Here is a 57,079-nt window from a genome sequence, read left to right as displayed (position 1 = left end):
CTGGCCTGAACGAGGCTTTCGTCACTGCGGCGCTGCTCGGTCAGCACGCGCTACCGGCTGACGCTGCCAAGGTGGTAGGTAACAAGCTGGCCCTCGACGCCGACGCCGTGGCACTTCTACAAACCGTCCCGCTACGCGGCTGCATTGAGGATAGCGTGCCGACCGACCCAACCATGTACCGCTTCTACGAGATGCTACAGGTCTACGGCACCACTCTAAAAGTCCTGATTCACGAGAAGTTCGGTGACAGTATCATCAGTGCCATCAACTTCAAGCTGGACTTGAAGAAGGTCGAAGATCCGGAAGGCGGATCGCGCGCCGTGATCACCCTGGACGGCAAGTATCTGCCGACCAAGCCGTTCTAACCCGCTGGCTGTTGCCAGAAATCATTGCCCGTCACCGCAATCGGGTAACCTTGGCAATGAGTAACGCGGCGTGGTCATTGGTGGCTCGTTCCATCGCGAACTCTCGGAGTCGGCAACCACGCCTTGGTTCAATCTATTTCCAATGAGGTTTTTCCCATGAATTTTGTAAAACGCACTATCGACCTTGCGATGAAAAATGTAGAGGAAGGGGGCCGGCCGTTCGCCACCGTGATCGTACGTGACGGCAACATCATCGCTGAAAGCCCGAACCTGGTAGCGCAGACCAGCGATCCGACCGCACACGCGGAAATCCTGGCCGTACGGGAAGCGTGCAAGAAGCTCGGGACCGAGCACCTGACCGACTGCGATATCTACATTCTCGCCAGCCCCTGCCCTATGTGCCTAGGCTCGCTCTACTACTGTAGTCCGAAACAGGTCATCTACATCACCACACGCGAAGACTACGCACCATTCTACAAGGATGATCGCAAGTACTTCGAGCTGGATACGTTCTACGCAGAGTACGCGAAGCCCATCGAGGAACGCCGCCTGCCCATGATCCAGAAGAAGGACGAAAGCGCTATCAAGGTGTACCAACGCTGGCAAAAGCTGAACAAGAAGTGATTCTCGAGCTTCTGGTCGGGGTAGAACGAACCGAGACATCCAGAATTTGAGATAGACATGGCGAATAGTCAATGCGGAGTGATTGGGTAGGTCTACATCAACTCAACCCTCAATAATGTTCTGCATATTAATATGCTCGCGCATCAGGTTCAGTGGGAGAGAAGCTATAAAACGCGATATTTAGTCTTCACCGGTTTTTAACTCATCAACCAAGAGAGTCTGTGTAAACAGATTCTCTCTTTTTTTGTCCGTTGCTATTTTTAAACAAAACTCAGGCTATTAACTACATATCACATTTTTCCTGAATAAATCCGCATCTTGCCGTACAATTCCTCCTTTCCCATCTTATTTATTTAATTACCGGAAGAACGAATGGACAGACGATTTGTTCAATCCCATAAAGAAGCACGCTGGGCTGTGTTCCTGACACTTGCTTATCTCATTGGCTGGCTGATAACAGCCTATTTACCCAGTGATGCCCCGGGTGTCACGGGCTTACCTCGTTGGTTTGAAATGGCATGTCTGCTACTACCCGTAGTATTTATCATCCTCTGCTGGTTAATGGTGAAGTTTATTTTCAAAGAAGTCCCGCTGGAGGATGAGAATGCAAAGTGACGTTATCTTACCTCTGCTAGGCTATCTTGCGCTGGTATTTCTTCTGTCAATCTACGCTTACCGGCACCGCCAGAAAGGCACCTTCCTGACTGAGTATTTCCTGGGTAACCGTTCAATGGGCGGCTTTGTACTGGCAATGACTATTACCGCCACCTATATCAGTGCCAGCTCATTTATTGGCGGGCCAGGAGCAGCCTATAAATATGGTCTGGGATGGGTATTACTGTCGCTGATTCAGTTACCGGCAATATGGCTTTCCCTTGGTGTATTGGGTAAGAAATTTGCCATTCTTGCTCGTCGCTATAATGCCGTCACCCTCAATGACATGTTGTATGCCCGTTATGGCAGTCGTCTCCTAGTTTGGTTTGCCAGCCTGAGTCTTTTAGTCGCTTTTGTCGGCGCGATGACCGTTCAGTTTATTGGCGGTGCACGCCTGCTGGAAACTGCCGCAGGTATCCCTTATGGCACCGGATTAATGATTTTCGGTGTCTCTATCGCGCTCTATACCGCATTTGGCGGCTTCAGAGCGAGTGTCCTCAATGATGCCCTGCAAGGGCTGGTCATGCTGTTCGGCACCGTTTTGCTGTTGGTAGCGATTATCTATAAAACAGGTGGTCTGGCGGAAGCAGTCGCCACATTACGAACGATCAATCCTGAACTCGTTTCCCCACAAGGGGCGGACCATATCCTTAGCTGGCCTTTCATGGCATCATTCTGGGTATTGGTCTGTTTTGGTGTCATTGGGCTACCACATACCGCCGTTCGTTGTATCTCCTACCGCGATAGCAAAGCTGTCCATCGTGGAATTATCATCGGCACCATTGTCATGGCAATCCTCATGTTTGGTATGCACCTGGCAGGAGCCCTTGGCCGGGCAATTATTCCTGATCTGGCCATTCCCGATCAAGTCATCCCAACATTGATGATCACTGTCCTGCCTCCATTTGCAGCCGGAATTTTTCTGGCCGCACCGATGGCAGCAATTATGTCAACAATTAATGCACAACTGTTGCAATCTTCTGCAACAATCGTGAAAGATCTCTATCTAAACCTGTTTCCACAACAAATCGTACAGGAGAAAAAACTGGCCCGGATTTCCAGTTTCTCAACCCTGATTCTTGGTCTGTTACTACTTTTAGCGGCCTGGCACCCACCAGAGATGATTATCTGGTTGAATCTACTGGCTTTCGGTGGCTTACAGGCCGTATTCCTATGGCCATTAGTGCTGGGACTGTACTGGGAAAAAGCCAATGCATATGGCGCGGTCAGTTCGATGATTACAGGGGCAGCAAGTTACACTCTGCTCGCCAGTTCCGATGTTTATCTATTAGACTTCCATCCGATCGTACCATCACTGCTACTCAGCCTGCTGGCTTTCGGGATTGGTAATACCATCGGCCACCGGTTGCCACAATGGGTGGCCAAGGTTTATTAAGCGGGTCGTTTTAACCTATTTTTTAATTAAAGAGAATTTTTATGCCTTGGATACAACTTCGATTAAATACCACAGGACAGCTGGCAGAATCCCTGGGGGATAATCTAATGGAAAGTGGAGCAGTATCAGTCACCTTTCAGGACAGCCACGATAACCCTGTATTCGAACCCCTGCCAGGCGAGACCCGTTTATGGGGAGATACAGATGTTATCGGACTTTATGATGCTGAAACGGATATGAAAGCCGTTATCAGCCAGCTCGAACAAGTTCCTCAGTTAGGTCAAGGATTTATTCATAAGATCGAGCAATTGGAAGACAAAGACTGGGAACGTGAATGGATGGATAACTTCCACCCAATGCGCTTTGGTAACCGCTTGTGGGTCTGCCCAAGCTGGCGTGACGTTCCTGATCCAGATGCCGTTAACGTCATGCTGGACCCTGGACTGGCTTTTGGTACAGGCACCCACCCAACCACATCGTTATGCCTGCAATGGTTGGACAGCCTCAATCTGGGGGGTAAAACCCTCATTGATTTTGGTTGTGGCTCCGGCATATTGGCAATTGCAGCGCTAAAACTCGGTGCCGCACACGCTATTGGCATCGATATCGATCCACAAGCCATTCAGGCCAGCCGCGATAACGCAGAGCGTAATGGCGTTCTAGGGCGTTTAACGCTATATTTGGCGAAAGATCAGCCAAACGATCTTGAATCTGATATAGTAATTGCTAATATTCTGGCAGGCCCTCTACGTGAACTTGCTCCTATAATCGGTGCATTACCAAAATCGGGTGGCCTGTTAGGTTTATCGGGTATTTTAGCAAGTCAGGCAGAAAGTGTTATTCAAGCCTATACTGATAAATTCATGATCGACCCTGTTGCGGAGCAGGAAGAATGGTGTCGGATATCTGGGGTAAGAATAGTAACAAATTAAGATTATTTTATCTTTGTTATGATGGCGAGAGTAATTTTTGATCATTCACTGATGATAATCCGTGCTATCAGCAAACTGGCTGATAGAAAAATCTTGAGTGATAAACTTTACCGATAACGTATAACACCATGTTATTTATGAATAATTATATTTATCTCAGAAGGATAGCTGGAAAAAAGTTGTAACAAATGTCGATTTGCTCAAAGTTTGGCCTTTCATATTTTGCGAAAAATGCGTAATATACGCGCCCTTGCAGTCACAGTATGGCCACTCTTTCTTCGTCTATGCGTATCGGACAATACCAGCTGAAAAACTGTCTTATTGCGGCCCCAATGGCTGGCATAACTGACCGTCCGTTTCGGTCACTATGTTACGAAATGGGTGCAGGTATGACAGTATCGGAAATGCTATCTTCCAACCCGCAGGTCTGGAAGACAGACAAATCCCGGCTACGTATGGTTCACAGTGACGAACTGGGAATTCGTTCTGTGCAAATTGCCGGCAATGATCCTGATGAAATGGCAGCAGCAGCGAAGATTAACGTCGCTAATGGTGCTCAGATTATTGATATCAACATGGGGTGCCCAGCCAAGAAAGTGAATCGTAAGCTGGCAGGTTCGGCTTTATTGCGTTACCCGGAATGGGTCGAAAAGATCCTATCCGCGGTTGTAAACGCAGTAGATGTTCCTGTTACGCTGAAAATCCGCACTGGATGGTCGCCAGAAGAACGAAATTGTGTAAAGATTGCCCAATTGGCCGAGCATTGTGGTATTCAGGCTCTGACGATTCACGGCAGGACTCGCTCCTGTTTGTTTAACGGAGAAGCAGAGTACGACAATATTCGGACAGTTAAGCAGACTGTTGCCATCCCGGTTATTGCCAATGGTGACATAACTGACCCGCTTAAGGCCAGAGCAGTGCTTGAATACACTGGGGCTGATGCCCTGATGATAGGCCGCGCTGCTCAGGGAAGACCCTGGATCTTCCGGGAAATCCAGCATTATCTGGAAACAGGGGAATTGCTGCCACCGATGCCGATTGGCGAGGTGCAGCATTTAATGAACGAGCATATACGGGAATTGCACGACTTTTATGGTCCAGGCAAGGGAGCCCGTATCGCACGTAAGCATGTATCCTGGTATCTCCGGGAACATGCTCCTGATGACCAGTTCCGGCGCACATTCAACACCATAGAGGATGCCAGCGAACAGCTGGAGGTGTTGAAGGCATATTTCGAAAATTTTGCGTAATATAAAGAAAAGAGCTGACAGAACTATGTTCGAACAACGCGTAAATTCTGACGTACTAACCGTTGCTACTGTAAATTCACAAGATCAGGTTACTCAAAAACCTTTGCGTGACTCAGTTAAACAAGCACTGAAGAACTATTTTGCTCAACTAAATGGTCAAGATGTTAATGACCTGTATGAGTTGGTACTGGCTGAGGTGGAGCAGCCATTGTTGGACATGGTGATGCAATACACCCGTGGCAACCAAACACGTGCTGCCCTGATGATGGGCATCAACCGTGGCACACTGCGTAAGAAATTGAAAAAATATGGCATGAACTAATAACTATCAATTAGTTCATCAAAAAAGGCACTTTACCTTTTGGTAAAGTACCTTTTTTGCCTAATCAAGAAAAGTAATGTCACATTTTAGGGGCCTTACGCGAAAAAATGCAGATTATTTAGTTGCCCAGCAATTCTGAATCATCTGCATCAAGTCTCTCTTTTGCCTGTTTTGCAGCAATATGAAGCAGCTTTATTATTTCCACCTCATCATACAATCTCATACCGGCCAGATTCGCTGGTGTTGGTTCTGTTGGAATAACCGCATCACTAAGCCCTTTATCTATCGCATGAAGCCACATTGATACAAAGTGTAACCCAGAAACTAACAGCATTCTGAGTTCATACATTTTTCCCTCGTGCCTGGTAGAGCATTCTGCCAAACGTAGAGCATTAACCGCAGACGAAGCGATAGGGCCTTCGTTTAAAGACGAAAATTTAAGTTCACCGTCAACCTCTCTTAATTCCAGATCAGCAATTGTTTTACCATCCGATAAAATAAAGTAGCGCCAATTACCTGGAATAGCATTATTCAAAACTTCACCATTGACCAGGTTTTCAATACCCAGCGAATAGCAACGATAAGGATCTGAGATAATTAGGCTGTTCGGATCTACGTTTGAAAAAGGACTTGTTGGCCTATTCTGAGCTGTTTGTAATGCTTCTCGAAGCACAGGAATGATAACGTCTACTCCACCCAGAGGCGCCTCAGGATATAAAATTTTCATGATGCATCCCTAGTTTTTTCGAGTGAGATAAGTATGAGTCCAGTTCCCACCACCATTGTATGAGACAGGAAATAAACTAAATGATTGGATAGAGTTACCATATATAGAATCCACAACGGATATATTTCCAGTCACGGAGTTGTAGCCAATAACAGCCAGAAAATGAGCACCGCCTCCATACCAGGCACAACGCAAACAGATCGGACGCCCGACATCAATTTGGGCTTTAATTTCTGACATATTCATCAAATTAGTATAAAAACTTGCCAGGCTTCTTGTATACATAAGAGCCTGATCTAAATAGCCGTAAACATTACATGGACCTGGAAAACTACAACATGTACTCCTTTTAAGTTGCTTATCAGCTACATTACACTGCGTCCAGAAACCTGTGTTGAAATAAAGCCCAACAGATACAGACACAGCTGCCCAGCACCAATTACTCTGAATTTGCCACTGCATGTTAAACTGTAATTCTCTAAAAAAAATGATAGATTCTGATGAAGAGCCCAAATTCCCTAGCGGTATTGGCGTGATATGCTTTCCAGATAAACATTTCGGAAAGATATTTTTTGAATCTGAATCACGACTTGCTACACACATATCTTTAGAACGTGACATAATCAGTTCTCCATAATTCTTATTTATCTAAATATCCATTAAATATTCAGATAATTCAGGATAATGACCAGATTGTTAATGAGTGAGCTAAGTAGTTTGCTCACTTCAATTTGTCACTTGTAAAGTATAGCACAATATATTTAAATGTTTTTTCACTCAAAAACCGCAAATCAAGCTATATTTTTCTTTCAGAAAGAGATTAATTTGTTATTTTTAATCAGATTTTATAGTGAAACTTGCTTTTAGCCACATATTTTTTCAAATATGGATATTTATTTAAATAAGATATTATTAATCTGTCAGATAATTGCCGTTCATCCAGAATTATTCCAATATCCAATTATTTCGTAATTGATGTGTTATTCTCTGACTTTATTAGTATTAAACAATTAATTACAACCAACAATAAAATACTTCCCTGTCGGCGTTCTGGATAAGGTGATGCTCTTGACGTCTCCTGCAATTTCACGGTGGATGCGCGCTCAAAGAATTACGGCAATCCAGAGCCTGGTCACAGGAGCAACTTGCTGAACTATCATCTTTAAGTGCCAGGACCATACAACGTCTGGAAAATGGCGAAAAAGCAAGTTTAGAAACACTGGCCGCAATAGCATCCGCATTTAATATAAAAGTGACAGACCTCTATTCCCCAGAAACTGACAAAATCACCCAAGAACAAGCTAAATCCATTGATAAAAAGCGAGATGAAATTCAGCAACAAGTTGCATTGGAAGCAGAATTTTATCGTCATTTAGCGAAGTTTGTTATTACCAGCATTATCCTTTTGTTAATCAATTGGGTAATTAATTATACTATTTCATGGTCTGGTATTGTTATTTTCATATTGGGTGTATTACTCATTAATCGCTGGCTGAAAACTTTCTTTATTCATAAATATATAAATCGATGGAAAAACAAAAGAATAAATAAATTAAAAAACAAATAATCATTTTATTAAAATAACAAATTTAACTTTAAAGCCAAAAGAGAATAATTCTTCTGGCTATATTATTTAATAATTAACTGACATCTAAGCCAAGAATCAAATAATTTATTGGTCGAAAAGTCATGTTTTTACAGAAAAATTAGATTACATATCTTTAATTTCAGGCAGTAACAGCATATTTTCAGGAAAGAATGCGACTAATAGATCGAAGATAATTTAAGCTTTTCTATAATGATTCACCACACTATAATGTATATCCAACAGATACACAGGCGTAATTTGCTTATGTCCAAAATAGTCCCCATTAATATGCGCGCCGAACCTATCCAGCACGCTCTATTAACCAAAACCGCAGCACTTCTTCATAAAGATAGAAGCACCTTTATTTTAGATGTTGCCTATCAGGAAGCCGAAAATATCAACCACCCAAATACGCACTCCTCACGGCTTCATTAACCAATAACGCCGCACCGCTGTCTTCCAGTACGATCTTGCCGTTTTCCAAGACATATCCCCGGTCAGCCAGTTTTAGCGCCTGATTTGCATTCTGCTCAACCAAAAAGATTGTCATCCCTTCTTCCCGCAACTGCTGAATGGTATCGAAAATCTGTATGATAATTATCGGTGCCAATCCCAGTGAAGGTTCATCCAGCAATAATAACTGTGGCTGGCTCATCAAAGCGCGACCAATCGCCAACATTTGCTGTTCACCACCAGACATCGTTCCAGCCCGCTGATTTCGCCTTTCCTGTAACCGGGGAAATAAATCATAAACCCGTTCAATGCGCTGCTGATACTGAGTTTTATCAGCAAAAAAGCCGCCCATTGCCAAATTTTCTTCCACTGTCATTCGGGCAAAAACTCTGCGCCCTTCCGGAACAATTGCAATGTCCTCACGCATAATACGTGCAGTCGGCCATTGCGTGATATCTTTGCCGCGAAAAATAATAGCGCCCTCAGTCGCTCTGGGTTCACTACATAACGTATTGAGTAGCGTCGTTTTTCCTGCGCCGTTTGCACCTATCAAAGTGACAATTTCTCCCTGTTGAATATTCAGACTCACCTGATGCAGCGCCTGAATTTCGCCATAGTGGGCAGATACCTGTTTGAATTCCAACATCATTAATATACCTCTCCCAAATATGCCCGAATAACGTCTGGGTTGTTACGAATCTCTTCTGGTCTCCCTTGCGCTAAAGGTGTCCCCTGATTAACCACATAAATACGATCAGAAATCCCCATCACCAGTTTCATATCGTGCTCAATCAGCAACACAGAAACCTGATGATATTTTCTCAGTTCAGCAATTAAGACATTAAGTTCTGCTGTCTCTTTCGGGTTCAGACCCGCAGCAGGTTCATCCAGCATCAAAACTTCCGGACGTGTTACCATACAGCGGGCAATCTCCAGACGGCGCTGTTGACCATAGGCCAAATTACCCGCCTGTCGGTTTGCCAGTGGTAACAAACCAATCCGCTCCAGCCAAATGACGGCTCGATCTACAGCCTCAGATTCCGCACGGCGGAATGCCGGCATTTTGAAAAGCCCGGAAAAAAGACCACTTTTCAGATGCTGATGCTGCGCTACTAATAGATTTTCAATCACTGTCATCTCACGGAACAATCGCACATGCTGAAATGTTCTGACAACGCCCATACGGGCAATAGCCTGCCCGGATAACCCTTCCAGATGTTTTTCCCGCAATTTTATTGTGCCGCAGGTCGGACGGTAAAATCCTGTCAGGCAATTAAAAATCGTGGTTTTCCCTGCGCCATTAGGCCCAATAAGAGAGACAATTTCGCTTTGATTTAATATCAGGGCAATATTGTTAACTGCCAGCAAACCACCGAAGAGCATGGTCAGACCGGAAACCTGCAATAATGGTGTTGCACTCATACCTGTTCTCCTCCCTGAGGCTGGCTTTCCTGCTGTTTAAATTTAACATTATGGCGTTTCATCGGTAGCAATCCTTGCGGACGCCAAACCATCATCAGCACCATCATGGCCCCCAGCAGCAACATACTATAAGCATTCAAATCACGCATCATCTCACGGGAAACCACCAGCAGAATGGCCGCGAGAATTACCGCTGTCTGCGAACCCATTCCACCCAGTACCACAATCGCCAGCACGAAAGCAGATTCAACAAAGGTGAAGGATTCCGGGCTGATGAAACCCTGCCGGGCAGCAAACAAGGTTCCGGCAAAACCGGCAAATGCAGCACTGATAGTAAACGCGGCTAGTTTAATACGGGTTGGACTCAGCCCAAGAGAGCGACAGGCAATTTCATCTTCACGCAGTGCTTCCCACGCGCGACCTAATGGCATACGCAGTAACCGATTGATAATAAATACGGTCAGTATCACCAATAACAATGTGACCAAATAGAGAAAAACAACTCGGTCACTTGGATCATATTTCAGACCAAAGAAGTTATGGAAAGTATCCCAACCGCCCTCTTTCACGCCGCGGTTAAATTCCAGCCCAAAGAAAGTGGGTTTTGGAATCTGGCTGATACCATTCGGGCCACCCGTTATTTCGGTATTATTCAATAGCAGAATGCGAACAATCTCGCCAAAACCGAGTGTGACAATGGCCAGATAGTCACCTCTCAATCGCAATACCGGAAAACCTAACAACAGCCCCGATAAAGCAGCCGTTAATCCCGCCAACGGCAAGCTCTGCCAAAATCCTAACCCGTAATAGTGGCTTAGTAAGGCATAGGTATAAGCGCCGATAGCATAAAAACCTGCATATCCAAGCACCAGCAACCCGGACAAACCAACGACTACATTCAACCCCAGCCCCAACATGACATAAATTAATGTCAGCGTAGCGATATCGACACTGCCACGGGAGACAATAAATGGCCAGACAATCGCGGCAACAATAATCAATGCCGCCAGTAACTTTTGTCCTTTAGTTGAACCATCGAAATCCGGCAACGTCCAGCTTTTAACTGGCACTTTCTTCATCGTCTTCTGAATAACCGGACGCAATAGCTGGAACAGGAAAACAACCGTACAGCCGATGCCAATCCATAGCCATCGGACTTTATCGGCACGGTAAACAACCAGCTTCGTGCCATCCAGTGACAGCTGCATCCCCATCATAAAAACAGCCAGCACAAATAAAGCGGCTGAGGCGACAATGGCATTAATCCAATTGGCATGTTTCATACTTTTTCTACCTCTGGACGACCTAAAATCCCGGTAGGCATAAACAACAACACAACGATAAGCAGAGCAAAGGAAACAGCATCTTTATATTCTGTGCTCAAATAAGCAGAAGTCAGGGCTTCAGAAACGCCTAGGATCAAACCGCCAATCATTGCCCCCGGAATGCTACCAATGCCCCCCAATACGGCGGCGGTGAAAGCTTTCATTCCTGCCATAAAACCGATATACGGATTTATCACACCGTAAAACTGCCCCAGCAGAACACCGGCTACCGCTGCCATTGCAGCGCCAATAACAAAGGTCAAAGAAATAACTTTGTCAGTATTGATCCCCAGCAAACCGGCCATTTTCAGATCTTCCGCGCAAGCGCGGCAAGCACGCCCCATACGGGAATAGCGGATAAACATCGTCAGTACCAGCATGGCAAGGAATGTCACTACCCAAATAATCAGTTGCATCGCAGTAATACTGGCAGAAAATCCATCACTTTCGCTCAATACCCACTGCCCGGTAATCAGCCCCGGCAATGCCAGATCACGGGAACCCTGTGACAAGCTGACATAATTTTGCAGGAAAATAGACATCCCAATTGCAGAAATCAACGCAATCAGGCGCTTGGAATGGCGAACGGGTTTGTAAGCCACCCGTTCAATACTCCAGCCATAAGTGCTGGCAATCACAATTGATGTTAAAAAAGCAGCCGTAATCAGCAACCAGCCTAGATCAATTCCCATCATCATCAGAGCAGCAATCACAATAAAGGAGACATAGCTGCCAATCATATAAACTTCACCATGAGCAAAGTTAATCATCCCGATAATGCCGTAAACCATCGTATAGCCAATGGCAATCAATGCATAAGTGCTACCCAGGGTAACCCCGTTTAACATCTGCTGTAAAAAATAGAGAAATTGCTCTGACATACCTTGTACCTCTGGAATAGCAGCCCCTGTCAAGCAGGGGCTGACGGCCATTCGGATGGCTTTACTTCACAGAAGTAGAAGAACCGTCTGCATGCCATTCAAAAATGCCGAACTCGAACCCTTTCAGGTCGCCAGCCTGATTCCAGCTCAGTGTTCCCATCACGGTATCGACCGGATTAGTTTTCAGATCTTTCACCAAATCAGCAGGTTCCATGCTGCCGGTACGGCTCATTGCCGTTGTCAGAGATTGCAGGGCGGCATAGGTTGTCCAGACGAATGGGCCCGTTGGATCCTCTTTCTTAGTTTTGATTGCATCAACGATAGCTTTGTTTGCCGGAACTTGATCGTATCGTTTAGGCAGTGTTACGAACATGCCTTCAGAAGCAGCCCCGGCAATATTAGACAACGAAGAGTTACCAACGCCTTCCGGTCCCATAAAACGGATATTCAAACCCGCTTGTTTAGCCTGGCGCAGAATTTGTCCCATTTCAGGGTAGTAACCGCCGAAATAGACAAAATCCACATTTTCTTTTTTCAGGCGGGCAACCAGCACTGAGAAATCTTTATCACCAGCAGTAACACCTTCAAACAATACCGTATTGACTCCCACCTTTTTCAGTGTATTGAGAACAGAACGAGCCAATCCTTCACCGTATTGCTGTTTATCGTGAACAATTGCCAGCCGTTGAGGTTTGATCTTTTCAACAATATATTTCGCTGCCGTTGGGCCCTGATCAGAATCCAGCCCAGTGGTACGCAGAATCATTTGGTAGCCACGAGTTGTCAGATCAGCATTAGTTGCCGCGGGCGTAATCATAATCACACCTTCATCTTCATAGATATCAGATGCTGGTTGAGTCGATGAAGAGCAAAGATGACCGATAACATAACGAATGTTGTCATTAATCACTTTGTTAGCAACTGCAACAGCCTGTTTTGGATCACAGGCATCATCATATTCAACGCCCACCAGCTTATCGCCATTAATGCCACCTTTAGCATTAATATCCGCAATCGCCTGACGTGCGCCAGTGAATTCCATATCTCCATACTGAGCAACCGGACCGGACATCGCCCCTACAATCGCTACTTTAATCTCTTTTGCCCACAGTGAATAACTCATCACCATGGCAATACAACCGGTTAATAATGCCTTACCTGTTACGATTTTCATTTATTTATCCCCGTATTGTTATTGGTCTGATTGATTGTGTTTGCCTTTAAGATCTTTCATTATCTGGCTGGAAATCATGACCGTTTGTGATTAATGATTAGATAAAGTGATTTTTATTAATAAGATTTTATTTTTCATGTTATTAAAATAGCATTTCATGCTTAAAATCAAATTGACAAGGTAGCAAAAAGCATCAAATACAGAATAAAATACCGCCAGAGCGGGTTGTAATTTAGACTATTTATAGTGTGATATTCTGGTTAAATATTAGTAAAGCAATCTTTAACTCGAAAGATCGATCGCGTTAAAAACATTTTTTCCAGTAACGTATAAAAATGGTCACACAACATTCTGACTGTTTATTCATCTACAATGGATATGGAAAAACCATGAAGTTAACTATTGAACAACTGACTGTTTTATCAGCACAAGATATGATTGATTTGGGGAAAATCTGGCCTCAGCAAACGCCAGAACAATGGCAAGCCCATCTAAAAAACAGCAATAAACTGCTTGCTGCCCGTTTTAATGACAGATTGTTGGCCGCAGTAAAAATCACTCTCAGTAATCAATCCGGCCTGCTTGAAGATTTATGTGTTCGTGAAATAACACGTCGCCGGGGTGTGGGTTTATATCTGATAAATGAAATAAAGGCCCGACATCCTACTGTTAAACAGTGGAAGCTAAGTCTCAAGGGGTTCCCTGATGCCAATGAACCAGCGTTAAAAGGTTTTATGAATGCCTGTGATTTTCGTTATGACACCACTTCAAACTATTATTTGGGCTGACTCATCTTCCAGACGGCAGCCACATTGCGGGCTGTCACCCGCAAATTCTCACGCCCGCAAGCAAGAGCATCAGAAAGAGAACAAACGCCGGGCATAATTGAGAAAACAGCATCCAATCCATGCTCATGAACGACGTTATAGTCCTGACTCATACCGCCAACCAATGCAATGGTTGGAATAGCATACTTTTTAGCGATACGGGCAACGCCGATAGGTGTTTTACCGTAAATAGTCTGGCTATCCATCCGGCCTTCCCCAGTAATAACCAAATCAGCACCTTGTACCACTTTCTCCAGTTCCAACGTGGAGATAACAATATCAATTCCCGGTTGTAATTTCGCTTTAAGCCAACCCAGTAAAGGCGCTCCCATACCACCGGCGGCTCCTGTACCAGGTACATCAATGACCTTCATTTTTGTCAGGAATTCAATTTTTTCACCGTAATGACGCAAAGCAGCATCCAATTCTTTCACCCTCTCTGGGGTCGCCCCTTTTTGTGGTCCGAAAACAGCAGATGCACCAAACTCACCACACAACGGGTTAGCCACATCACAGGCGACGATAATTTCAGTCTGACTCAAACGAGTATCCAAACCAGAAAGATCGATTTCAGCGAGCTGACTCAACACGCCCCCGCCGGCCCTCAGCTCTTCACCACAATCATCAAGCAGACGAGCACCCAGTGCCTGCATCATACCGGCACCACCATCATTAGTCGCACTACCACCGATACCGAGGATTATCTTACTGACACCTTTATCTAAAGCAGCCAGTATCAGCTCTCCGGTGCCATACGTCGTGGTTATCAGCGGATTACGCTTTTCCATCGGAACCAGATGTAAGCCAGAAGCCGCCGCCATTTCAATAACAGCGGTTTTTCCATCACCCAGCACGCCAAAAAAACTATCCACCGGCTGATTTAACGGGCCGGTAACAGGCAAATGGATAACTTGCCCATCGGTGGCTGCTACCATTGATTCAACCGTACCTTCACCACCATCTGCCATCGGCAGTTTAATGTATTCAGCTTGTGGATAGATTTCACGAAATCCCTGTTCTATCGCTTCAGCAACCTGCAAGGCACCAAGGCTCTCTTTAAATGAATCAGGTGCAATAACAATTTTCATCGGATTAGTTTGGTTGTAATACTCTGAAAGAAGGAATAAAAAAGGCGATAAATCATTATCGCCCTTTTAACTTATTAATCGTGAATGTGTTAACGCAAAATCACTTTATTTACGCTTCAATTGCTACACGCAGTTTTTTCATGGCATTCTTTTCAAGCTGACGTACACGCTCCGCAGAAACACCATATTTATCAGCCAGCTCTTGCAGGGTAGATTTGTTATCATCATCCAACCAGCGGCAACGGATAATATCCTGACTGCGCTCATCTAAGCCTTCTATCGCTACCGACAATTTATCAGCGGCATGGTTTTCCCAGTTATCCTCTTCAATGCCATCTGCAAAATCAGAAGCTTTATCCTGAAGATACAGAACTGGGGCAACCGGCAAGCCTTCCTGACTCTCATCAGCAGCAGACATATCAAACGCCATATCCTGTGCTGACATACGAGATTCCATCTCACGCACATCTTTACTGGTCACACCAAGTTCTTTGGCGACCATTTCCACTTCGTCCTGATTAAACCAACCTAAACGCTGTTTAGTTTTACGCAGATTAAAAAACAGCTTGCGCTGTGCTTTAGTTGTCGCGACTTTAACAATACGCCAATTACGCAGTACATATTCGTGGATTTCAGCTTTAATCCAGTGAACAGCAAAAGAAACCAGACGCACCCCCACTTCTGGGTTAAAACGACGTACTGCTTTCATCAAGCCAATGTTCCCTTCCTGAATTAAATCCGCCTGGGGCAGGCCATAACCAGCATAACTGCGAGCGACATGAACAACGAAGCGCAGATGAGACAGAATCAGCTTCTTAGCTGCATCCAGATCTCCCTGGTAATGCAGCCTTTCAGCCAGTTCCTTCTCTTCCTCTGCTGTCAGCATCGGGTAGGTATTAGAGGCACGGATATAGCCCTCTAGACTTCCTTGAGGAACTAACGCTAAGGTTTGCATTTCTTTGGCCATTCAAATCCTCTCAAATTAAGGCTCAAATCGTTAGTACAGATTACATCAGTATTTATAAACCAATGCTCAACATACAGCGGTACAGTCTATCACCAGAATGTGCATATTCAAGTGACAGATGCGTGGGGTTGTAATAATTTCAGGACAGATAACATCCACCGTGGAATCACGGAACAAAAAATAGCAGATTGTTTTATATTTATGCAAGTAACTTTATTTGTACCAGCCATAACAAGCATTAAGTCAATTATTCTGGCGTAAAGTGGCGCAAATGCTGGGTTGTCGCCAACCAAGCAGCTACCCAACCAATCATCGCGGAAATTAAAACTAACAACAGGGATTCATCCCATGAAAGCCCATGTAAATTAAACGTGGTACCAAATACACTGGCAACCTGTGTGACAACATCAGAGAGCTTCCATACCAACAGGGCCGAGAGTATCAATGATAACATCGCACCAAGTCCCCCTAACAAAGCGCCGCCATTGAGGAATGGACGCAAAATAAAACCATCAGTCGCGCCAATCAGCTTCATCACGTTAATCGTATCACGATGGCTGAAAATACTGAGGCGCACGCTATTACCGATGACCAAAAACAACGCCATGACCATCAGAATACCAATCACTGCCGCAATCTGACCGACAAGCCCCGTCAGCGCCGCCAAACGGGCAAACCAGCTATCATCCATCCGAACTTCTTCAATACCTTTGACCTGAGAAACCCTGTCACGCAATGTAGTCAAAGTCTGTGAGCTCTGAAAATCAATTTTCGGCGTAATGATAGCGACTGCGGGTAGTGGATTCTCTTCCAGCATATCCAGCGCACCGCCAAAACCAGACCAAGTGCGGAACTCTGTCATCGCTTCCTGACGCGAGAGATAGTTAACATTATCCACACCATCAAGTGCTTTCAGTTCGCTTATTAATTTTTGAGCGCTGTTATCATCCAGTGATTTATCGAGATACACCGTCAATTGAGGGGTGGGATACCATTTTTCCGCGGCCTGGCTAACATTCTTCCACACAATGTAACAAACGCTTGGTAATGTCAGCGATATCGCAATAACCATAACCGTCAGCAGAGTTGCCAGTGGCTGACGCAACATATCTGTCAGCGCATTCATCCACGCATAGCGCCACTGTTCACGCCATCCCCCTTGCAGAGCTTTACTTTTAGATCTTGATCTTGTTACTTTCCCCGCTGCCTTACGCACATTTTTAACCATGATGCTCTCCCGCCATACGGCCCTGGCTCAGAGTCAGAATACGATATTTCCGTCGTTCAATCAGTGCCATATCATGGGTCGCCATCAGCACCGTCACCCCTACCCGGTTAAACTCTTCAAACAGCCGTAAAATGCCCTCTGACAATTCACCATCAAGATTACCGGTCGGTTCATCCGCCAACAAAACAGTTGGCTTATTCACAACTGCTCGAGCAATGCCGACACGTTGCTGTTCACCACCCGAAAGCTGAATTGGAAAATTTTTCGCTTTGTCCAGCAGACCGACTTTATCCAATGCCGCAGAAGTCCGGCGACGGATATCTTCAGAACTCGCACCTGAAATAATCAGTGGCATTGCCACGTTATCGTATACCGTCCTATCCAACAGCAAATGGTGATCCTGGAAAATCATACCAATCTGACGACGCAGGAAAGGCACCTCACGACTCTTTAACCGGCTGATATCATGACCTGAAAACCAGATATGCCCGGCACTAGGTCGCTCAATGCCACAGATAAGTTTCAGCAAGGTACTTTTACCTGCCCCTGAGTGACCAATTAGAAATGCCATTTCCGCAGGGCGCAAATGAAAATTCACCCCTTGCAGGGCTTGCCGTCCCCCCAGATAAGCTTTACTGACCTGTTCAAAGCGAATCATGGTAATTAATCCTCTCGGGCAAAAAGTGCCTCTATAAAATCATCTGCCTTAAATGGCCGCAGATCTTCAATTCCTTCACCGACACCAATATAACGGATAGGAATTTCAAACTGATCAGCAATGGCAAAAATCACCCCACCTTTGGCAGTCCCATCCAGTTTTGTCAGTGAGATACCTGTCAGCCCAACAGCTTCATGGAACAATTTAGCCTGACTTATCGCATTCTGGCCGGTGCTGGCATCCAATGTCAGCATAATTTCATGTGGCGCATCTTCGTCCAGTTTTTTCATCACCCGGACAATTTTCTTCAACTCTTCCATTAGGTGAGATTTATTCTGCAAACGACCTGCGGTATCTGCAATCAGTACATCTACACCTTTCGCTTTAGCTGATTGAATAGCATCGAAAATCACGGAAGCGGGATCAGCACCAGTATGCTGCGCCACCACCGAAATATGGTTGCGATCCCCCCACACTTGTAACTGTTCAACCGCGGCGGCACGGAAAGTATCCCCAGCCGCCAGCATGACAGATTTACCTTGCGCCTGAAACTGACGTGCCAATTTACCAATTGTTGTCGTTTTACCAACACCATTAACACCAACCATTAGAATGACATACGGTGCTTTTCCTTCGATATCCAGCGGTTTATCGACTTTAACCAGAATGCCAGACATCTCTTCTTTCAATTTGGCATACAATGCTTCCGCATCTTTTAACTCTTTACGGCTGGCATGATCTGTCAGGCTGCCAATGATTTTGCGGGTAGTATCAACACCAACATCAGCAATCAATAACTGCTCTTCCAATTCATCAAACAGATCATCATCGATCTTTTTACCACTGAACAGACTGAGAAAACCGGAACCCAGATTCTGACGAGTTTTACCCAAACTGCGTTTCAAACGAGTGAAAAAGCCCTCTTTAGTGGGACGCTCTTGCTCTTTTGATATAGCTGGCTTTGACTGTTCAGTTTGTACCTGTTGTACAGTTAATCTTTCGGCTTCTTCAACAAGACGCTGTTGTTCTGCCTGCTCCGCTGCCAATCTTGCTGCTTCTTCAACAAGACGTTGTTGTTCCGCCTGTTCCACAGCTAATCTTGCAGACTCTTCGGCAAGGCGCTGTTGCTCTGCCTGCTCCGCCGCTAATCTGGCTGCTTCCTCAACAAGGCGTTGTTGTTCCGCTTGCTCCGCCGTTAATCTTGCAGACTCTTCGGCAAGGCGCTGCTGCTCTGCCTGCTCTGCTGCAAATTGTTCTTCTTTTTGCTGTTCTTCCTGACGGCCACGCCCGAACCAGGAGAAAAAGCCTCTTTTTTTCTCTTTTGCCATTAGCCACTACACTCCTCAAGGTTAAATCATGGCGTTATAACAGTGAATAATAACGAAATTAGACGCAGTCTAACATTTTCGTAGTAGCGCAATACATATCAATCATGTATTTCATGGTAAATTAATGCCAGCAAGTCTTAACGCGTATTTCCTTTATCTGACATTTTCAAAAATATGTCTCGGTTATGCAGCACTATCTGATGACTAATTATTAAGTTATGTAAATTATGGCAAAAAAACCACAACGGCAATCTATGGGACAAATCCGCATTATTGGTGGAAAATGGCGAGGCCGGAAATTACCTGTACCGGAAAGCCCCGGGTTACGTCCAACCACCGATCGCGTCAGAGAAACCCTGTTTAACTGGCTGGCTCCTGTTATTCAGGAAGCACGCTGCTTGGATTGCTATGCGGGAAGCGGAGCGCTCGGATTAGAGGCACTTTCCCGTTATGCAGCACAGGCTACGCTTATCGAATATGAACGTAATGTCGCAAAACAACTTTCCACTAATCTAGCTCTGCTTGGCGCTCAAAATGCTGAAGTCATTAACGACAGTGCGTTAAACTATTTATCTCCACCGGGAACACCCTATAATGTCGTTTTCCTTGATCCACCTTTCCGTAAAGGAATGCTTGCTGAAACAATAAAATTGTTGGAAGAACAGAATTGGCTGGCAGATGAAAGCTGGATTTATGTTGAGGCTGAATCTGAATCAGCGGCGACTGATGTGCCCGTTAACTGGCAACTTCATCGCGAAAAAATTGCCGGGCAAGTGGCATACCGGCTTTATATCCGCTACTTACCCGCATAATTATTATCTTGGAGTACACACTGATGTTTATTCAACTGGGCAAGCTGTTAATGGTCTGTGTTTGGGGATTTTTGGTATTTAACTTAATTCACCCATTTCCCAAACCATTGAAGTATTTTATGGATGTCGCCATGATTTTCATGGTGGTAATGCATGCATTTCAAATGCTGCTTATGAAAGCCAGCCAACCCAAGGACCAAAAACTTTCTGGCCTGATGCAAACCAAAATTTTCTTTTTTGGTGTCTTTGAGCTATTGGCAATGCAGAAAAAACAGCTAAAAAAATAAACCATCAGCGAAAAATGCCAACTTGTAGTAACAGGCAAACTGGCGAAAACGAATAAGCATAGATACCACCATTCGTTCATAGCCGCCCGCTTATCTTATTCTATGTTGGAAGAGATCCTTAGAGTGTTTACCTAAGCGATAATTTCAAGCTGAACACATAAAAAGCAATAACTATTGAAGACAAGATAATGAGTGAATATGACATTATTTGCCATCCAAAAGTTTCCGTAAGATATGCAACCACCGGAAAAAATATCAAAACGATTAAGCGTGCAAATGTCGATAATAAAGAGTCAAATGTTGACCTTAAACTGGCATCAAAATAGCCATGATAAACGGCTCTCAGCCCCATTGTTAGATATTGATTACTACCAAACATAAAAATTAAAGCTATAGGTATTAAGTATGGATAATTTTCCCCTCCTAACAGGCATATTCCGGTGGAAACAAACATCAAAAGGAAGCCAAACCAAATCAGTTTTTTATTGTCACTGATTTTACTGATGATCCATCCTGCGACAGATTGAGCCATAAGAATAAAAACAAATAATATTCCATATGACAAAGAACCTTTAACTCCACCAGAAAACCCATAAAAAGCATAGGGTTGCCAATATTGAAGTAATATTTGAAAATACACTATATTTGAAACAACAGCGAAAAATACGAATAAGAAGTCTTTACTTCCTTTAATTAAAAGAGAATATATTTCCTTTATATCATTTATTAACCCTGATTTTTTCCCATCTACTGATTTAACCTTTGATTCAGGAAGCAAAAAGGAAAAAAACATCAATATAAAACTACCGAATCCGGCAAAAATCCATATCCATCGTGAATCTACATCACCTATCGCAGCGCCAATCATAGCGGCAATAGCCATAGACATATAATGATATTTACCGTTAATTCCCAGTATTCGATGAGTGTCTTTACCACCCTCTGATTGATATACATCAATCAAGTATGAGTTATATGTTCCACCTATTATCGTCAAAGAGATCGCATTAAAAAATTCGGCCAGATAAAAACCATACAAATTGGATGAAACTCCCGTTAAAACCAACCAAGCTCCACCAAAAAAAACAGAAATCGCTATCGCATATTTTCTACTAATCCTGTCAGCAAGATAAGACGTTGGTATATCCAATATAAAAAAAACGCTGGCCTGCATGGTTTTCATTAAACCAAGATCGACAAGAGATACGCCTTTGCTTAAAAGATAAATCGATGAAGTAGCACCAATGAGCATCCTCAAAGAATTAAAAATAACAGAATATGTTATTATTATTTTGGTTGAAGACCACATATATTACACCTTTCATTTTTAGGTATTTCTTGTGTTTCTATTTTTATTTTACGAGAGTGAATTCCAATTCTTCTATTCTTGCTAAGTATTTCACCATACCCTCCTAAGAATTTCATAACATCCCCAAAAGCATATGAAGCAGCTACCCCATTGACACTGGGGAAAGTGGCTGCTTTGAAATCAGAATTTATTGTTGTCAAATTATCTTGTAGCTCATCATCACAAGCACTATCTTAGAACAATTGAAGCAAGCTGTTTCTCCTGGAATGACAAAAAGGCCTATAACAGATATATCATTTATATACCCAACATTTAAATAAGGTTGTTTTTTTTCAAAGCAATAATCATTAACCCACCTAATCAGTTCAAATGGAGTATCAGCGGACACAATGAAAAGGTCAGATTTTTCTATTTTAGACAAATCATCCTTATGTTTTATCTCTAAATTCACCTTCTTTACATTTAGCTCTGAATTTCGTTTTAATAACTCTCTCTCTAATATGTCAATTTTAAGAGAATTTACATCTTCTTCCGAAAATAAAACTTGCCGAGTTAAATTACTTATCTCAATTATATCACTATCAACTATAGATATAGTACCAACTCCAGAGGTCGCCAGAAGATATGAAATATGATTTCCTATTCCCCCACACCCTATAATGGTAACGTTTGATTTACTTATTTTTTCCTGAACTTCTTTAGAGTTAGCACCTAAGTAATGATAATAGAGTACGTTTCTACTATACCTATCATCAGAATCAAAATATGAAGAACTCATCAGTGAATTTTTCTCTCTAAAAAGAGAAAGGGAAAAATTTATGTCATCCTCACTTACATCACTAACGTTATTCTTTATGTATTCATAGAGGTTATCACTATCCGTTTCTTTTTTTAGAAAAGAAGCGATTTTAACTAAAGATTCAAATCGCTTCTTCTGTAGTATGAGTACTTGATTAGAACCTACACCAAAAATTCCACCAGATTCAAACCTTCCAGCTTGAATATATCTAGCAATCTTAACCATAAACAACCCTCTATTTATATGCTGGGTACTATGCCATAGAAATAATCTTCTACGGCATACAACATAATCATTATTAACGTAACTAGTTAGAAGCGATACTGATCATTTTTCCCCTCCCGAAACAAGAATGTTGATAAATTTCATTAACAAATCAATAACAATTCATTTATTCACATAATAAAAAACAAGTCAACAAAAATATTATCAAAGATAAGAACTATAACTGTACTTACCTTTCTCAACATAAAGATACACTCACAAAAGAGCTTTGCATCATGAAACCGATATTGCAGATGAAAATCAGTATCAATGATAGGTCACACAATTTACCAATTTATTTTCTCTTTTTTATTTGACTCTGGAGTAGGCTCCAAAGTGTAGAGTTTAGTCATTATCGTTGAATTGACTCTGCCAAGGGGGAGCCCATGCACTCAAACAAAAATAACACTCACCAACATAGCCACCAGCATGGAAGCTGTTGTGGTTCTACTGCCTGCACAGATCAGGCAAAAACCGTTAGTGAGCATTCACATAACCATGAACATGATAAGTCTTATTCACATGAGCACAACCATTCTCATGGAACACAAGAGACACAAGCGCCTGAGCTTTTAGCAAACCAGCGTTTTAGTTGGATTGTTAATGGCATGGATTGCCCAAGCTGTGCGCGCAAAATTGAAACGGCAGTCAGTAAAATTCCAGAAGTGAAGCAAGCTAAGGTTCTATTTGCAACTGAAAAACTGGTCGTGGATGCCGATACAGATATACGTTCAGCAGTTATCAAAGCCGTTAATCAGGCTGGATTTGACTTACACAACCCAGATTCAAATCAGAAAGCGCCAAAAAGCAGCCGTTGGAAAGAATTTACACCGATCATTATTCTTTCACTGATGATGCTAATAAGTTGGGGAATTTCCAATGTTAACGCCCCACTTGGTCGCATTGCCTTTATTATCACCACCGTAATTGGATTGGTACCTATTGCCAGCAAAGCCTGTCAGCTAATACGGTCAGGCACACCATTCGCTATTGAAACACTGATGAGCGTTGCAGCAATCGGCGCGCTATTTATTGATGCCACCGCCGAAGCGGCGATGGTACTGCTGCTGTTTATGCTTGGTGAAATGCTGGAATCCTACGCCGCCGGCCGTGCACGTCGAGGGGTGAGTGCATTGATGGCATTGGTCCCGGAAGAAGCGCTGCTGGTAAGAAATGGTGAGAAAAAAACTGTCCCGGTCGCAGACCTTCGCCCCGGCGACATTATTGAGGTTGCACCAGGCGGACGTTTACCGACTGACGCTGAATTACTCAGTTCATTCGCCAGCTTTGATGAAAGTGCTCTGACAGGTGAATCCATTCCGGTTGAACGAATACAGGGAGAAAAAGTCCCGGCAGGTTGTCTGTCTGTGGATCGTTCAGTACAGATGAAAGTGCTGTCTGAACAGGGTAACAACGCCATTGACCGCATCCTGCAACTGATTGAAGAAGCAGAAGAACGCCGCGCACCGATTGAGCGCTTTATTGATCGTTTCAGCCGGATTTACACGCCACTGATTATGCTGTTCTCTGCGTTGGTTATTATCATTCCGCCCACTGTATTCAGCCAGCCGTGGGAAACCTGGATTTACCGTGGCCTTACTTTGCTACTGATTGGTTGCCCTTGTGCTCTGGTGATTTCCACACCAGCCGCAATCACCTCAGCACTTGCAACTGCAACCCGCAGGGGTGCACTGATTAAAGGTGGTGCAGCACTGGAGCAACTGGGCCGAATCACAACCATCGCCTTTGATAAGACGGGTACACTGACAGCCGGTAAACCACAAGTCACTGATGTACAACCAGTAGAAAATATCAACGAATCTCAGCTATTAGCGCTGGCTTCCGCAGTAGAAAGTGGCTCCCATCACCCACTGGCCAAAGCTATCCTGCAACATACGGAAAGTAAAAACATTAATGTTACTGAAGCTGATCATCGTAAGGCGCTGGCAGGTATTGGTGTTGAAGGTCAGTTAGACGGCAAACGCATTCTAGTCAGTGCGCCTGGAAAACTGCCAGAAAGCATTTTGTCCGATCGTTGGAAACAGAAAATTGCGCAATTAGAAGATCACGGTAAAACCGTTGTTGCCGTGATGCATGATGGGCAATTTACCGGCCTTATCGCTATGCAGGATACATTGCGTCAGGATGCAATAGACGCCATTCGTTTACTGAAAGATCAGGGTATAAAATCAGTGATGCTGACAGGTGATAACCCGCGTGCTGCGACTGCAATTGCGGGTCAGTTAGGAATAGATTTCCACGCTGGATTAATGCCGGAAGATAAAGTCAAAGCTGTTATGAAGCTGAATAAAGATCACAACACAATGATGGTCGGTGACGGCATTAATGACGCCCCCGCAATGAAAGCTTCCAGTATCGGTGTGGCAATGGGAAGTGGTACTGATGTTGCGCTGGAAACCGCAGATGCAGCATTGACTCACAACCGTCTGACCGGTTTGTCGGAAATAATTGCCCTTTCTCGCGCCACTCACAATAATATTCGCCAGAACATTGCTATTGCGCTGGGGCTAAAAGGGATCTTCCTTGTCACCAGTCTGTTAGGTATTACTGGCCTGTGGATGGCAGTACTGGCAGACTCTGGCGCTACCGCCCTTGTGACTGCAAACGCTGTCAGGCTACTGAGAATTAAAGCGAAATAATGAAATCTGTTTAGCTATACAGTGAGTGATTTCTGTAATATCAATAAGGATATGGGTCTTATTCCAAAGGTCAACCCATATCCTGTACTAATAAAACCTATCCCTGCAAGAGCGCATTTATTTTGATGTTGTCTATACGATTCACACAATAGAAATCCCCTTTTACATCTATATCTATAGGCATGTTCAGCGTTGACTCTCTTTTTTCCGCACCAGATAGCGATAAGGTGTCTGTTCCGTTTCTTGCGCAACAAGCTGATGCTCCATAAAACGGCAGAAACCGGGAATATCACGCGTGGTTGCCGGATCATCAGCAAGAATTAATAACATCTGCCCTGCTTCCATATGACGTACGGTTTTCCGTACCATCATCACAGGTTCAGGACAACGAAGTCCTTGTGTATCAAGAGTCTTATCTGGATTGGTAAAAATATCTGGCATAACTATCTCTGTAATTTCAGGTAACTTATGACGGTGGATTATATTATAAAAAAGCTATCAAAAATTAACTTTACAGGCAGACATTTTGATTTTTCAGGCAACAGACGTATCATACGAAGCGCCGTCAGCTAAAGCGGCAGCTATTTCATTGGGTTCCCTCACCCCATTATCCAAAAAGGTACAATATGCTTTTATTAACTACAGCTAAGCGGCAACGAACGACTACTTTGATTTGGCTTTCGTTATTTCATATCCTGATTATTACTTCCAGTAATTATCTGGTGCAATTACCTGTCTCTATTTTTGGTTTTCATACCACCTGGGGAGCTTTTACTTTCCCATTTATCTTTCTTGCAACAGATTTGACTGTTCGTATCTACGGCGCACCACTGGCAAGGCGAATCATTACTACCGTTATGATCCCTGCATTACTGATCTCTTATATTATTTCAGCCCTCTTCTTCCAAGGAATGTGGCAAAAGTTTGCCGCGCTGTCTGAATTCAATCTATTTATTGCCCGTATTGCTTGTGCCAGCTTTATGGCCTATTCACTTGGGCAAATACTGGATGTATATGTCTTTAATCGCCTGCGCCAAAAACGTAACTGGTGGGTCGCTCCCGCCGTCGCCATGTTCCTTGGCAATCTGCTGGATACTCTTGCCTTCTTCTTTATCGCCTTCTACCGCAGTACCGATGCCTTCATGGCCGCTAACTGGGTCGAGATTGGGTTAGTGGATTACTGCTTTAAGCTATTAATATGCTTGATCTTTTTCCTGCCAGCTTACGGTATTTCACTGAACCTGATTCTGAAGTATTTTTTCGCTTACCCGGCTGGCAATGCTCATATCCAGGTTCGCTGATTTTCATCTACCTGGCAGATACCGGGCATAGATCAAAAAAATGCATATTTCCCGCGATAAAACGGGTATAACAACTTTATTTATCCATAATCAACCATTACTTTTTATCATACGGTGTTAGTCTGTTAAGTAATTAAGTACTTTTTTCATCCGAAGCCAATTTCCTGGTCTGTCACATTCTGCTCCCTGTTTGTCAGGAAGATTTATATAGCAAACAGACATTAAGTTTCCACAAAAGGAGTATTTTTATGTTGAAAGTTATTCAATCTCCAGCCAAATATATTCAGGGGCCTGATGCCCTGCTCCATATTGGTAAATACACAAAAACTATCGCCGACCATGTTTTTGTTATTATCGGTAACTCTGCTATGAAATTAGTGGGAGATACTGTTTATAGCAGCCTGGAAGAATCTGATGTTACCAGCCATTTTGAAGTGTTTGGCGGTGAATGTAGCCGTAGTGAAATTCAGCGCCTGTCTGACATGCTTAAAAAGCATGAATGCCAGGCTGTTATTGGCATCGGTGGCGGTAAAGTACAAGATACCGCAAAAGTAGTTGCTCACGAATCCAAATTACCTCTTCTGATTGCACCAACTATCGCCTCTACTAACGCCCCAGCCAGCGCTCTCTCTGTTGTTTATACCGATGACGGCGAATATGAGGACTATCTGTTTTTCCCAACCAATCCAGATATTGTACTGATTGATACCAGTATTATTGCTAAAGCCCCAACCCGCTTCCTGATTGCCGGCATTGGCGACGCACTGGCAACTTACTTCGAAGCACGCGTCTGCCATGCCGGCCATAAGCCTAGAATGACCGGTGGTGGAATATCCCGCACGGCGATGGCTCTTTCCCATCTCTGTTACGAAACTTTAGTAGAAGAAGGTTATAAAGCAAAACTGGCTGTTGAGGTAGGAGTCAGTACACCTGCAGTGGAAAATGTTATCGAAGCCATTACTTATTTGAGTGGTCTGGGCTTTGAAAATACGGGTGTCGCTGCCGCTCATTCCGTACACAACGGCTTTACTGTATTGGAGGAATGCCACCATATGTATCACGGCGAAAAAGTCGCTTTCGGGGTATTGGTTCAACTAGTGCTGGAGAATAGCCCAAATGAAGAATTGGATACTTTACTTGATTTCTGCGTGCAGATCGGTCTACCGATTACGTTAGATCAACTTGGCGTGAAAGATGGTGAAAAACTGAAAGAGAAAGTGATGGCAGTGGCGCAAGCCAGTTGTGTTGAAGGTGAAACCATTCACAACATGCCTTTTGAAGTGACACCGGAAAAAGTGTATGCCGCTATTCTTACTGCTGACCGCATGGGGCGTGACTGGCTGTATTAAACCAGAAAAGAGCGGGGAAACTTCCCGCTCTTATTTTGTTCGGACAACCGGAGTTCGGAATGAAAAAGCTGATAAATAACGCACTGACCAAAACCAGTGCGTCAGATAGACAAATGCGTCGACGTTATTCAGGCCAAAAATTCTCATCCAATATTTGCTCAAATGTCCAAAGGCAGGTTACAGGAAATACATTCTGATTAATCATCGTCTCCTTTTCTGCTAATCGACGAGCAGCAATGTAGGCTTTTTCCAAATGCTCATCCAACTTATTTCTCAGACTGGGAGATTCTTTCAAACATTCAGTAGCCTTATCCCTCTGCTCCTCAATAGTCAATTCCCAGCTGCGCCCCCGGCGATTTGCCTGATATTTCCATTTCAACAAGTGTGCGAGTAAAATCTCCAGCCGGGACCGTAGTTCTCTGCGCTCACTTCGCCCCATCGCTTCTATTTCCTCAAGAAGATTTTCAGTATCCAGTTGCTCAAGATGACCAGAACGAAGCAAACTTGCCTGCTCCTGCGTCCAGCCATAAAAGTCACTGTCATAACGTGTTGTCATGATTCCTCCATTGGCATACCAGCTATACAATTGTGTAGCTGATTTAGTCTGTCAAATTATAACCACACCGTCAAAGTAATATATCATCGTTAAAATCGATTAACGGCTCATTTCCTATAGATTGCAGTGGAAAAATCAACACCGAAGTTTCCTTCGTCTGGAATAATGCATAAAACGCACTGACCAAAGCCAGTGCGTCAAGATAAACAAATGCGTCGGCGTTATTCAGGCCAAAAATTCTCATCCATGATTTGCTCAAACGTCCAGGGGCAAGTTTCAGGGAATACACTGCGTCTAATATTAGTTTCCCGCTCTGCGGCAATAATGGCATCACCATAAGCATCAGAGAAAATTTCACTAAGTTCTGATCTTAGGCTAGGATTTTTTTTAAGACGGCGAGCTATTTTCCTTCGTTGCTCTTCAATCGTCAATTTCCAACTTCTGCCTTGCCGTTCAGACTGAAATCGCCATTTTAGAAGGTGGAGAAACAGCACTTCAAGACGAGATTCCAGCTCGTTTCTTTGGCTATTTCCCATACTTTCTATTTCCTCCGAAAGGTTTTCCGTGTCCAATTGACTCAAATTGCCGGAACGAAGCAAACTTGCCTGCTCCTGCGTCCAGCCATAAAAGTCACTGTCATAACGTGTTGTCATGGTTCCTCCACTGGCATACCAGCTATACAATTGTGTAGCTGATTTAGTCTGTCAAATTATAACCACACCGTCAAAGTAATATATCATCGTTAAAATCGATTAACGGCTCATTTCCTATGATGACATCCATTTCTCTGTCACAGGAAAACTGCCCATCATGCATAACGACTTTCCAACCAGATTACTAGCTAATAATGTTCTTATCCTAAATAGAACAGGCAAAAAACTGAGGTTTTTGTTTGATAAAGAACAATAACGAACCAAAAACGCTCACCAACAATTAAGTAAAGCTCGTTATTGTGACAGTAGTCACAATTTCATTGGTAAAGTACGTTTTAAAAAGTTAACAAATCACTCAAAATCACCGCCAAGGCAAAACGATTTTAACAACTGAGTCTTGTCTCACAGATAGGTTGGGTTATTTCGACTATCATAATTTTCGTTATGGAAAATAATCACTTACAAAACCTCTCACTTTCCCATCCGGTGGCATTAGTCAACCGGTGAGTTGTTCACATAACCAAAAAGCCATCGGAGGCAAAATATGTTAAGTATTTTCAAGCCGGCGCTTCATAAGCCCCGACTGCCAACACAACAGATAGATCCACTCTATCGTCGCCTACGCTGGCAAATTTTTATGGGTATTTTCCTTGGTTATGCCGCTTACTATTTAGTAAGGAAGAACTTTGCACTTGCAATGCCTTATCTGATTGAACAAGGTTTTTCCAAAGGAGATCTTGGTCTCGCGCTATCAGGGATCTCTATCGCATACGGCTTCTCCAAATTCATCATGGGCTCCATATCCGACCGTTCTAACCCGCGAGTCTTTTTACCGGCGGGTCTGATTCTCGCTGCGGCTGTCATGCTGTTTATGGGCTTTGTACCCTGGGCGACTTCCAGTATCGCTGTTATGTTTGTGCTGCTGTTCATGTGTGGTTGGTTTCAGGGTATGGGTTGGCCTCCCTGCGGCCGTACTATGGTGCACTGGTGGTCACAGAAAGAACGTGGCGGGATCGTCTCCGTCTGGAACTGTGCGCATAATGTCGGTGGTGGTTTACCTCCATTATTATTCCTGCTGGGCATGGCGTGGTTTAATGACTGGAAAGCCGCCCTTTATATGCCAGCGTTCGCCGCAATTCTCGTTGCACTGATCGCTTTTGCCTTAATGCGTGACACACCACAATCCTGTGGCTTGCCATCAATTGAAGAACATAAAAACGACTACCCGTCTGATTACACAGAGAAAAACGAAGAAGAATTAACAGCCAAGCAGATCTTCATGCAGTATGTATTACCGAACAAACTACTGTGGATGGTCGCTATGGCTAACGTGTTTGTTTATCTGCTGCGTTACGGTGTTCTTGATTGGTCACCAACCTATCTGCGTGAGGTCAAGCATTTCGCACTGGATAAATCTTCATGGGCTTACTTCCTGTACGAATATGCCGGTATCCCAGGTACATTACTGTGTGGCTGGATGTCAGACAAAGTATTTAAAGGTAACCGTGGTGCAACAGGCGTATTCTTTATGACATTAGTCACTATCGCAACTGTCGTATTCTGGCTGAACCCAGCCGGTAATCCAACTGTAGACATGGCTTGTATGTTGATTATTGGCTTCCTTATCTACGGCCCAGTTATGCTGACAGGTCTGCACGCTCTTGAGTTGGCACCGAAGAAAGCTGCCGGTACAGCCGCCGGCTTCACCGGCTTATTTGGTTACTTAGGTGGCTCCGTTGCAGCAAGTGCTATCGTCGGCTATACCGTTGACTTCTTCGGCTGGGACAGCGGTTTTATGGTGATGATTGGTGGTAGTATCCTGGCCGTTATTCTATTACTGATTGTCATGATCACAGAAAACAAACATAAACAGGAATTAGCCCGTCAGTATGGCTAATCACTGTCACTAAACTGTGATATATCACTGATAATATAACAAGCCGCGATATTATTTATGTCGCGGCTTTTCAATTTGTAAACTAAGAGATTGCCAGCAAGCAGCATTATTAATATAACAAGACAAGCAGCTTAATAGGATTGATTTTTACCTCATCGCTAAAACGGAGAAAAAACAATATGCAAACTCCAATCAAAACAATAGTCACAGGCATGATTTTAGCATCATCTATTTCGGTCATAGCGCAGGCGGCAGATAAGATTGTTATCGCTCATCGCGGTGCAAGCGGATACTTACCGGAACACACCCTGCCTGCTAAAGCTATGGCTTACGCCGAGGGTGCTGATTATCTGGAACAAGACTTGGTTATGACTAAAGATAACGAGCTGGTGGTATTACATGATCATTACCTTGATCGTGTGACTGACGTTGCAAATAAGTTTCCTGACCGAGCCCGTCAGGACGGCCGTTACTATGCCATTGATTTTACCCTGCCTGAAATCAAATCACTGAAATTCACAGAAGGCTTTGATATCAAAAATGGCCAACAGATACAAAGCCATGCAAACCGTTTCCCGATGTGGAAATCTGATTTTCGGATCCACACTTTTCAAGAAGAGATTGAGTTTGTTCAAGGGTTGAATAAATCAACGGGTAAAAATATCGGTATCTACTCTGAAATCAAAGCACCGTGGTTCCATCGGCAAGAGGGCAAAGATATTTCCACTCAGGTGCTGGCAGTATTGAAAGAATATGGTTACACCAAGAAAAGCGATAAAGTTTATCTGCAATGTTTTGATGCCAACGAACTCAAGCGGATTAAAAACGAGCTTGAACCTAAGCTGGGCATGGATTTGAAACTGGTTCAACTTATCGCCTATACCAACTGGAATGAAACCTATGAACAAAAATCAAACGGCAAATGGGTAAATTACAGCTATGATTGGATGTTCAAACTAGGGGCAATGAAAGAAGTGGCACAATATGCCGATGGTATTGGCCCTGATTACCATATGGTTATATCGGAAGATTCCACACCAACCAATATTAAATTAACCGGTATGGTGAAAGATGCCCACGCTAATAATATGGAAGTCCATCCATACACCATTCGGGTTGATGCACTTCCTAAATATGCCACCAACGGCGATCAACTTTTCGATATTATTTATAACCAAGCGGATGTAGACGGCGTATTTACCGATTTTCCTGATTTAGGTGTGAAATTCCTACAAAAACAGCATCAACATAAGTGAGACAGATGCAAGCAGGGCGTCTTAATCAACGCCCTATTGTTTTATGCCTTATTTACCGAAAAGGCAATGACATCACTGAGCCTTTCTGCGCCTAAAGCCAGCATCACCAGACGATCAATGCCAAGTGCCACACCTGCACACTCAGGTATCCCCTGTTTCAGAGCGCCAATCAAGTTTTCATCAATCGGCCGGACAGGTAAACCCAGCTCCGCACGTTTACGGTTATCCTGTTCAAAACGCTGACGTTGTTCATCACCATCAGTCAGTTCACGGAAACCATTTGCCAGCTCAACACCTTTGAAATAGACTTCAAAACGCTCTGCAACCCGATGATCTTCTTTACTGATTTCCGCCAAAGAAGCTTGAGAAGCAGGAAAATGGTAGATAAAAGTTGGCTTTTCAGTACCAATATGCGGTTCAACACCGACGGCAAACAAAAGTTGCAACAAAATATCCCGATCTTCCTCTGTATCAGCAATATTGCTCAGATCCAGTTTAGCGGCTACTTCACGCAATTTTTCTTTCTCTGCGGACAACGGGTCAATATCCAGATAACGCAGAAAAGCCTGCTGATAAGAGAGTGGCTCTGCACTTTCACAGTCCAAAATCTGCTGAAGTAAGTCATCAACCTCATTTATCAGACGATACATATCATAGTGAGGCCGATACCATTCCAGCATGGTAAATTCAGGATTATGATAACGACCCGCTTCTTCGTTACGGAAACAGCGGCTGATCTGATAAATAGGGCCACTTCCTGCCGCCAGCAGGCGTTTCATGTGAAATTCCGCACTTGTCATCAGATATAGAGTCATGCCATCTGCGGCGCCTGGACCAACAAACTCTGTCTGAAAAGAAAACAATTGAATATCAGTCACTGTAGACTGCCCCATCGCAGGTGTTTCAACTTCTAGTACCCCACGTTCTGCGAAAAAGCGTCGTATTTCTGCTAAAATAGCCGCCCGTTTCAACAAGTTGGCGATAGGTGCACTTGGCTGCCAGTTTGCTGTTTCGCTCATGTAAATGACTCCAAAATAAAACAAAACATGCAGTCTACCTGCATCACACATATCAGACAAATTATTACCGACTGATCATCCCGGAACAACTTAAATTGCCTTACCTCAAAACTACAGCAAATTTGCTATAGCCAGATATATCATTATCAGCTACCTGCCGAAATATTATCGTCAAATAAATACTAAAGTCATGAGAGATTTTACTTAATCACGACAAAAACGATGCTAGCCAAAATCACTATCTACTCAAACAGAGTTATCAATTTAAATTGGCAAAATACGTCTATATCAGTCTTATCCGGCTTAATATAATTAAGACCATTTATGTTAATCCGACTCAAATATTTTCCATTATCTGCCTGCAATGCGATAGTGTGATCTGATAGTGCCATCATATTCTATTGTCACATTTATTTATTAAATAACCACGAGTTATTTTCACATTTAAATTAAAAAAACCATAAGTCAAATAAAAAACATTCAAAATTATTAATTACAATATTATAAATAATTCTAAGAGAACATCTTTAACGTTTTATTTTATAATAAGTAATTATCCTTTTTCACTTAGTGTTATTAAATTACTCATCATATTATTTTAAAAATAAGAAAGAACACGTTTTTATAATATCGTTGAATTTGCATAATTTTTATATCAATACACAAATATGGGATAAGTCAAATTTACATTGAATAGCTTGAATGTTCAGCACCATAATTTCATACTATCATTATACTCAAACAACCGTTCTACAACCCAATTCTGGGTGACTAATTCCTGTCTCAGATCATGTTTTAGTGATCAAATCGGACAAAACACCCTTTCATATCAAATTTCCCTCGCTTGCCATTCGCTATACTTAATCCCACACAAAAAGTAACAAATAGCTATCCTTAATCGTTAAAGCACCGGATTTTACCTATAGAATCCTACTATATGAGAAACAATAACAACAACATTCAGGAAAGTTACCGACACTTTTATTTACTAACTCATTTCACTTAAACAATGGAGAAGCACAGTGCAAACCTTTAATGCCGATCTCGCTATCATCGGAGCCGGGGGAGCAGGTCTACGTGCCGCAATTGCCGCAGCTGAGGCCAATCCTCAAATGAAGATTGCTTTAATCTCAAAAGTCTACCCAATGCGTAGCCACACGGTGGCAGCAGAAGGCGGATCAGCGGCAGTCACTCAAGCTCACGACTCCTACGATTTCCATTTCAATGACACTGTATCCGGTGGTGACTGGCTGTGTGAACAAGATGTTGTTGAATACTTTGTCGAACATTGTCCGACAGAAATGATCCAACTGGAGCAATGGGGCTGTCCGTGGAGCCGTAGAGAAGATGGTTCTGTCAATGTGCGTCGTTTCGGTGGTATGAAGATAGAGCGCACTTGGTTCGCGGCGGATAAAACCGGCTTCCACATGCTGCATACCCTATTCCAGACTTCTCTGAAATCCCCCCAAATCCAACGTTTTGATGAACATTTTGTCCTCGACATTTTGGTAGATGAAGGGCAGGTACATGGCTTGGTTGCACTGAATATGATGGAAGGCACCAAAATTCAGATCCGGGCCAATGCTGTTATTATGGCGACCGGTGGTGCAGGCCGTGTATACCGCTACAACACGAACGGCGGTATCGTAACGGGTGATGGTATGGGCATGGCATTCCGTCATGGCGTACCACTGCGTGATATGGAATTTGTTCAGTATCACCCAACTGGCCTGCCAGGTTCCGGTATCCTGATGACCGAAGGTTGTCGTGGTGAAGGTGGGATTCTGGTCAACAAGGATGGTTACCGCTATTTACAAGATTATGGCCTCGGCCCTGAAACCCCACAGGGCAAACCTGAAAACAAATATATGGAACTAGGTCCCCGTGACAAAGTTTCTCAGGCTTTTTGGCATGAATGGCGTGCCGGTCGTACTATTTCCACTCAGCGTGGCGACGTGGTTTATCTGGATCTGCGCCATCTGGGTGAGAAGAAATTACTTGAGCGTCTGCCCTTTATCTGCGAACTGGCAAAAACCTATGTTGGCGTTGATCCGGTTAAAGAACCCATTCCGGTTCGCCCTACCGCACACTACACTATGGGCGGTATTGAAACTGACCAGAAATGTGAAACCCGCATTAGAGGTCTGTTCGCTGTCGGTGAATGTTCTTCTGTCGGTCTACATGGTGCAAATCGTCTTGGTTCCAATTCTCTGGCTGAACTGGTGGTCTTTGGTCGTCTGGCTGGTGAAGAAGCAGTTAAACACGCTCAACAAGCCAAATCTGTCAATAACCGCGCACTGGATGCCCAGGCAAGTGATGTAGCTGCGCGTTTGAACAACTTGCTGAAACAGGAAGGAACGGAAAGTTGGTCGAAGATCCGTGATGAAATGGGTATCTCTATGGAGGAAGGCTGCGGCATTTACCGTACCCCTGAACTCATGCAGAAAACGATTGATAAGATTGCTGAGCTGAAAGATCGCTTCAAACACGTGAATATCACTGATAAAACCAGTGTTTTCAACACTGATCTGCTGTACACCATTGAGCTTGGCTTTGGTCTGGATGTAGCCGAATGTATGATTCATTCTGCGATAAACCGTAAAGAGTCCCGGGGGGCGCATCAACGTCTAGATACAGGTTGTACCGAGCGTGATGATGAAAATTTCCTGAAACATACGCTGGCTTTCTATCACTCTGAAAGTGCACCTCGTCTGGAATACAGTGACGTAAAAATTACCAAATCCACTCCAGCGAAACGAGTATACGGCGGTGAAGCAGCGGCACAAGAAAAAAAGGAGCAGGCGAATGGCTGATATGAAAACACTGAGAATGGAGGTCATGCGTTACAACCCGGAAAATGATGCTGAACCTCATTCTACAACCTATGAGGTTCCTTACGATGAACAGACCTCGTTACTTGATGCGTTAGGTTACATTAAAGACAATCTGGCCGCCGACCTCTCTTACCGCTGGTCCTGCCGGATGGCTATCTGTGGCTCTTGCGGCATGATGGTTAACCGTGTGCCGAAACTGGCCTGTAAAACCTTCCTGCGTGACTATCCACAAGGTATGAAAGTTGAAGCGCTGGCTAACTTTCCTATTGAGCGTGACCTGGTAGTGGATATGACTCACTTTATTGAAAGTCTGGAAGCTATCAAACCATACATTATCGGAAATGATCGTAAACCTTCTGAAGGTCCGAACATTCAGACTCCGGCACAAATGGCAAAATATCATCAGTTTTCTGGTTGTATCAACTGTGGCCTTTGCTATGCCGCTTGCCCTCAGTTCGGTTTGAACCCTGAGTTTATCGGACCGGCAGCAATTACTCTGGCTCACCGTTACAATCTTGATAACCGTGACCACGGTAAGAAGGAACGTATGCCACAACTTAACAGCCAGAATGGGGTATGGAGCTGTACTTTCGTCGGCTATTGTTCTGAAATCTGCCCAAAACATGTCGATCCGGCTGCCGCTATTCAACAAGGCAAGATCGAAAGTGCAAAAGACTTCATGATCGCCATGCTGAAACCACAATAAAGGGGAGAAATAGTACAATGACTACCAAACGTAAACCTTATGTCCGCGGCATAGCTCCCAACTGGTGGCAGAAACTGGACTTTTATCGCTTCTATATTCTGCGTGAAAGTACTGCGGTTACGACTGTGTGGTTCAGTATCTTGCTGATATGCGGTGTATTCGCTCTAAAAGGTGGTGCACAAAGCTGGAATGGATTCGTCACCTTCTTGCAAAACCCAGTTATCCTACTGATTAACATCGTCACTCTACTGGGCACTCTGCTACACACCAAAACGTGGTTTGAACTGGCACCAAAGGCAGCTAACGTAGTGATAAAAGGTGAAAAAATGGGACCTGAACCCATAATCAAGCTGTTATGGGCCGTCACTATTATTGTCACCGCTATGATCTTAGGCATAGCCTTACTTTAACCCCAAGGAGAATCTGATGAATCAAATACCTAAACGTTCCGATGAACCGATTTTCTGGGGATTATTTGGTGCTGGGGGTATGTGGGGCGCAATTGTGGCTCCAGCCATTATCTTACTGGTAACTATCCTATTACCACTGGGAATAGCACCGGAAGCGTTAAGCTATGAAAGAATTTTGGTTTTCTGTCAGAGCTTGATTGGTCGTGCTTTCTTATTACTAATGATTACTCTGCCGCTATGGTGCGGTTTACACCGTATTCATCACGGTATGCATGACCTGAAAATTCATGTCCCAGCAGGTAAATGGGTTTTCTACGGTCTGGCAGCGATCCTGAGTGTTGTCGCTATCATCGCTGTTTTCACTCTGTAATTGGCAAAGCAGTCGCCGAAGTATGAGGAAGGTACTGATGACAATAGCGTAAAAACTCATGAGTAAATGCGCGGCGGCACATCATCTGGATAAGTTTTAAATCATACTGCTCTGATATTGGACTTTCTGATTGCTTGTTTGTGCCCCGCCAATCATATGAAGCTATCGCAAAAGGCCAGCGTACCGCTCACAGGGTAGGGGTGAATCTCATTAACCAACCGCACTGCCAACCTGTAAGACGCTATATTTAACCTTTGGAGTGCGGTTTAAAATTAACTAGCCAGTTTCAGACCAATAATACCGGCAACAATCAGGACGAGGCTCAATACTCTGGCAAGGCTTGCTGACTCACCCAAAACCATAATGCCAAAAATGGCGGTACCTACTGCGCCTACTCCAGTCCATACGGCATAGGCTGTGCCCACTGGTAAGCCTTTCATTGCATAAGCGAGCATCCCTACACTGATAGCCATAGCACCGGCAGTAATAAGACTTGGTGTCAAGCGGGTAAAACCATGAGTGTATTTCAGGCCAACCGCCCAAATAACTTCAAACAAACCAGCGATAATAAGAATAAACCAGGACATATCAACGCCCATAGAGTTGTGGGGTCGTCCCCGAAAAACCGAAGTATATCCAGGTCGTCCCGAATAACTATTAGAAATGAAGGCAGATTATAATCGTGTAAGAGTGTGGTATCAATAAAATAATATTACAGCAGTCTGAAGACATAAATAGCTATTGCCTTCCACATTAATTAAAGAAAAACCGCAGCCTGTTGCCCAGAACGGCGGTTTTTACCGAATACAACCAGCGGTTATTTTACGCGGGAAACATATTCGCCAGAACGAGTATCCACTTTAATCACCTCACCGATTTGTACGAACAGAGGTACTTTTACCACAGCACCAGTGCTCAGGGTTGCTGGTTTACCACCCGTACCCGCAGTGTCACCTTTCAGACCTGGATCAGTCTCAGTGATTTCCAATTCAACAAAGTTCGGTGGCGTTACAGAGATAGGCTGACCATTCCATAGCGTCAGGATACACTCAGCCTGCTCAACCAACCATTTCGCATTCTCTCCAACCGCTTTTTCATCAGCGGCTAACTGCTCGAAGGTTTCGTTGTTCATAAAGTGCCAAAACTCACCATCGTTATACAGGTAAGTCAGGTTCATATCCATTACGTCTGCGGCATCTACAGAGTCAGTAGACTTGAACGTTTTTTCTAGTAGTTTGCCGGAAATCAGCTTACGAATACGAGTACGGGCAAACGCCTGGCCTTTGCCCGGCTTAACAAATTCACTCTCAATAACAGAGCATGGCTCGCCATCTAACATGATTTTAAGACCTGAACGGAATTCGTTGGTACTATAAGTAGCCATGGAGACCCTCTAATTTAAACAAAATGGCTTTGCCAAAAAATGGCGCATATTATAACCCCAAAGATCCTCATCAGAGAAGACTGGTTGAAACAACTTACAGATGTTATTACTGATCCTGACGAATTATTACAATTATTGTCGTTACATGAACACCCGGAGCTAGCCAAAGGGAGTGGCGCTCGTCGGCTGTTTCCACTACGAGTACCCAGAGCCTTTGCTGCCCGTATGCAAGCAAACGATCCTAATGATCCGTTGTTACTACAGGTCATAACGACACCAGAAGAATTTACGCTTACACCTGGTTTTTCCACCGATCCTCTGGATGAACAGCGAAGTGCCGTTCCCGGTTTATTGCATAAATACCGTAACCGCGCACTGCTGCTGGTTAAAGGAGGATGCGCGGTTAACTGCCGTTACTGCTTCCGCCGTCATTTCCCATACGAGGATAACAAAGGTAATAAGCGCAACTGGCAGCAAGCGTTAAATTATATTCAACAGCATCCTGAGCTTGATGAGATTATCTTCTCTGGCGGCGATCCGTTAATGGCAAAAGATCATGAATTGGACTGGTTGATCAGCAACCTGGAAAAAATTTCCCATATCAAACGACTACGTATTCACACCCGTTTGCCTGTGGTTATCCCCGCCAGGATCACAACAACACTTTGCGATCGGCTGTCACAATCGAGATTACAAGTGATCATGGTGACGCATATCAATCATGCTAATGAGATCGACCCATCCTTACAGAGCAGTATGATGATGCTAAAACAAGCAGGCATCACGTTACTAAACCAAAGTGTATTATTACGCGGTATCAATAATCACTCTGATATTCTGGCTGATCTGAGCAACGCTCTGTTTGATGCGGGGATTCTGCCCTATTACATTCATGTACTGGATAAAGTACAAGGAGCCACTCATTTTATGGTCAGTGATGAGGAAGCCAGAGAGCTTATCCGGGAATTGCTGACAAAAGTTTCAGGTTATCTGGTGCCACGTCTGGCAAGGGAGATAGGCGGAGAACCGAGTAAGACGCCATTAGATTTGGGACTAAGGCAAAATTAACAGAAAATTCATGCCCGGATGCTTTTCAGCCGGGCATGTCATTCAAATCCAGAATACAATTACTGACATTTATAGACTTGACCAATCATTTTACTATCCAGTGGAACAAAGCTCGATAACAGGCTTTCACTTGGGCTGGTTACACCATAAATCACATTTCCGCCCATAGCTGCGGCTTTATTGCGTAAATCATTAGCCGCACCACGCATTGAGCTACTCTCATTACTTACGCCAGTCATCCAGTTACTTTGAGTACCTGCCACTTCACCTAATAACTGGCACTCACTGCCTGGCTTAGTATCAACAAAACGAACCTGTGAACCGCCGGAAGTTAATTGATTTGTGGCTGTACACCCTGCTAACAGTAACAATGCTGAAGCACTGAGCAAAACTTTAATTCGCATTTCTTTCCCCATTTATCGTTGGAAATTTCACAACTAATCATCAATATACCTTGTTGTACACCAATATCGCAAAACAAATAATTTATAAAGGAACCCTTAAGATGAAGTGTTTAAGCCAGAAACTTTTTGCACCAGTATGAATTCAGCAAAAAATAGAGAGAATAGCCGAATAGATAATATGGATAAACTATTTATCTCATGAAAATTAATTAGCTGGTTAGTACATTGACTATTTTATATCGTATGAAAACAGAAAAATAAGTGACATCCGTTACATTCATAGTACAAGCACAAAAATGAGCCTGTAATTTAATTAACTCCATTTGATTTTTTATCGAGAAATTATATGACATTACATCTTATGGAAAGCCACCCATTAAGGTATTTAGATATTATATTCATCTAGGTTTTACATGGACTTGATTATATTTAAATAATTACTACTTTTTCAATCACTACTCTAATGGATTAAATATAATGGTATTTTTTATATTAAATACCTGAAGATTTTCTGTTTTTCAATTGTCACAGTGACAGCTGACATATCGGGGATAATACATCACTGTATCAAACACGATTATAAAGGAACTATTAACAACAGAGTGTAAAAGTGATCATTAACTGCCGTTCACTAATATGGAACATGAGTTAAGAAAGAGGTGTCGCATTTAGTCAGAAATACCGAAAATAGTATCCATTGACACCATGATAACACCCAATCAGGCATTTTCATGATGTCATATTTTGCAGTTATCACTCCTCATCACCAATGTGGATATTCTCTGTCAGATAGTCCAAAAATACCCGAACTCGTGATGGGAATTGGCGACCTGGACCAACAAAAACCGCATATATCTTTTCCTCATCACCAGGATTATAATTTTCGAGTACAGGTAGCAACAGACCAGCCTGAATATCGGCACTCACATGGAAACGTGCCAGACGTGCTAAACCAAGTCCGGCTATCGCAGCTTTGCGCATGGTTTCTCCATCACCGAGCAACAAATTTCCTGAAGGCAGTTGTTGCACCCGCTCTTCTGAATCGATGAAAGGCCAAGCTTTCACATGGCGGGTAAAGCCAAAACCGAGCCGATTGTAGCGACCAAGGTCTCCAGGCGTAGAAGGTATCCCCATCCTTTCAAGGTATGAAGGAGCTCCTACCACAACCATTCGGCTTGAACCCAACCGCCGCACCATAAGACGCGGGTCGTCCAGAGGACCAACGCGAATCGCCACATCACTGCGATCATCAAGTAAATCCACTATCAAGTCGCACAATGAGATGTCGAGTGTGATCTCCGGGTAGCGTTGCAGAAAATCCGGCAACAAAGGCATCAAGCAGTGTTTTCCAAACGCAACATGGCAATGCACGCGTATTCGTCCACGAGGCGCCGCACCCTGATTTGCTTCTTGTTCAGCGGCTACGATGTCCTCCAAAATCCTAATACTGCGCTCATAGAAAACAGAGCCCTCAGATGTTAACTGAAGCTTACGTGTCGTTCTATTCAGCAACCGTACACCGAGTCGTATCTCTAGTCGATTGATAAGCTTACTGACTGCTGATGGCGTCATACCGAGCTTGCGAGCAGCAGCAGAGAGGCTTTCCGACTCAATTACCTGAACGAATACAGCCATTTCTGTAGATCTATTGAATTTGTGCATAGATATTTGAATTTTTTTCCAAAATCCTATGAATAAATGAATTCTAGTCTAATAAGCTCGTTTTTTCTAAAGTTAAAGATATATTTTTACTACGACAACCCGGCAGCTTTAGTGTTTGCCCTTTCCAAAAGACGCCTAATTTTGGGGTTCACCACCGGGAATCGACCCGTTAAGTTTCCTCCTATGGGCAGTTAATTTTGATAAAAGAGGAAATTCTCTGCGAGAGTCAGTGGATTATTTGCACAAGGTATGGTCAGGAAAGCGGCTACTATCTGAATTTGTCATTTGATCCAGAACTGCCCCCAATCCCGTACCGATTCGAAGCAAAGATAGACGGAAACCTTTAATTGTTTACTTACGAAAACCCTACACTACAGGGGTTGACTATCAGGGATGCACCTACGGCATTCGATCTATTGCTTGAAATGCTTGACGAACTTGCTGAGGATACCCTCTCTTAATCTTAGCTCACAATTAAGGCAAGGTACTCTATAGAAGTATCAATATATCTGACACGGGACGGGTCACAAGAATTTACCGAGATCGTGAATTGCAACTTCGTGGTGGGGAAAATCGCTATTGTCACAGCCAGTGACTTATTTTGAGTTTGAATTGAAACACCACACAACTATTCAGCTTGTTGTGGCATGTTTTCTATAAAAAAGCGTGTGAGCAGAATTAACCTGCTCACACAAGACGTATAGTTACATCAAAGCAATGCGACTTTCGTCACATTACATCATGCCGCCCATACCGCCCATGCCACCCATACCGCCTGCTGCACCTAAATCAGCTTTATCATCTTTAGGCAGGTCAGTCACCATACATTCAGTAGTGATCATCAGGCCAGCGATAGATCCTGCGAATTGCAGTGCAGAACGGGTCACTTTGGTTGGATCCAAAATACCCATTTCGATCATATTGCCATACTGTTCAGTAGTCGCGTTATAACCGTAGTTGCCTTCACCTGCTTTCACGTTGTTCGCGATAACAGAGGGTTCTTCACCTGCGTTGTCAACGATCTGACGCAAAGGTGCTTCCATTGCGCGCATTGCAACACGGATACCTACGTTTTGATCTTCGTTGTCGCCTTTCAGGCCAGCAATTGAAGCGGCAACGCGAACCAGAGCAACACCACCACCAGCAACCACGCCTTCTTCTACTGCTGCACGGGTTGCATGCAGAGCATCGTCAACACGGGCGCGTTTTTCTTTCATCTCAACTTCTGTTGCAGCACCCACTTTGATAACAGCAACACCGCCAGCCAGTTTAGCCAAGCGCTCTTGCAGTTTTTCACGGTCGTAATCAGAAGTGGATTCTCCGACCTGCTGACGAATCTGAGAAACACGGCCATCAATTGCCACTTTTTCGCCAACACCATCAATGATAGTTGTGGTGTCTTTGTTGATAACGATACGTTTTGCCTGACCCAGATCTTCCAGAGTGGCTTTTTCCAACTCCAGACCGATCTCTTCAGAGATAACGATACCGTTAGTCAGAACAGCGATATCCTGCAACATAGCTTTACGGCGGTCACCGAAGCCAGGCGCTTTAACCGCAGCAACTTTTACGATGCCACGCATAGTGTTAACAACCAGAGTTGCCAGTGCTTCGCCTTCAACATCTTCAGCAACAATCAGCAAAGGCTTACTTGCCTTAGCTACGCCTTCAAGAACTGGCAACAGTTCACGGATATTGGAGATTTTTTTATCTACCAGAAGAATATATGGGTTTTCTAACTCAATAGAACCGTTTTCTGGTTTATTGATGAAATAAGGAGAGAGGTAGCCACGGTCGAACTGCATGCCTTCAACGACATCCAGTTCATCTTCCAGGCCTGTACCTTCTTCAACGGTGATTACACCTTCTTTACCGACTTTCTTCATCGCTTCTGCGATCAATTTACCCACAGTTTCGTCGGAATTAGCGGAGATAGTCCCTACCTGAGCAATAGAGGTGGAATCTGAGCAAGGTACGGACAGCTTTTTCAGTTCTGCAACTGCGGCAATCACAGCTTTATCAATACCACGTTTCAGATCCATTGGGTTCATGCCAGCGGCTACGGCTTTCAGACCTTCAGTAACAATAGACTGAGCCAATACAGTTGCAGTGGTTGTACCGTCACCCGCAGCATCATTCGCTTTAGAGGCAACTTCTTTCACCATCTGAGCACCCATGTTTTCGAACTTGTCTTCCAGTTCAATTTCACGAGCAACAGAAACGCCGTCTTTAGTGATTGCAGGCGCACCAAAAGATTTATCCAGAACAACGTTACGGCCTTTAGGGCCCAGGGTTACTTTTACTGCATCAGCAAGAATATTCACACCACGTAGCATCTTAACGCGAGCGTCGCTACCAAATTTTACGTCTTTAGCTGCCATTATTTCTTTCCTTTAAATTCGTTCAGTTAAGAAGATCTAAGCGCAACAATTACGCTTCAACAATTGCCAGAATGTCGCTTTCAGACATGATCAATACTTCTTCGTTATCGATCTTCTCTGACTTAACACCGTAACCATCGTTAAAAATAACGATATCTCCAACTTTCACACACAGTGCTTTTACGTCACCGCTTTCAAGGATGCGGCCATTGCCTACAGCCAAAACTTCACCACGAGTAGATTTACCCGCAGCACTGCCAGTCAGCACAATACCGCCAGCAGATTTTGATTCAACTTCTTTACGCTTGACGATTACACGATCATGCAATGGACGAATATTCATTGATAGCTCTCCTATAAGAAAGTCCATATCAGGTAAGAGGATTGATACCAGTATGCTTTCATTGAACCAGTATCATAATAGATTAAATGGGGACTTATTTATGATACTTCAAGGGCAGGCAAAAAAATATTTTACTTTTTTCTTACCTACAAGAAAAAAACCGATGATTTGACACAACATTCAGCAGATAACCTCTTATCAACGGGGCTTATGTTCGTCATCATCGGAATCGGATTTAGGGTCGTTCAATTTACGGGAGGGGTCATCTTGCTTGCGCTCATATTCCCCTTCAAAGGTATTATTATCCCGTCTGAACCCACCGCTATTATGAGGACGATAGAAATTGATATGTGGCATCAGTTTCATCATTAATGTTTTTTGAACCGGCGGTAGTAACAGCAGTAACCCAAGGAAATCAGTAAAAAAGCCAGGGCATAGTAATAGGAAACCCGCCAGCAAAAGAGACACGCTTTTTACCATTTCTGCCGCCGGGCTCTCCCCGGCAACCAACTTTTGCTGGATCTGGATAAAATTCTTCATACCCTGATTGCGTACCAGAGAAATACCGACACAAGAAGTAAACAGCACCAGTAACAGCGTTAATAACACACCTAATTCAGAGGCAACACGTACAAATAAGGTTGACTCAATGTAGACAAGCAAAAATATCAGGATCAATGGCAACCAACGCACTTGGTGCTCCTTCAATTAATTGGGATGAAAAGGTTGTATCCTGGATAAATCATATCAACAAAATCCAAGGAACAACTAAATTAACATTTTTTCAGTTTATTAGAGATATGATTGGGGTCACAGCCATCGTTTTCAATCCTCTGAAAATCTTACTGATCAGGCTCATAATTGTGATTAATATCACATATATCAAATCACGTTAAGCAAATACCACTATAAAGTGATCCAGATTCAATGCATTTATTGCTAACCAGCATATGATCACGCCAGCAATCTGGTGATGAAGGGTTCATATCATAACTATTGCTGTTGGCAACATAATTATTTAACAAACGCATCATTAGACAGTAAAAACGTAATCTAATAAGAAGGTTCTCATGTTAAACAACATTCGTATCGAAGAAGACCTGTTAGGTAAACGAGAAGTCCCCGCTGAAGCCTATTACGGTATTCACACCTTACGTGCGATTGAAAACTTCTACATCAGTAACAGCACCATCAATGATGTACCCGAATTTATCCGTGGCATGGTGATGGTAAAAAAAGCCGCCGCCTTAGCTAACAAGGAATTGCAAACCATTCCCAAAAAAATTGCGGATATCATTATCAAAGCCTGCGACGAAGTGCTCAATACTGGCAAATGTATGGACCAGTTCCCAATTGACGTGTTTCAAGGCGGTGCCGGTACTTCACTCAACATGAATACCAACGAGGTTCTGGCAAACATCGGTTTGGAATTGTTAGGCCATAAAAAAGGTGAATATGAACACCTGAACCCTAATGATCATCTGAATAAAAGCCAATCAACTAACGATGCCTACCCAACCGGTTTCCGCATCGCAGTTTATAACTCCATCATGAAACTGGTCGAGTCTCTTGAACTGTTGATCGCCGGCTTCGATAAAAAAGCCAAAGAATTTGATGACATTCTGAAAATGGGTCGCACCCAGTTACAGGATGCAGTTCCTATGACGCTAGGACAGGAATTCAATGCATTCTCAATCCTGCTGAAAGAAGAAGTTAAAAACCTGAACCGGACTTCTCAACTGTTGCTGGAAGTTAACCTTGGTGCTACTGCTATCGGCACCGGTCTGAACACCGCACCGGGTTATCAAAAATTGGCGGTAGAAAAACTGGCTGAGGTCACTGACTTACCCTGCATACCCGCCGAAGACCTGATTGAAGCAACCTCCGACTGCGGTGCTTACGTTATGGTTCACGGCGCGCTGAAACGTCTGGCTGTTAAACTGTCTAAAATCTGTAATGACTTGCGTTTACTCTCTTCCGGTCCTCGTGCTGGCCTGAACGAAATCAACCTGCCTGAATTGCAGGCGGGTTCTTCTATCATGCCGGCAAAAGTTAACCCTGTTATTCCAGAAGTTGTAAATCAGGTTTGCTTCAAAGTCATCGGCAACGATATTTGTGTTACTATGGCATCCGAAGCCGGCCAGTTACAGCTAAACGTAATGGAACCCGCTATTGGTCAGGCCATGTTTGAATCTATCTCCCTGCTAAGCAACGCTTGCCGCAACCTGGTAGAAAAATGCATTAACGGCATCACGGCGAACAAAGAAGTTTGCGAAAACTTCGTATTCAACTCGATCGGTATCGTTACTTATCTGAACCCATTCATCGGTCACCATAATGGTGATATCGTTGGTAAGATCTGTGCTGAAACTGGCAAAAGTGTTCGTGAAGTCGTGCTGGAACGTGGCTTACTGACTGAAACTGAGTTGGATGATATCTTCTGTGTAGAGAACTTAAAACGCCCGGCTTATAAAGCAAAACGTTGTGATGATTAAACCTATCGAGTAGGCGTTATTATTGCAGGCTGCTCTTAACGGCAAAGAATGACAAATAAAACAGCCTAACGATAATAGTGATAACTTTTTGAATATAATAAAAAATAGCTCTTAGCAATCAAGGCACGCAACTCCAACTGGATAGCGTGCCTTTTTACTTCCCTACATGCACAAAGTATTAACCTAAAATTTTCAAATTTTTAATTATTTCAAGGAGTAAATATTATGTTAGCCGTAGAATTGGTTATCGTTCTGCTGGCCATCTTCCTGGGTGCCAGATTAGGGGGGATCGGCATTGGATTTGCCGGCGGTCTTGGCGTTTTGGTGCTGTCAGCAATGGGTGTTAAACCGGGGCATATTCCATTCGATGTTATTTCCATCATTATGGCGGTTATCGCTGCAATCTCTGCCATGCAAGTCGCCGGTGGTCTGGATTATTTGGTTCAACAAACTGAAAAATTGCTGCGTAAAAACCCAAAATACATCACGATCCTCGCACCTATCGTTACCTATTTCCTGACACTGTTTGCAGGTACAGGTAACATCTCTCTGTCAGCACTGCCGGTGATTGCCGAAGTTGCAAAAGAACAAGGCATTAAACCATGCCGTCCGCTTTCCACTGCGGTTGTCGCAGCCCAGATTGGTATCACCGCCTCGCCAATCTCCGCTGCGGTCGTTTATATGTCTTCTCTGATGGAAGGCCACGGAGTCAGCTATATTCATCTGCTGATGGTCCTGTTGCCATCCACTTTCGCGGCTATCGTTCTAATGTCCTTCATCGTCTCTTGGGTGTTTAATTCCAAACTGTCTGATGACCCTGTTTATCTAAAACGTCTGGCAGAAAACCTGGTGACTCTGCGTGGCAGCAAACAGATTGAAGTTAAACCAAGGGCTAAGGCTTCTGTTCTGTTGTTCTTAGTAGGTGTTATCAGTGTTGTTATTTACGCTATCGTCAATAGCCCAAGTATCGGTCTGGTTGAAGAACCACTGATGAACACCACTCACGCTATTCTGATCATTATGCTGAGTGTCGCAACTATCACTACGATGTCCTGCTCAGTTGATACTGACGCCATCCTGAATTCCAGTACCTTTAAAGCAGGAATGAGCGCATGTATCTGTATTCTGGGTGTTGCATGGCTAGGTGACACTTTTGTACAGGCGAATATTGATTGGATCAAAGGCACTGCCGGCGGCTTAATCCAATCTCAACCCTGGTTGCTGGCGGTTATTTTCTTCTTCTGTTCCGCCCTGCTCTATTCACAGGCGGCAACCGCAAAAGCGCTGATGCCGATGGCTCTGGTTCTGAACGTCACACCACTGACGGCAATCGCTTCTTTCTCCGCAGTTTCCGGGTTGTTTATTCTGCCTACCTATCCAACCCTGGTTGCCGCAGTTCAGATGGATGACACTGGAACTACCCGTATCGGCCGTTTCGTCTTCAACCATCCGTTCTTTATTCCCGGCACCATCGGGGTTGCTCTGGCGGTTGCCCTCGGCTTCCTGTTCGGCGGTATGATCCTCTAATCCCGTCAATAACAACCTAATTCAGGGGCGTACACCGCTCCTGAACTCTTCTCTGAAATAATGTTCTTTTCTCTGCAAGCCCTTAATTATTGTCTTAATCTTAACCAGAACACTTTCTGGTCTGACAGCCTTCGGTTATAGTGCTGAATATTTCTATTCTATTAGCGATCATTAACCTTATGATTAAACGTACTCTGATATTGTTTTTACTGCTTTGCAGTACGATGTTTACCCCACTGGCAGCGAATGCGCTGTTTGAACAACCGGGGCAAAACCTGTATTTGCCGGCAGATCAGGCATTCATGTTTGATTTTCAGCAAAAAGGCGACAAACTGACACTAAATTGGCAGATCAAACCGGGTTATTACCTTTACCGCAAACAACTTCGTATTGAGCCACAGCAGGCCACACTAGGTAAAATTACGTTGCCACAAGGTACGGCTCATCAGGATGAATTCTTTGGTGAAACTGAAGTTTATTTCCAACAACTCGCGGTAAATGTTCCTGTTACAGAGGCAAATGATAAATCCAATATTGTCGTCACTTATCAGGGCTGTGCCGCGGCAGGATACTGCTACCCACCGGAAACCCGCCTGGTTCCATTAAGTACAGTTATCCCATCAAAAACAACTAACGTAATACCCACCGAACCTGTTCATAAAACGCCAGAAAGTGCATCAAATGACCAGCAAAATTTACCTTTTTCACCACTTTGGGCACTTTTGATTGGCATTGGTATCGCCTTTACACCTTGTGTACTGCCGATGTATCCACTGATTTCCGGCATTATTCTTGGTGGTCAGCGCCCTAAGAACCTAAAACAGATTTTCTGGTTGGCCCTAAGCTATGTTCAAGGAATGGCAATCACCTACACCTTACTTGGATTGATTGTCGCGGCTGCGGGTTTACAATTTCAGGCCGCATTGCAACATCCATATGTGCTGATTGGTTTGTCGATACTGTTTATTCTACTAGCACTATCGATGTTCGGCCTTTATTCCCTGCAACTGCCTTCCTCCATTCAGACCCGCCTGGTCAGCTGGAGTAACCAGCAAAAAAGTGGCTCATTCTTTGGTGTATTCGCTATGGGTGCATTAGCGGGATTAATTTGCTCACCTTGTACTACCGCGCCTTTAAGCGCCATACTGCTCTATATTGCCCAAAGTGGTAATACAGTAGCAGGGGGAGTAACCCTTTATCTTTATGCTTTAGGAATGGGATTACCACTTATTGCCGTCACCCTGTTTGGTCATAAACTCCTGCCACGCAGCGGTCCCTGGATGCAATATGTTAAAGAAGCTTTTGGCTTCATTATCCTTGCACTGCCTGTTTTCCTGCTGGAAAGAGTTATCGGTGATGTATGGGGAATACGATTATGGAGCCTGCTGGCGGTCAGTTTCCTGGGATGGGGATTTGCTCTGACACTCAGAAGCCAAAATGGCTGGATAAGAGTCATGCAACTGATATTGTTAGTTCTGACGCTGATAGCCACCCGCCCATTGCAGGATTGGTTTTGGGGTACGGCAGCGACACAACAATCGCAACACAGCCTCAATTTCCGCCAGATAAATAACTGGCAAGAATTGGAACACCTAATGGCACAAAACAACCATAAAACCGTCATGCTTGATTTCTATGCTGACTGGTGTGCCGCATGTAAAGAATTTGAAAAATATACTTTCAGTGATCCACAGGTTCAATCACAACTACGTGAAACCTTACTATTACAGGCAAATGTCACCAATAACAGCCCACAGCAAAAACAACTTTTGGAAAAACTGAATGTTCGGGGATTACCGACTATTCTGTTTTTTGACTCTCAAGGAAAAGAGATCCCTGATTCACGGGTAAATGGTTTTATGAATACAACCCGCTTTAACGAGCATTTGCAACATCTGCAAAAATGATCTGAAGGAGAACACCGTGCAACGAGAACAAGTTCTTAGTCATGTCTTAAACTTGCTGGAACAACATGGCTTATCCGCCACAACTGAGATACTCCTTGGTTCACTTAACATGGATATGGAATATCTAAAGCAGTTCTGGCCCGATCGGGAAGCGCTGCTTTATGATTGCCTGCGTTATCACGGCCAACAGATTGAAGTCTGGCAACGACAGATGTTACTGGATGAAAATCTGACACCAGAGCAAAAGCTACTGGCTCGTTATGCAGCGCTTGGTGAAAAAGTAAAAGAGAAACGCTATCCAGGCTGCCTGTTTATCGCGGCCTGTAGTGCATTCCCTGAATCTGACCACCCTATCCATCAATTAGCTGAATTGCAAAAACAGAATTCTTCCCATTACACCACCGAGTTATTACATCAACTAGATATCGAAGATTGTGAACTGATTACCAAACAGATGGAACTGATTCTGGAAGGTTGCCTGAGCAAGCTACTGATCAAACGGGATATTGATGATATCGCGACGGCAAAACTGCTGGCAGAAGATGTTTTGGCTATCGCCAAATGCCGCAAAAATGGTGCGTTAAGCTAATAAAAATCAGCCAAGATGAATAACCACACAAATTTGGGGTAAAAAGTCAGCAATCAATCGTCTTTTATCATTTTTTATCAGAAAGGCATTGACGACTTAGGCTGAATACGGTTTAATTCGCCCCGTTGCCCGGATAGCTCAGTCGGTAGAGCAGAGGATTGAAAATCCTCGTGTCCTTGGTTCGATTCCGAGTCCGGGCACCAAAACTTAGTTTCATGATGTCCTTATACGTCCTGAAACGTTATAAAATCAGTAAGTTAAAGAAACCTGATGGTACCGAAAAGTTCTATTAGGGTTTTTGACATCCGGAGTTTTGGGGAGCTTAATTGGGGGCCTGTTGGTTCGATAAACTCTGGAGCCCCCGCTATGCCACTCACCGATACCGCCATCCGCAACGCAAAGCCGCTTGATAAACCTTACAAACTCAGCGACGCGCAGGGCCTGTACCTGCTGATTAAACCTAACGGCTCTAAACTCTGGCACCTCAAGTACCGCTTTGGCGGCAAGGAGAAGAAGCTGGCGTTTAGCGCTTACCCGACCGTTACGCTGGCGAATGCGCGTAAGCTGCGTGAAGAAGCCCGCTCGGTACTCAACGCAGGCGACGAACCGGGTGTAAAAAAGCAGCAGGCGAAGAAAAGCGGCAATACCTTTGAGGAGGTCGCCCGTAAGTGGCTGGCGGGCAATATCCGCTGGACGGAGATCGATCTGGATGGCGCAATGTGGACGATCCCCGCCCAGCGTGAGCCGATTCCGGGCGTGCGCTATTCAGAGCACGGCGCAAAGATGAAAACGCCGCATCTGGTGCTGCTGTCAAAACAGGCAATGACGGTGCTGAAACAGCTAAAACTGCTGTCCGGCAACGGAGAATTGCTGTTTCCGGGCGACCACGATCCGCGTAAGCCAATGAGCGAAAACACCATCAACAAAGCGCTACGGGTAATGGGTTACACGACACGAAAGTGGATATCTGTGGCCACGGCTTCCGCACGATGGCCTGTAGTGCGCTGATCGAGTCCGGTCAGGTGGGCAAGAACCAGCACGCCTTTTCTTTCTTTCCGCAGAAAGCAGCAACTCCTGAAAGAAAAACAGACTGTGCGTCAGGATGATGACTTTTTCAGCTATTTTGGCACGTATAACCTGATGCTGGATCAACGACGCGATTTCAAAGACATAGTTTTGCGACAGACTGGATATCGGATCCTCAATGACGATTAAACGTTTCCGTTGGTCATCGTCATCACGACTTTTTCTCCCTGTACAGGTTTCCAGAAAATAGAGAAAGGCAATCAGCGTTTTTTCACCTTCACTCAGGCTACCAAAAACTGGCGTATCACTGCTCTCGCCTTCCCGTACCAGACGATAATCATCCCGATCGTCATAGGGAGCAATGTGGAACCCAGTGATACCAAGACTATTCAGGCTGTGATTAATTCGTTCAATCGTTTCCTGCGTATTGACAATCAAGCTGGATTTGTCACGAATGGTTTCGATCAGTGTATTAAGTTGAACCTCTATCGCTTTCTGAGATGCCGTTAATTTTGCTGATTTCTCCGCGAGCTCAGCTAATTGTTCATCATGATTAATTATCGTATCTGTAGCCAGTTTTCGAATATGACCGAGTAACCGCTGTTCCAGTGCTTTCCGCTCTAACTGGTAATTCTCAGCCTTTCGGTTATGTTCACTAATTGCCGCATTAATGCTTACGATCTGTACAGAAACACTATCCATCAGTACAGAAAGGTCTTCGATCACGATCAATGCTGAGGGTGATGCTAATTTCTCATCAATACGCAATTTATTTCTCTGATACGCCTGTTCCAGTTCAAGCAAGCACAAATAGACAGGGTGATCCTGGCTAACCAGAGGACATTCTTTGACTAACTGACGCACATGTTCGGGTTTATCTTGCCAAAGCTGATACCGCCCCTGAAGCTCCCGCAACTGACCAATTACGGTTTCCCATGAGGTATCAAAAGTGCGGTAATCTCCTGCTGGAGTTGTCGGGCATCTATTGGCGTTTGACAAAATGGGCAAATGTCCTTGCTCAGCCATTGCTGCCCACTCGTCACCCAGTCAATGTTGCCTAATTGACTAATTGCGGCGGCAAGGCAGCTGTCACCTGTCGGAATAAAGGGTTGATTCAGTAACGCGATATCGTTTTCATTCAGAGGAGAGGCTGGCAATGTATCAATCAAAGAGTAGGGATTGCCCTTACTGGCCTCTAACCAACGTAGCTCTTCATCCAATTCCTGAGTAGAAGTATCTTCGATTTCTGTGTGCCCCAGAATGGTACGATAAAGTTTATTTGTCTGTTTGGTTCCAACCATCAAATCCCATAAATCTGTTTTTCTAATCTCCGCAGTGGAACTATAAATCTGTTTCGCAGATTCATTTTTAACGCTTTCTTTCATGCTCTCAACATCACGTTTTTGCACATCCAAAGCATCACTTTCAGTTCGCAGACGTTTACTCTCTGCTTCCAGAGCATCTATTTCAGCTTTTATCTCTGCGTTTTCACTGTTTAAGGTAAAAACACCTAGCTGAGATGGTTGACTGAAAATATCGTCCACATGCTCCTGATTAAACACCAGATAGTTCATATCCAGTGGAGGTTGCAGGCTACATTGGTCATAATCTGGTCTGCCATGTTTATAAAAATACCCGGAAACGGTCGACTTACCTGAACCGTTTTGTCCATAGATAAGAATGACATACTTACTCAAGTCAAACTCTACTGGTTTTTCGCCCTGATAGCTGCGAACGCCGTGAATGGAGAGAATGGTCATACTATATCCTTATCACCGCCTGCTGTATGTGGGTATTTTATCCCCGGAACGCCCTACAGCAAGCCGCCTGGCTGACAGTTTCTGCCTGATACATTAAAAATTATAATCATACTGTACTAACTACTGACATCATCATCATTAGACTCCTTGTTATACAAGGGATATAATGAAATCACATATCAATAAAAACGTCAGCACAGGAGAATCAATGTCTGTTGCAGCTCTCGCCCGCCAGCGGGTTCACCGCATGAAGCGTGGCATCCCCTTTTCCATCAGCGGATTTTATTCGCTGGGAAGCCGCGCGTCGGTACAACAGGCAATGAGTCGTCTGGTAAAAGAAGGTCTGCTGGTCCGGGTCGAACGCGGTTTCTACTCCCGACCAAAACCGTTAAAAAACATCCCCTCTGTTAACGTTGTTGCCAGTGCTAATGATGTTGCCGCAGCATGGGCAAAAGAGCGCGGGTACAAAATTACTCTACAGGGACTGGAAGCCGCTTACCGGTTAGGGCTGCAAACGCAGGCTCCGGTTAAACGCATCTACTGGTCAAACGGCCCTACGCGAGAGTTTCGTGTCGGCAATGAGTTGGTGCGGATCCAGCATAAATCAGCAAGCCGGTTACGCTGGCTGAACCGGCCTGAAGGGGAGCTGATGCGCGGTTTGCTAAGTCTGAATCAGGAACATACACCGCCGGAAACACTGAAGAATGCTTTCCATCGGCTGAGCATCCCGTCCGCTAAAGCGCGGCAGATTGCCGGGAAGTTAATGAATGAGCCTGCGCTTCATGCGTGGCGTTCACATCTGATGACGTTGCAAAAGGCGCTCTGATGAACATTTTCGATTATTACCAGAGCACATCACAACGCCGCGAGCTTCAGGAAACCCTCTCTTACGCTGCACAGCAGCATCCCTCCGGGCTGGGAGCCAGCTTTCTGGAAAAAGGATCTCTGGGTAACAGAGATCCTTCGGTTGCTTTTTAATGAGGATCTGCTGGGGGATTTATCTGTCGCGTTTAAAGGCGGAACGGCGTTGAGCAAATGCTGGAACGTGATTGAACGTTTTTCTGAAGATATCGATCTTTCTGTTCACTGGGCCGATCTGGCGGGTCACACAGAAGAGGAAGAACGGCAGGCGTGGGAGCAAAGCACGCTGAATAATAGCCAGAATCGCCGGTTCAGAGAGCAGCAACAAGACCGCTTAACAAAATGGACAAGCGAGTTGGTAGTACGGTTAAATCAACGTTTTCAGGCTTATGAAATACCAAGTCTTGAAGCAGAAATGGAACCCGACAGCGGTGGCGAAAAAGTGGATATCTATTTCCCACGGGTGAAGGAAAACAGTATGGCTTATCAACGCGATCATATTCTGCTGGAATTTGGTGGACGAAATCGTGGCAAGCCAACCGATCTGATGCCTGTAGTGAGCTACCTGTCCGGAATTGCAGGAATGGATGCACTTCAGCTACCTGCCGCGACCGTAAATGCTTATGACACGGGTTATATTCTTTGGGAAAAACTGACGGCGCTGCACCAGTTTTGTACACAAGCCAAAGCGCCAAACCCGGCCCGGCTGGCACGCCACTGGTATGATGTGGATTGTCTGCTGCGTAATAATTTCGCCAACCCGTATGAAACGCAGGAGGCAATGCGTAATGTGGTTGAGATGAAGCAACGCCGCTGGTCTGTTCCGGGCGTGGATTTTGCTCAGGTTGCTGTAGGAAACTTGCAACTGTTGCCTGACGATGCTGAACGGTTCGCAGCAATCACCAGGGATCATCAGGCAGCAGTTGAAGGTGGAATGTTCTTCCATCAGCCTGATGGATTTACTGACATTGCTGATCGCCTTCGCCATGCGCAGGATGAAATCAATCGTTTTATGCGCGACTCATAGATATAACCTATTCCTGCTTATTAGTCCCCCGGCCATATGGCATAAGCCTTTTCAATAATATGGTTTTTATGCTTGTACTCCAGCCCAGTCGCGGTATGATTTCATGATCTATCTTCCAGTTTTATGCTTGCCGCCTTTGCCGATAGTAGAACAATGCCGGGAAGCGTTATCAGCGATTAAGGGCACGGAATGGGCTTCTGGATATTTGTTATTGCACTGGCTGTTATCTGGTTTCTGTTTTCCAAAAAGGAAAAGTCTCCGCCCCCCAGAACAAACAGTAAAAACATCAGCCCAATAAATAATACGTCCCGACAAAAATCTCTCAATAAGCCAACCAATAGCGTAGCAAGTATACATTCTCAGGCACCCGATGATGACGAACTGGCAACCTTTACTTTCGTTAATGGGCAGACGGTTGAATACAGCACCAGCCGCGAACAGTCACGAGAAACCGCAGCCCGGCGCAATACCACGCCAGCGCGATGGGTCAAACCGGGAGAAAGCGTCACAATTCAAAACATCGTCATTAATCACGGTAATTTTTATTTCGGCGGGCAGTTAAAAACATATTCATCAGGGGAATATGGCTATCTTTATAACGATGGTTCCGACGCTTCTCTGGTTAACGACGCTTCATACACTGAACCTTAAGTATTAAGCCTCTCGAAAATACCCTCCAACCCATTATTTTTATTGGATTTTCTTTGGGGCAACTTCAACGCATTTTTGGAAAGATATTTCAGGGCCCAATCCAGATGGGATTCTATTTCCGACCAGGCATGATGAATAATCGCGCCCAATATCGGCAACAACCAGACATCAACATTTTTGGCGGCCTTGAGAAAGGAAACTGAAGGCAAAAACTGCCTCGCCAGACTGTGCCGGACTATCAACGCCAGCAGACTTGCCCAGATGAGCCCTTCTGCTATCGCTTTCTGGCCGGTTGCAAAGCCT

Annotated in this window: 58 protein-coding genes, 1 tRNA gene and 4 pseudogenes (1 of these 63 cut by a window edge); 33 read left to right on the top strand and 30 right to left on the bottom strand. The window is 44.2% G+C overall.

Annotated elements, in window-relative coordinates; all coding sequences use genetic code 11:
* The 7 genes from cynS to fis form a co-directional block, all read left to right on the top strand.
* Positions 1-365, top strand: the 3' portion of a protein-coding gene (gene cynS / locus ACGF63_RS16940) for a cyanase (protein WP_152962646.1). 106 nt of this gene lie to the left of the window's left edge; the window shows 365 of its 471 coding nt (coding positions 107-471); its start codon lies beyond the left edge, outside the window; the stop codon is at positions 363-365.
* Positions 366-521: 156 nt separating this feature from the next.
* Entirely contained in the window at positions 522-989 is a 468-nt protein-coding gene (locus ACGF63_RS16935) for a nucleoside deaminase (RefSeq protein WP_387632200.1), read from the top strand.
* Positions 990-1,361: 372 nt separating this feature from the next.
* Complete coding sequence (locus ACGF63_RS16930; protein WP_036844437.1) at positions 1,362-1,604, top strand: YhdT family protein; 243 nt, start codon at positions 1,362-1,364, stop codon at positions 1,602-1,604.
* Positions 1,594-3,039, top strand: coding sequence for a sodium/pantothenate symporter (gene panF, locus ACGF63_RS16925; RefSeq protein ID WP_152962648.1), 1,446 nt, complete (start codon positions 1,594-1,596; stop codon positions 3,037-3,039). The genes ACGF63_RS16930 and panF overlap by 11 nt, the downstream gene beginning before the upstream one ends.
* Before the next feature lie 41 nt (positions 3,040-3,080).
* Positions 3,081-3,971 (top strand): 50S ribosomal protein L11 methyltransferase, encoded by an 891-nt coding sequence (gene prmA, locus ACGF63_RS16920; RefSeq protein ID WP_387632198.1) that lies wholly within the window; start codon positions 3,081-3,083, stop codon positions 3,969-3,971.
* A gap of 284 nt (positions 3,972-4,255) precedes the next feature.
* Positions 4,256-5,221 (top strand): tRNA dihydrouridine synthase DusB, encoded by a 966-nt coding sequence (gene dusB / locus ACGF63_RS16915; RefSeq protein ID WP_036844721.1) that lies wholly within the window; start codon positions 4,256-4,258, stop codon positions 5,219-5,221.
* Positions 5,222-5,246: 25 nt separating this feature from the next.
* Positions 5,247-5,543, top strand: a complete 297-nt coding sequence (gene fis / locus ACGF63_RS16910; protein WP_010847912.1) for a DNA-binding transcriptional regulator Fis — start codon at positions 5,247-5,249, stop codon at positions 5,541-5,543.
* 118 nt (positions 5,544-5,661) lie between these two features.
* Here fis and ACGF63_RS16905 read toward each other — a convergent pair whose 3' ends face one another.
* On the bottom strand, positions 5,662-6,270 hold the full coding sequence (locus tag ACGF63_RS16905; RefSeq protein ID WP_152962649.1) for a hypothetical protein: 609 nt from the start codon (positions 6,268-6,270) through the stop codon (positions 5,662-5,664).
* Between the two features lie 9 nt (positions 6,271-6,279).
* Positions 6,280-6,891 (bottom strand): papain-like cysteine protease family protein, encoded by a 612-nt coding sequence (locus ACGF63_RS16900; protein ID WP_036844449.1) that lies wholly within the window; start codon positions 6,889-6,891, stop codon positions 6,280-6,282.
* 457 nt (positions 6,892-7,348) lie between these two features.
* On the opposite strand from ACGF63_RS16900, the pseudogene ACGF63_RS16895 reads away from it, so the two are divergent.
* The 3 genes and pseudogenes from ACGF63_RS16895 to ACGF63_RS16885 form a co-directional block, all read left to right on the top strand.
* A pseudogene (locus tag ACGF63_RS16895) lies at positions 7,349-7,492 on the top strand (helix-turn-helix transcriptional regulator); the annotation flags it as partial.
* Positions 7,493-7,522: 30 nt separating this feature from the next.
* Positions 7,523-7,837, top strand: a complete 315-nt coding sequence (locus ACGF63_RS16890; protein ID WP_387632194.1) for a 2TM domain-containing protein — start codon at positions 7,523-7,525, stop codon at positions 7,835-7,837.
* Positions 7,838-8,068: 231 nt separating this feature from the next.
* The gene (locus ACGF63_RS16885) at positions 8,069-8,293 is read left to right on the top strand and encodes a DUF1778 domain-containing protein (RefSeq protein ID WP_152962663.1); all 225 of its coding nucleotides are present in this window, start codon (positions 8,069-8,071) and stop codon (positions 8,291-8,293) included.
* On the opposite strand, the gene livF is transcribed toward ACGF63_RS16885, so the two are convergent.
* The 5 genes from livF to ACGF63_RS16860 all read right to left on the bottom strand — a co-directional run bounded on the left by livF (position 8,256) and on the right by ACGF63_RS16860 (position 13,113).
* Complete coding sequence (gene livF / locus ACGF63_RS16880; RefSeq protein ID WP_036844727.1) at positions 8,256-8,957, bottom strand: high-affinity branched-chain amino acid ABC transporter ATP-binding protein LivF; 702 nt, start codon at positions 8,955-8,957, stop codon at positions 8,256-8,258. The two genes, ACGF63_RS16885 and livF, sit on opposite strands and share 38 nt — an antisense overlap.
* A gap of 2 nt (positions 8,958-8,959) precedes the next feature.
* Positions 8,960-9,733, bottom strand: a complete 774-nt coding sequence (livG, locus tag ACGF63_RS16875) for a high-affinity branched-chain amino acid ABC transporter ATP-binding protein LivG (protein WP_166287088.1) — start codon at positions 9,731-9,733, stop codon at positions 8,960-8,962.
* The gene (locus ACGF63_RS16870) at positions 9,730-11,016 is read right to left on the bottom strand and encodes a high-affinity branched-chain amino acid ABC transporter permease LivM (RefSeq protein ID WP_152962664.1); all 1,287 of its coding nucleotides are present in this window, start codon (positions 11,014-11,016) and stop codon (positions 9,730-9,732) included. Before ACGF63_RS16870 ends, livG begins: the two co-directional genes overlap by 4 nt.
* Positions 11,013-11,939: a high-affinity branched-chain amino acid ABC transporter permease LivH gene (gene livH / locus ACGF63_RS16865; protein WP_152962738.1), complete on the bottom strand. Its 927-nt coding sequence runs from the start codon at positions 11,937-11,939 to the stop codon at positions 11,013-11,015. The genes ACGF63_RS16870 and livH overlap by 4 nt, the downstream gene beginning before the upstream one ends.
* Positions 11,940-12,000: 61 nt before the next feature.
* Complete coding sequence (locus tag ACGF63_RS16860; protein ID WP_036844463.1) at positions 12,001-13,113, bottom strand: branched-chain amino acid ABC transporter substrate-binding protein; 1,113 nt, start codon at positions 13,111-13,113, stop codon at positions 12,001-12,003.
* 389 nt (positions 13,114-13,502) lie between these two features.
* Here ACGF63_RS16860 and panM point away from each other — a divergent pair, with 389 nt between their 5' ends.
* A complete protein-coding gene (gene panM, locus ACGF63_RS16855; protein ID WP_152962665.1) occupies positions 13,503-13,901 on the top strand; it encodes an aspartate 1-decarboxylase autocleavage activator PanM in 399 nt (132 codons plus the stop codon).
* Here the strand turns inward: panM and ACGF63_RS16850 are convergent.
* The 5 genes from ACGF63_RS16850 to ftsY form a co-directional block, all read right to left on the bottom strand.
* Positions 13,889-15,028, bottom strand: coding sequence for a glycerate kinase (locus ACGF63_RS16850; protein WP_387632187.1), 1,140 nt, complete (start codon positions 15,026-15,028; stop codon positions 13,889-13,891). The genes panM and ACGF63_RS16850 overlap by 13 nt on opposite strands.
* Before the next feature lie 109 nt (positions 15,029-15,137).
* Entirely contained in the window at positions 15,138-15,995 is an 858-nt protein-coding gene (gene rpoH / locus ACGF63_RS16845; protein ID WP_152962667.1) for an RNA polymerase sigma factor RpoH, read from the bottom strand.
* 247 nt (positions 15,996-16,242) lie between these two features.
* Entirely contained in the window at positions 16,243-17,223 is a 981-nt protein-coding gene (ftsX, locus tag ACGF63_RS16840) for a permease-like cell division protein FtsX (protein WP_152962668.1), read from the bottom strand.
* Positions 17,216-17,881, bottom strand: a complete 666-nt coding sequence (ftsE, locus tag ACGF63_RS16835; RefSeq protein WP_046975244.1) for a cell division ATP-binding protein FtsE — start codon at positions 17,879-17,881, stop codon at positions 17,216-17,218. Before ftsE ends, ftsX begins: the two co-directional genes overlap by 8 nt.
* A gap of 5 nt (positions 17,882-17,886) precedes the next feature.
* A complete protein-coding gene (gene ftsY / locus ACGF63_RS16830; RefSeq protein ID WP_387632184.1) occupies positions 17,887-19,209 on the bottom strand; it encodes a signal recognition particle-docking protein FtsY in 1,323 nt (440 codons plus the stop codon).
* A gap of 227 nt (positions 19,210-19,436) precedes the next feature.
* Here ftsY and rsmD point away from each other — a divergent pair, with 227 nt between their 5' ends.
* On the top strand, positions 19,437-20,021 hold the full coding sequence (gene rsmD / locus ACGF63_RS16825) for a 16S rRNA (guanine(966)-N(2))-methyltransferase (protein WP_152962669.1): 585 nt from the start codon (positions 19,437-19,439) through the stop codon (positions 20,019-20,021).
* Between the two features lie 23 nt (positions 20,022-20,044).
* On the top strand, positions 20,045-20,308 hold the full coding sequence (locus ACGF63_RS16820; protein ID WP_036844481.1) for a DUF1145 family protein: 264 nt from the start codon (positions 20,045-20,047) through the stop codon (positions 20,306-20,308).
* 127 nt (positions 20,309-20,435) lie between these two features.
* Here ACGF63_RS16820 and ACGF63_RS16815 read toward each other — a convergent pair whose 3' ends face one another.
* From ACGF63_RS16815 to ACGF63_RS16805, 3 genes are read right to left on the bottom strand one after another with little or no spacing between them, the layout of a single operon-like run.
* Positions 20,436-21,617 carry an MFS transporter gene (locus tag ACGF63_RS16815; protein WP_387632180.1) on the bottom strand — a complete coding sequence of 394 codons (1,182 nt, stop codon included), beginning with the start codon at positions 21,615-21,617 and terminating at the stop codon, positions 20,436-20,438.
* Complete coding sequence (locus tag ACGF63_RS16810) at positions 21,596-21,817, bottom strand: hypothetical protein (protein WP_387632178.1); 222 nt, start codon at positions 21,815-21,817, stop codon at positions 21,596-21,598. The genes ACGF63_RS16815 and ACGF63_RS16810 overlap by 22 nt, the downstream gene beginning before the upstream one ends.
* The gene (locus ACGF63_RS16805; protein WP_387632176.1) at positions 21,814-22,641 is read right to left on the bottom strand and encodes a HesA/MoeB/ThiF family protein; all 828 of its coding nucleotides are present in this window, start codon (positions 22,639-22,641) and stop codon (positions 21,814-21,816) included. Before ACGF63_RS16805 ends, ACGF63_RS16810 begins: the two co-directional genes overlap by 4 nt.
* Positions 22,642-23,066: 425 nt before the next feature.
* Between ACGF63_RS16805 and ACGF63_RS16800 the strand changes: the two genes are divergently transcribed.
* The gene (locus ACGF63_RS16800) at positions 23,067-25,340 is read left to right on the top strand and encodes a zinc/cadmium/mercury/lead-transporting ATPase (RefSeq protein ID WP_387632173.1); all 2,274 of its coding nucleotides are present in this window, start codon (positions 23,067-23,069) and stop codon (positions 25,338-25,340) included.
* Positions 25,341-25,526: 186 nt separating this feature from the next.
* Here the strand turns inward: ACGF63_RS16800 and tusA are convergent, their stop codons facing one another.
* Entirely contained in the window at positions 25,527-25,781 is a 255-nt protein-coding gene (tusA, locus tag ACGF63_RS16795; protein ID WP_036844486.1) for a sulfurtransferase TusA, read from the bottom strand.
* Between the two features lie 185 nt (positions 25,782-25,966).
* Between tusA and ACGF63_RS16790 the strand changes: the two genes are divergently transcribed.
* Positions 25,967-26,641, top strand: coding sequence for a 7-cyano-7-deazaguanine/7-aminomethyl-7-deazaguanine transporter (locus tag ACGF63_RS16790; protein WP_152962674.1), 675 nt, complete (start codon positions 25,967-25,969; stop codon positions 26,639-26,641).
* A 248-nt stretch (positions 26,642-26,889) separates the two neighbouring features.
* Positions 26,890-27,990: a glycerol dehydrogenase gene (locus ACGF63_RS16785; protein WP_152962675.1), complete on the top strand. Its 1,101-nt coding sequence runs from the start codon at positions 26,890-26,892 to the stop codon at positions 27,988-27,990.
* 124 nt (positions 27,991-28,114) lie between these two features.
* Here the strand turns inward: ACGF63_RS16785 and ACGF63_RS16780 are convergent, their stop codons facing one another.
* The 3 genes from ACGF63_RS16780 to ACGF63_RS16770 all read right to left on the bottom strand — a co-directional run bounded on the left by ACGF63_RS16780 (position 28,115) and on the right by ACGF63_RS16770 (position 29,199).
* Positions 28,115-28,546, bottom strand: coding sequence for a DUF29 domain-containing protein (locus ACGF63_RS16780; protein WP_036844492.1), 432 nt, complete (start codon positions 28,544-28,546; stop codon positions 28,115-28,117).
* Between the two features lie 70 nt (positions 28,547-28,616).
* Positions 28,617-28,790, bottom strand: a complete 174-nt coding sequence (locus ACGF63_RS16775) for a hypothetical protein (protein WP_152962676.1) — start codon at positions 28,788-28,790, stop codon at positions 28,617-28,619.
* On the bottom strand, positions 28,768-29,199 hold the full coding sequence (locus ACGF63_RS16770) for a DUF29 domain-containing protein (protein ID WP_036844494.1): 432 nt from the start codon (positions 29,197-29,199) through the stop codon (positions 28,768-28,770). The genes ACGF63_RS16775 and ACGF63_RS16770 overlap by 23 nt, the downstream gene beginning before the upstream one ends.
* A 544-nt stretch (positions 29,200-29,743) precedes the next feature.
* Here ACGF63_RS16770 and glpT point away from each other — a divergent pair.
* Both glpT and glpQ read left to right on the top strand, forming a co-directional pair.
* Positions 29,744-31,096: a glycerol-3-phosphate transporter gene (gene glpT, locus ACGF63_RS16765; RefSeq protein WP_152962677.1), complete on the top strand. Its 1,353-nt coding sequence runs from the start codon at positions 29,744-29,746 to the stop codon at positions 31,094-31,096.
* Between the two features lie 179 nt (positions 31,097-31,275).
* Complete coding sequence (glpQ, locus tag ACGF63_RS16760) at positions 31,276-32,352, top strand: glycerophosphodiester phosphodiesterase (protein ID WP_387632167.1); 1,077 nt, start codon at positions 31,276-31,278, stop codon at positions 32,350-32,352.
* Positions 32,353-32,393: 41 nt separating this feature from the next.
* Here glpQ and epmA read toward each other — a convergent pair whose 3' ends face one another.
* Complete coding sequence (gene epmA, locus ACGF63_RS16755) at positions 32,394-33,371, bottom strand: elongation factor P--(R)-beta-lysine ligase (RefSeq protein WP_152962679.1); 978 nt, start codon at positions 33,369-33,371, stop codon at positions 32,394-32,396.
* 1,022 nt (positions 33,372-34,393) lie between these two features.
* Between epmA and frdA the strand changes: the two genes are divergently transcribed.
* Genes frdA through frdD form a run of 4 tightly spaced genes read left to right on the top strand, consistent with a single transcriptional unit; the run spans position 34,394 to position 37,691 of the window.
* Positions 34,394-36,184 (top strand): fumarate reductase (quinol) flavoprotein subunit, encoded by a 1,791-nt coding sequence (gene frdA / locus ACGF63_RS16750; RefSeq protein ID WP_387632165.1) that lies wholly within the window; start codon positions 34,394-34,396, stop codon positions 36,182-36,184.
* Positions 36,177-36,911 (top strand): succinate dehydrogenase/fumarate reductase iron-sulfur subunit, encoded by a 735-nt coding sequence (locus ACGF63_RS16745; protein ID WP_036844505.1) that lies wholly within the window; start codon positions 36,177-36,179, stop codon positions 36,909-36,911. Before frdA ends, ACGF63_RS16745 begins: the two co-directional genes overlap by 8 nt.
* A 17-nt stretch (positions 36,912-36,928) precedes the next feature.
* Positions 36,929-37,321, top strand: a complete 393-nt coding sequence (gene frdC / locus ACGF63_RS16740) for a fumarate reductase subunit FrdC (RefSeq protein ID WP_387632162.1) — start codon at positions 36,929-36,931, stop codon at positions 37,319-37,321.
* Positions 37,322-37,337: 16 nt separating this feature from the next.
* Entirely contained in the window at positions 37,338-37,691 is a 354-nt protein-coding gene (frdD, locus tag ACGF63_RS16735) for a fumarate reductase subunit FrdD (RefSeq protein WP_387632160.1), read from the top strand.
* Positions 37,692-37,963: 272 nt separating this feature from the next.
* Here the strand turns inward: frdD and sugE are convergent, their stop codons facing one another.
* Positions 37,964-38,278, bottom strand: a complete 315-nt coding sequence (sugE, locus tag ACGF63_RS16730; RefSeq protein WP_036844732.1) for a quaternary ammonium compound efflux SMR transporter SugE — start codon at positions 38,276-38,278, stop codon at positions 37,964-37,966.
* Positions 38,279-38,508: 230 nt separating this feature from the next.
* Positions 38,509-39,075 (bottom strand): elongation factor P, encoded by a 567-nt coding sequence (efp, locus tag ACGF63_RS16725; RefSeq protein WP_036844513.1) that lies wholly within the window; start codon positions 39,073-39,075, stop codon positions 38,509-38,511.
* 39 nt (positions 39,076-39,114) lie between these two features.
* Between efp and epmB the strand changes: the two genes are divergently transcribed.
* A complete protein-coding gene (epmB, locus tag ACGF63_RS16720) occupies positions 39,115-40,143 on the top strand; it encodes an EF-P beta-lysylation protein EpmB (RefSeq protein ID WP_387632155.1) in 1,029 nt (342 codons plus the stop codon).
* A gap of 59 nt (positions 40,144-40,202) precedes the next feature.
* On the opposite strand, the gene ACGF63_RS16715 is transcribed toward epmB, so the two are convergent.
* The 5 genes from ACGF63_RS16715 to ACGF63_RS16695 form a co-directional block, all read right to left on the bottom strand.
* Complete coding sequence (locus tag ACGF63_RS16715) at positions 40,203-40,547, bottom strand: DUF4156 domain-containing protein (RefSeq protein ID WP_021324342.1); 345 nt, start codon at positions 40,545-40,547, stop codon at positions 40,203-40,205.
* Between the two features lie 753 nt (positions 40,548-41,300).
* A complete protein-coding gene (locus ACGF63_RS16710; protein WP_241826110.1) occupies positions 41,301-42,182 on the bottom strand; it encodes a LysR family transcriptional regulator in 882 nt (293 codons plus the stop codon).
* A gap of 761 nt (positions 42,183-42,943) precedes the next feature.
* Positions 42,944-44,590: a chaperonin GroEL gene (gene groL / locus ACGF63_RS16705; RefSeq protein ID WP_023044634.1), complete on the bottom strand. Its 1,647-nt coding sequence runs from the start codon at positions 44,588-44,590 to the stop codon at positions 42,944-42,946.
* Between the two features lie 49 nt (positions 44,591-44,639).
* Complete coding sequence (locus ACGF63_RS16700; protein ID WP_021324345.1) at positions 44,640-44,933, bottom strand: co-chaperone GroES; 294 nt, start codon at positions 44,931-44,933, stop codon at positions 44,640-44,642.
* Positions 44,934-45,131: 198 nt separating this feature from the next.
* Positions 45,132-45,626 carry an FxsA family protein gene (locus ACGF63_RS16695; RefSeq protein ID WP_387632152.1) on the bottom strand — a complete coding sequence of 165 codons (495 nt, stop codon included), beginning with the start codon at positions 45,624-45,626 and terminating at the stop codon, positions 45,132-45,134.
* Positions 45,627-46,003: 377 nt separating this feature from the next.
* Here ACGF63_RS16695 and aspA point away from each other — a divergent pair, with 377 nt between their 5' ends.
* From aspA to ACGF63_RS16665, 6 genes and pseudogenes are all read left to right on the top strand, one after another.
* Positions 46,004-47,428 (top strand): aspartate ammonia-lyase, encoded by a 1,425-nt coding sequence (gene aspA / locus ACGF63_RS16690; RefSeq protein WP_387632149.1) that lies wholly within the window; start codon positions 46,004-46,006, stop codon positions 47,426-47,428.
* A 225-nt stretch (positions 47,429-47,653) separates the two neighbouring features.
* A complete protein-coding gene (locus ACGF63_RS16685) occupies positions 47,654-48,955 on the top strand; it encodes an anaerobic C4-dicarboxylate transporter (RefSeq protein ID WP_152962685.1) in 1,302 nt (433 codons plus the stop codon).
* A gap of 179 nt (positions 48,956-49,134) precedes the next feature.
* Positions 49,135-50,862, top strand: coding sequence for a protein-disulfide reductase DsbD (locus ACGF63_RS16680; protein WP_387632147.1), 1,728 nt, complete (start codon positions 49,135-49,137; stop codon positions 50,860-50,862).
* Positions 50,863-50,878: 16 nt separating this feature from the next.
* Positions 50,879-51,451, top strand: coding sequence for a transcriptional regulator (locus ACGF63_RS16675; protein ID WP_036844536.1), 573 nt, complete (start codon positions 50,879-50,881; stop codon positions 51,449-51,451).
* 127 nt (positions 51,452-51,578) lie between these two features.
* A tRNA-Phe gene (locus tag ACGF63_RS16670) sits at positions 51,579-51,654 on the top strand.
* Between the two features lie 163 nt (positions 51,655-51,817).
* Positions 51,818-52,485 (top strand): annotated as a pseudogene (locus ACGF63_RS16665) (tyrosine-type recombinase/integrase); the annotation flags it as partial.
* A 67-nt stretch (positions 52,486-52,552) separates the two neighbouring features.
* Here ACGF63_RS16665 and ACGF63_RS16660 read toward each other — a convergent pair.
* Positions 52,553-53,503 (bottom strand): annotated as a pseudogene (locus tag ACGF63_RS16660) (AAA family ATPase); the annotation flags it as partial.
* Complete coding sequence (locus ACGF63_RS16655; RefSeq protein WP_387632144.1) at positions 53,401-54,237, bottom strand: AAA family ATPase; 837 nt, start codon at positions 54,235-54,237, stop codon at positions 53,401-53,403. The gene ACGF63_RS16655 and the pseudogene ACGF63_RS16660, both read right to left, overlap by 103 nt.
* A gap of 208 nt (positions 54,238-54,445) precedes the next feature.
* On the opposite strand from ACGF63_RS16655, the gene ACGF63_RS16650 reads away from it, so the two are divergent.
* The 4 genes from ACGF63_RS16650 to ACGF63_RS16635 all read left to right on the top strand — a co-directional run bounded on the left by ACGF63_RS16650 (position 54,446) and on the right by ACGF63_RS16635 (position 56,776).
* A complete protein-coding gene (locus tag ACGF63_RS16650; protein WP_387632141.1) occupies positions 54,446-55,063 on the top strand; it encodes a DUF6088 family protein in 618 nt (205 codons plus the stop codon).
* Positions 55,063-55,215 carry a hypothetical protein gene (locus tag ACGF63_RS16645; RefSeq protein ID WP_387632138.1) on the top strand — a complete coding sequence of 51 codons (153 nt, stop codon included), beginning with the start codon at positions 55,063-55,065 and terminating at the stop codon, positions 55,213-55,215. The genes ACGF63_RS16650 and ACGF63_RS16645 overlap by 1 nt, the downstream gene beginning before the upstream one ends.
* Positions 55,205-56,125, top strand: coding sequence for a nucleotidyl transferase AbiEii/AbiGii toxin family protein (locus ACGF63_RS16640; protein WP_387632135.1), 921 nt, complete (start codon positions 55,205-55,207; stop codon positions 56,123-56,125). Before ACGF63_RS16645 ends, ACGF63_RS16640 begins: the two co-directional genes overlap by 11 nt.
* Before the next feature lie 189 nt (positions 56,126-56,314).
* Positions 56,315-56,776 carry a hypothetical protein gene (locus tag ACGF63_RS16635; protein ID WP_387632132.1) on the top strand — a complete coding sequence of 154 codons (462 nt, stop codon included), beginning with the start codon at positions 56,315-56,317 and terminating at the stop codon, positions 56,774-56,776.
* Here ACGF63_RS16635 and ACGF63_RS16630 read toward each other — a convergent pair.
* Positions 56,773-57,079 (bottom strand): annotated as a pseudogene (locus tag ACGF63_RS16630) (IS4 family transposase); the annotation flags it as partial. The gene ACGF63_RS16635 and the pseudogene ACGF63_RS16630 overlap by 4 nt on opposite strands.

Origin of the sequence: Photorhabdus sp. RM322S (assembly GCF_042879395.1) — a bacterium.
In the GTDB taxonomy this organism is placed as follows: domain Bacteria; phylum Pseudomonadota; class Gammaproteobacteria; order Enterobacterales; family Enterobacteriaceae; genus Photorhabdus; species Photorhabdus khanii.
This window is presented reverse-complemented; position numbering and strand designations above follow the sequence as displayed.

What these genes read in the sequence shown, in the direction of transcription:
- rpoH (WP_152962667.1), bottom strand. Translation starts at nt 15,995, where the DNA reads ATGGCCAAAGAAATGCAAACCTTAGCGTTAGTTCCTCAAGGAAGTCTA.
- ACGF63_RS16655 (WP_387632144.1), bottom strand. Translation starts at nt 54,237, where the DNA reads ATGACCATTCTCTCCATTCACGGCGTTCGCAGCTATCAGGGCGAAAAA.
- glpQ (WP_387632167.1), top strand. Translation starts at nt 31,276, where the DNA reads ATGCAAACTCCAATCAAAACAATAGTCACAGGCATGATTTTAGCATCA.
- ACGF63_RS16785 (WP_152962675.1), top strand. Translation starts at nt 26,890, where the DNA reads ATGTTGAAAGTTATTCAATCTCCAGCCAAATATATTCAGGGGCCTGAT.
- ACGF63_RS16905 (WP_152962649.1), bottom strand. Translation starts at nt 6,270, where the DNA reads ATGAAAATTTTATATCCTGAGGCGCCTCTGGGTGGAGTAGACGTTATC.
- livF (WP_036844727.1), bottom strand. Translation starts at nt 8,957, where the DNA reads ATGTTGGAATTCAAACAGGTATCTGCCCACTATGGCGAAATTCAGGCG.
- livG (WP_166287088.1), bottom strand. Translation starts at nt 9,733, where the DNA reads ATGAGTGCAACACCATTATTGCAGGTTTCCGGTCTGACCATGCTCTTC.
- prmA (WP_387632198.1), top strand. Translation starts at nt 3,081, where the DNA reads ATGCCTTGGATACAACTTCGATTAAATACCACAGGACAGCTGGCAGAA.
- ACGF63_RS16815 (WP_387632180.1), bottom strand. Translation starts at nt 21,617, where the DNA reads ATGTGGTCTTCAACCAAAATAATAATAACATATTCTGTTATTTTTAAT.
- aspA (WP_387632149.1), top strand. Translation starts at nt 46,004, where the DNA reads ATGTTAAACAACATTCGTATCGAAGAAGACCTGTTAGGTAAACGAGAA.
- panM (WP_152962665.1), top strand. Translation starts at nt 13,503, where the DNA reads ATGAAGTTAACTATTGAACAACTGACTGTTTTATCAGCACAAGATATG.
- livH (WP_152962738.1), bottom strand. Translation starts at nt 11,939, where the DNA reads ATGTCAGAGCAATTTCTCTATTTTTTACAGCAGATGTTAAACGGGGTT.
- ACGF63_RS16680 (WP_387632147.1), top strand. Translation starts at nt 49,135, where the DNA reads ATGATTAAACGTACTCTGATATTGTTTTTACTGCTTTGCAGTACGATG.
- ACGF63_RS16685 (WP_152962685.1), top strand. Translation starts at nt 47,654, where the DNA reads ATGTTAGCCGTAGAATTGGTTATCGTTCTGCTGGCCATCTTCCTGGGT.
- ACGF63_RS16805 (WP_387632176.1), bottom strand. Translation starts at nt 22,641, where the DNA reads ATGGTTAAGATTGCTAGATATATTCAAGCTGGAAGGTTTGAATCTGGT.
- ACGF63_RS16780 (WP_036844492.1), bottom strand. Translation starts at nt 28,546, where the DNA reads ATGACAACACGTTATGACAGTGACTTTTATGGCTGGACGCAGGAGCAG.
- epmB (WP_387632155.1), top strand. Translation starts at nt 39,115, where the DNA reads ATGGCGCATATTATAACCCCAAAGATCCTCATCAGAGAAGACTGGTTG.
- groL (WP_023044634.1), bottom strand. Translation starts at nt 44,590, where the DNA reads ATGGCAGCTAAAGACGTAAAATTTGGTAGCGACGCTCGCGTTAAGATG.
- ACGF63_RS16930 (WP_036844437.1), top strand. Translation starts at nt 1,362, where the DNA reads ATGGACAGACGATTTGTTCAATCCCATAAAGAAGCACGCTGGGCTGTG.
- ACGF63_RS16745 (WP_036844505.1), top strand. Translation starts at nt 36,177, where the DNA reads ATGGCTGATATGAAAACACTGAGAATGGAGGTCATGCGTTACAACCCG.
- ACGF63_RS16860 (WP_036844463.1), bottom strand. Translation starts at nt 13,113, where the DNA reads ATGAAAATCGTAACAGGTAAGGCATTATTAACCGGTTGTATTGCCATG.
- panF (WP_152962648.1), top strand. Translation starts at nt 1,594, where the DNA reads ATGCAAAGTGACGTTATCTTACCTCTGCTAGGCTATCTTGCGCTGGTA.
- ACGF63_RS16935 (WP_387632200.1), top strand. Translation starts at nt 522, where the DNA reads ATGAATTTTGTAAAACGCACTATCGACCTTGCGATGAAAAATGTAGAG.
- ACGF63_RS16775 (WP_152962676.1), bottom strand. Translation starts at nt 28,790, where the DNA reads ATGAGAATTTTTGGCCTGAATAACGCCGACGCATTTGTTTATCTTGAC.
- ftsE (WP_046975244.1), bottom strand. Translation starts at nt 17,881, where the DNA reads ATGATTCGCTTTGAACAGGTCAGTAAAGCTTATCTGGGGGGACGGCAA.
- ACGF63_RS16820 (WP_036844481.1), top strand. Translation starts at nt 20,045, where the DNA reads ATGTTTATTCAACTGGGCAAGCTGTTAATGGTCTGTGTTTGGGGATTT.
- fis (WP_010847912.1), top strand. Translation starts at nt 5,247, where the DNA reads ATGTTCGAACAACGCGTAAATTCTGACGTACTAACCGTTGCTACTGTA.
- ACGF63_RS16710 (WP_241826110.1), bottom strand. Translation starts at nt 42,182, where the DNA reads ATGGCTGTATTCGTTCAGGTAATTGAGTCGGAAAGCCTCTCTGCTGCT.
- ACGF63_RS16700 (WP_021324345.1), bottom strand. Translation starts at nt 44,933, where the DNA reads ATGAATATTCGTCCATTGCATGATCGTGTAATCGTCAAGCGTAAAGAA.
- ACGF63_RS16650 (WP_387632141.1), top strand. Translation starts at nt 54,446, where the DNA reads ATGTCTGTTGCAGCTCTCGCCCGCCAGCGGGTTCACCGCATGAAGCGT.
- ACGF63_RS16885 (WP_152962663.1), top strand. Translation starts at nt 8,069, where the DNA reads ATGATTCACCACACTATAATGTATATCCAACAGATACACAGGCGTAAT.
- frdC (WP_387632162.1), top strand. Translation starts at nt 36,929, where the DNA reads ATGACTACCAAACGTAAACCTTATGTCCGCGGCATAGCTCCCAACTGG.
- ACGF63_RS16790 (WP_152962674.1), top strand. Translation starts at nt 25,967, where the DNA reads ATGCTTTTATTAACTACAGCTAAGCGGCAACGAACGACTACTTTGATT.
- ACGF63_RS16900 (WP_036844449.1), bottom strand. Translation starts at nt 6,891, where the DNA reads ATGTCACGTTCTAAAGATATGTGTGTAGCAAGTCGTGATTCAGATTCA.
- rsmD (WP_152962669.1), top strand. Translation starts at nt 19,437, where the DNA reads ATGGCAAAAAAACCACAACGGCAATCTATGGGACAAATCCGCATTATT.
- ACGF63_RS16645 (WP_387632138.1), top strand. Translation starts at nt 55,063, where the DNA reads ATGAACATTTTCGATTATTACCAGAGCACATCACAACGCCGCGAGCTT.
- sugE (WP_036844732.1), bottom strand. Translation starts at nt 38,278, where the DNA reads ATGTCCTGGTTTATTCTTATTATCGCTGGTTTGTTTGAAGTTATTTGG.
- ftsY (WP_387632184.1), bottom strand. Translation starts at nt 19,209, where the DNA reads ATGGCAAAAGAGAAAAAAAGAGGCTTTTTCTCCTGGTTCGGGCGTGGC.
- ACGF63_RS16850 (WP_387632187.1), bottom strand. Translation starts at nt 15,028, where the DNA reads ATGAAAATTGTTATTGCACCTGATTCATTTAAAGAGAGCCTTGGTGCC.
- efp (WP_036844513.1), bottom strand. Translation starts at nt 39,075, where the DNA reads ATGGCTACTTATAGTACCAACGAATTCCGTTCAGGTCTTAAAATCATG.
- dusB (WP_036844721.1), top strand. Translation starts at nt 4,256, where the DNA reads ATGCGTATCGGACAATACCAGCTGAAAAACTGTCTTATTGCGGCCCCA.
- glpT (WP_152962677.1), top strand. Translation starts at nt 29,744, where the DNA reads ATGTTAAGTATTTTCAAGCCGGCGCTTCATAAGCCCCGACTGCCAACA.
- epmA (WP_152962679.1), bottom strand. Translation starts at nt 33,371, where the DNA reads ATGAGCGAAACAGCAAACTGGCAGCCAAGTGCACCTATCGCCAACTTG.
- ACGF63_RS16635 (WP_387632132.1), top strand. Translation starts at nt 56,315, where the DNA reads ATGGGCTTCTGGATATTTGTTATTGCACTGGCTGTTATCTGGTTTCTG.
- ACGF63_RS16715 (WP_021324342.1), bottom strand. Translation starts at nt 40,547, where the DNA reads ATGCGAATTAAAGTTTTGCTCAGTGCTTCAGCATTGTTACTGTTAGCA.
- ACGF63_RS16800 (WP_387632173.1), top strand. Translation starts at nt 23,067, where the DNA reads ATGCACTCAAACAAAAATAACACTCACCAACATAGCCACCAGCATGGA.
- ACGF63_RS16870 (WP_152962664.1), bottom strand. Translation starts at nt 11,016, where the DNA reads ATGAAACATGCCAATTGGATTAATGCCATTGTCGCCTCAGCCGCTTTA.
- ACGF63_RS16770 (WP_036844494.1), bottom strand. Translation starts at nt 29,199, where the DNA reads ATGACAACACGTTATGACAGTGACTTTTATGGCTGGACGCAGGAGCAG.
- frdD (WP_387632160.1), top strand. Translation starts at nt 37,338, where the DNA reads ATGAATCAAATACCTAAACGTTCCGATGAACCGATTTTCTGGGGATTA.
- ftsX (WP_152962668.1), bottom strand. Translation starts at nt 17,223, where the DNA reads ATGGTTAAAAATGTGCGTAAGGCAGCGGGGAAAGTAACAAGATCAAGA.
- tusA (WP_036844486.1), bottom strand. Translation starts at nt 25,781, where the DNA reads ATGCCAGATATTTTTACCAATCCAGATAAGACTCTTGATACACAAGGA.